The 57,671-nt window shown below is 64.9% G+C and carries 51 protein-coding genes and 1 tRNA gene (2 of these 52 running past the window's edge); 35 read left to right on the top strand and 17 right to left on the bottom strand.

Annotated elements, in window-relative coordinates; all coding sequences use genetic code 11:
- Positions 1-230 carry the 3' portion of an ArsC/Spx/MgsR family protein gene (locus tag GGR17_RS03230; protein ID WP_054538109.1) on the top strand. The gene continues 97 nt to the left of window position 1, outside the view, so 230 of the gene's 327 nt are visible here — the last part of the coding sequence; its start codon lies off the left edge, out of view; the stop codon is at positions 228-230.
- Here GGR17_RS03230 and GGR17_RS03225 read toward each other — a convergent pair.
- From GGR17_RS03225 to GGR17_RS03200, 6 genes are all read right to left on the bottom strand, one after another.
- Positions 209-784: a DoxX family membrane protein gene (locus GGR17_RS03225; RefSeq protein ID WP_054538110.1), complete on the bottom strand. Its 576-nt coding sequence runs from the start codon at positions 782-784 to the stop codon at positions 209-211. The genes GGR17_RS03230 and GGR17_RS03225 overlap by 22 nt on opposite strands.
- Positions 781-1,542 (bottom strand): HvfC/BufC N-terminal domain-containing protein, encoded by a 762-nt coding sequence (locus GGR17_RS03220; protein ID WP_054538111.1) that lies wholly within the window; start codon positions 1,540-1,542, stop codon positions 781-783. Before GGR17_RS03220 ends, GGR17_RS03225 begins: the two co-directional genes overlap by 4 nt.
- On the bottom strand, positions 1,539-2,399 hold the full coding sequence (gene bufB, locus GGR17_RS03215) for an MNIO family bufferin maturase (RefSeq protein ID WP_054538112.1): 861 nt from the start codon (positions 2,397-2,399) through the stop codon (positions 1,539-1,541). Before bufB ends, GGR17_RS03220 begins: the two co-directional genes overlap by 4 nt.
- Before the next feature lie 53 nt (positions 2,400-2,452).
- Entirely contained in the window at positions 2,453-2,743 is a 291-nt protein-coding gene (locus GGR17_RS03210) for a BufA1 family periplasmic bufferin-type metallophore (RefSeq protein ID WP_037204109.1), read from the bottom strand.
- A gap of 205 nt (positions 2,744-2,948) precedes the next feature.
- Positions 2,949-4,895 carry a threonine--tRNA ligase gene (gene thrS, locus GGR17_RS03205; RefSeq protein ID WP_054538113.1) on the bottom strand — a complete coding sequence of 649 codons (1,947 nt, stop codon included), beginning with the start codon at positions 4,893-4,895 and terminating at the stop codon, positions 2,949-2,951.
- Positions 4,896-5,054: 159 nt separating this feature from the next.
- A complete protein-coding gene (locus tag GGR17_RS03200) occupies positions 5,055-8,141 on the bottom strand; it encodes a valine--tRNA ligase (RefSeq protein WP_054538114.1) in 3,087 nt (1,028 codons plus the stop codon).
- Between the two features lie 247 nt (positions 8,142-8,388).
- Between GGR17_RS03200 and GGR17_RS03195 the strand changes: the two genes are divergently transcribed.
- Entirely contained in the window at positions 8,389-8,991 is a 603-nt protein-coding gene (locus GGR17_RS03195; protein ID WP_054538115.1) for a VPLPA-CTERM sorting domain-containing protein, read from the top strand.
- Positions 8,992-9,051: 60 nt separating this feature from the next.
- Here the strand turns inward: GGR17_RS03195 and GGR17_RS03190 are convergent, their stop codons facing one another.
- Positions 9,052-9,495 (bottom strand): Lrp/AsnC family transcriptional regulator, encoded by a 444-nt coding sequence (locus GGR17_RS03190; protein ID WP_054538116.1) that lies wholly within the window; start codon positions 9,493-9,495, stop codon positions 9,052-9,054.
- Positions 9,496-9,611: 116 nt separating this feature from the next.
- Here GGR17_RS03190 and GGR17_RS03185 point away from each other — a divergent pair, with 116 nt between their 5' ends.
- On the top strand, positions 9,612-10,754 hold the full coding sequence (locus GGR17_RS03185) for a type III PLP-dependent enzyme (protein ID WP_054538117.1): 1,143 nt from the start codon (positions 9,612-9,614) through the stop codon (positions 10,752-10,754).
- A gap of 208 nt (positions 10,755-10,962) precedes the next feature.
- Entirely contained in the window at positions 10,963-12,015 is a 1,053-nt protein-coding gene (locus tag GGR17_RS03180) for a DUF2235 domain-containing protein (RefSeq protein WP_369817367.1), read from the top strand.
- Between the two features lie 10 nt (positions 12,016-12,025).
- On the opposite strand, the gene metF is transcribed toward GGR17_RS03180, so the two are convergent.
- The gene (gene metF, locus GGR17_RS03175; protein ID WP_054538119.1) at positions 12,026-12,892 is read right to left on the bottom strand and encodes a methylenetetrahydrofolate reductase [NAD(P)H]; all 867 of its coding nucleotides are present in this window, start codon (positions 12,890-12,892) and stop codon (positions 12,026-12,028) included.
- Positions 12,893-12,993: 101 nt separating this feature from the next.
- Between metF and GGR17_RS03170 the strand changes: the two genes are divergently transcribed.
- Together GGR17_RS03170 and GGR17_RS03165 are read left to right on the top strand one after the other, a co-directional pair.
- Entirely contained in the window at positions 12,994-13,899 is a 906-nt protein-coding gene (locus GGR17_RS03170; protein ID WP_054538120.1) for a LysR family transcriptional regulator, read from the top strand.
- Positions 13,900-14,024: 125 nt separating this feature from the next.
- Positions 14,025-14,813: an inositol monophosphatase family protein gene (locus tag GGR17_RS03165; protein ID WP_054538121.1), complete on the top strand. Its 789-nt coding sequence runs from the start codon at positions 14,025-14,027 to the stop codon at positions 14,811-14,813.
- Positions 14,814-14,815: 2 nt separating this feature from the next.
- Here GGR17_RS03165 and GGR17_RS03160 read toward each other — a convergent pair whose 3' ends face one another.
- The gene (locus GGR17_RS03160) at positions 14,816-15,187 is read right to left on the bottom strand and encodes a GFA family protein (protein WP_054538122.1); all 372 of its coding nucleotides are present in this window, start codon (positions 15,185-15,187) and stop codon (positions 14,816-14,818) included.
- Positions 15,184-15,924 (bottom strand): rhomboid family intramembrane serine protease, encoded by a 741-nt coding sequence (locus GGR17_RS03155; protein WP_037204089.1) that lies wholly within the window; start codon positions 15,922-15,924, stop codon positions 15,184-15,186. Before GGR17_RS03155 ends, GGR17_RS03160 begins: the two co-directional genes overlap by 4 nt.
- Before the next feature lie 282 nt (positions 15,925-16,206).
- Between GGR17_RS03155 and GGR17_RS03150 the strand changes: the two genes are divergently transcribed.
- Positions 16,207-16,292 (top strand) — tRNA-Leu (locus GGR17_RS03150).
- A 170-nt stretch (positions 16,293-16,462) separates the two neighbouring features.
- Here the strand turns inward: GGR17_RS03150 and GGR17_RS03145 are convergent.
- Positions 16,463-17,683, bottom strand: a complete 1,221-nt coding sequence (locus tag GGR17_RS03145) for a glycosyltransferase family protein (protein WP_054538123.1) — start codon at positions 17,681-17,683, stop codon at positions 16,463-16,465.
- A 15-nt stretch (positions 17,684-17,698) separates the two neighbouring features.
- Positions 17,699-18,478, bottom strand: coding sequence for an HAD-IIB family hydrolase (locus GGR17_RS03140; protein WP_054538124.1), 780 nt, complete (start codon positions 18,476-18,478; stop codon positions 17,699-17,701).
- A 169-nt stretch (positions 18,479-18,647) separates the two neighbouring features.
- Here GGR17_RS03140 and GGR17_RS03135 point away from each other — a divergent pair, with 169 nt between their 5' ends.
- The 3 genes from GGR17_RS03135 to GGR17_RS03125 are packed head-to-tail and all read left to right on the top strand — an operon-like array spanning position 18,648 to position 25,275.
- Positions 18,648-21,995: a transglutaminase family protein gene (locus tag GGR17_RS03135; RefSeq protein WP_054540315.1), complete on the top strand. Its 3,348-nt coding sequence runs from the start codon at positions 18,648-18,650 to the stop codon at positions 21,993-21,995.
- 3 nt (positions 21,996-21,998) lie between these two features.
- Complete coding sequence (locus GGR17_RS03130) at positions 21,999-24,389, top strand: circularly permuted type 2 ATP-grasp protein (protein ID WP_235974398.1); 2,391 nt, start codon at positions 21,999-22,001, stop codon at positions 24,387-24,389.
- Between the two features lie 7 nt (positions 24,390-24,396).
- Complete coding sequence (locus GGR17_RS03125) at positions 24,397-25,275, top strand: transglutaminase family protein (RefSeq protein ID WP_054538125.1); 879 nt, start codon at positions 24,397-24,399, stop codon at positions 25,273-25,275.
- A gap of 3 nt (positions 25,276-25,278) precedes the next feature.
- Here GGR17_RS03125 and GGR17_RS03120 read toward each other — a convergent pair whose 3' ends face one another.
- Entirely contained in the window at positions 25,279-25,668 is a 390-nt protein-coding gene (locus tag GGR17_RS03120; RefSeq protein ID WP_054538126.1) for a RidA family protein, read from the bottom strand.
- A 239-nt stretch (positions 25,669-25,907) separates the two neighbouring features.
- On the opposite strand from GGR17_RS03120, the gene GGR17_RS03115 reads away from it, so the two are divergent.
- From GGR17_RS03115 to GGR17_RS03070, 10 genes are all read left to right on the top strand, one after another.
- Positions 25,908-26,915 carry an ABC transporter substrate-binding protein gene (locus GGR17_RS03115; protein WP_037204078.1) on the top strand — a complete coding sequence of 336 codons (1,008 nt, stop codon included), beginning with the start codon at positions 25,908-25,910 and terminating at the stop codon, positions 26,913-26,915.
- A 2-nt stretch (positions 26,916-26,917) separates the two neighbouring features.
- Positions 26,918-27,721 carry an ABC transporter ATP-binding protein gene (locus GGR17_RS03110; protein WP_082386515.1) on the top strand — a complete coding sequence of 268 codons (804 nt, stop codon included), beginning with the start codon at positions 26,918-26,920 and terminating at the stop codon, positions 27,719-27,721.
- Positions 27,718-28,581 (top strand): ABC transporter permease, encoded by an 864-nt coding sequence (locus GGR17_RS03105; protein ID WP_054538127.1) that lies wholly within the window; start codon positions 27,718-27,720, stop codon positions 28,579-28,581. Before GGR17_RS03110 ends, GGR17_RS03105 begins: the two co-directional genes overlap by 4 nt.
- Complete coding sequence (locus GGR17_RS03100; RefSeq protein ID WP_054538128.1) at positions 28,581-29,840, top strand: cytosine deaminase; 1,260 nt, start codon at positions 28,581-28,583, stop codon at positions 29,838-29,840. Before GGR17_RS03105 ends, GGR17_RS03100 begins: the two co-directional genes overlap by 1 nt.
- Before the next feature lie 3 nt (positions 29,841-29,843).
- Positions 29,844-31,247, top strand: a complete 1,404-nt coding sequence (locus GGR17_RS03095; RefSeq protein WP_054538129.1) for an FAD-binding oxidoreductase — start codon at positions 29,844-29,846, stop codon at positions 31,245-31,247.
- Positions 31,244-31,825, top strand: coding sequence for an NAD(P)H-dependent oxidoreductase (locus GGR17_RS03090; protein ID WP_037204072.1), 582 nt, complete (start codon positions 31,244-31,246; stop codon positions 31,823-31,825). The genes GGR17_RS03095 and GGR17_RS03090 overlap by 4 nt, the downstream gene beginning before the upstream one ends.
- A gap of 1 nt (position 31,826) precedes the next feature.
- A complete protein-coding gene (locus GGR17_RS03085; protein WP_054538130.1) occupies positions 31,827-32,465 on the top strand; it encodes an NAD(P)H-dependent oxidoreductase in 639 nt (212 codons plus the stop codon).
- A complete protein-coding gene (locus GGR17_RS03080) occupies positions 32,462-33,379 on the top strand; it encodes an isopenicillin N synthase family dioxygenase (protein WP_054538131.1) in 918 nt (305 codons plus the stop codon). The genes GGR17_RS03085 and GGR17_RS03080 overlap by 4 nt, the downstream gene beginning before the upstream one ends.
- Complete coding sequence (locus tag GGR17_RS03075; protein ID WP_054538132.1) at positions 33,376-34,161, top strand: creatininase family protein; 786 nt, start codon at positions 33,376-33,378, stop codon at positions 34,159-34,161. Before GGR17_RS03080 ends, GGR17_RS03075 begins: the two co-directional genes overlap by 4 nt.
- Positions 34,162-34,398: 237 nt before the next feature.
- Positions 34,399-35,376 (top strand): isopenicillin N synthase family dioxygenase, encoded by a 978-nt coding sequence (locus tag GGR17_RS03070; protein WP_217621199.1) that lies wholly within the window; start codon positions 34,399-34,401, stop codon positions 35,374-35,376.
- 11 nt (positions 35,377-35,387) lie between these two features.
- Here the strand turns inward: GGR17_RS03070 and GGR17_RS03065 are convergent, their stop codons facing one another.
- From GGR17_RS03065 to GGR17_RS03050, 4 genes are all read right to left on the bottom strand, one after another.
- Positions 35,388-36,083: a metallophosphoesterase family protein gene (locus GGR17_RS03065; protein WP_054540319.1), complete on the bottom strand. Its 696-nt coding sequence runs from the start codon at positions 36,081-36,083 to the stop codon at positions 35,388-35,390.
- 108 nt (positions 36,084-36,191) lie between these two features.
- On the bottom strand, positions 36,192-37,565 hold the full coding sequence (locus tag GGR17_RS03060; protein ID WP_173585952.1) for a phosphohexomutase domain-containing protein: 1,374 nt from the start codon (positions 37,563-37,565) through the stop codon (positions 36,192-36,194).
- Positions 37,566-37,631: 66 nt separating this feature from the next.
- The gene (locus tag GGR17_RS03055; protein ID WP_054538134.1) at positions 37,632-39,065 is read right to left on the bottom strand and encodes a mannose-1-phosphate guanylyltransferase/mannose-6-phosphate isomerase; all 1,434 of its coding nucleotides are present in this window, start codon (positions 39,063-39,065) and stop codon (positions 37,632-37,634) included.
- Positions 39,066-39,173: 108 nt separating this feature from the next.
- A complete protein-coding gene (locus GGR17_RS03050; protein WP_054540320.1) occupies positions 39,174-40,199 on the bottom strand; it encodes a GDP-mannose 4,6-dehydratase in 1,026 nt (341 codons plus the stop codon).
- Positions 40,200-40,525: 326 nt separating this feature from the next.
- On the opposite strand from GGR17_RS03050, the gene GGR17_RS03045 reads away from it, so the two are divergent.
- The 15 genes from GGR17_RS03045 to GGR17_RS02975 form a co-directional block, all read left to right on the top strand.
- Positions 40,526-41,110, top strand: a complete 585-nt coding sequence (locus tag GGR17_RS03045; protein ID WP_054538135.1) for an ANTAR domain-containing response regulator — start codon at positions 40,526-40,528, stop codon at positions 41,108-41,110.
- Positions 41,107-42,279, top strand: coding sequence for an ABC transporter substrate-binding protein (locus GGR17_RS03040; RefSeq protein WP_037204050.1), 1,173 nt, complete (start codon positions 41,107-41,109; stop codon positions 42,277-42,279). The genes GGR17_RS03045 and GGR17_RS03040 overlap by 4 nt, the downstream gene beginning before the upstream one ends.
- A 286-nt stretch (positions 42,280-42,565) precedes the next feature.
- Positions 42,566-43,930 carry a CmpA/NrtA family ABC transporter substrate-binding protein gene (locus GGR17_RS03035; RefSeq protein ID WP_054538136.1) on the top strand — a complete coding sequence of 455 codons (1,365 nt, stop codon included), beginning with the start codon at positions 42,566-42,568 and terminating at the stop codon, positions 43,928-43,930.
- Positions 43,931-43,999: 69 nt separating this feature from the next.
- Positions 44,000-45,082 (top strand): ABC transporter permease, encoded by a 1,083-nt coding sequence (locus GGR17_RS03030; RefSeq protein ID WP_054538137.1) that lies wholly within the window; start codon positions 44,000-44,002, stop codon positions 45,080-45,082.
- A gap of 5 nt (positions 45,083-45,087) precedes the next feature.
- Positions 45,088-46,746, top strand: coding sequence for an ABC transporter ATP-binding protein (locus tag GGR17_RS03025; RefSeq protein ID WP_054538138.1), 1,659 nt, complete (start codon positions 45,088-45,090; stop codon positions 46,744-46,746).
- Between the two features lie 12 nt (positions 46,747-46,758).
- Complete coding sequence (locus tag GGR17_RS03020) at positions 46,759-47,178, top strand: globin family protein (RefSeq protein ID WP_054538139.1); 420 nt, start codon at positions 46,759-46,761, stop codon at positions 47,176-47,178.
- Between the two features lie 4 nt (positions 47,179-47,182).
- Positions 47,183-49,627, top strand: coding sequence for a nitrite reductase large subunit NirB (gene nirB, locus GGR17_RS03015; RefSeq protein WP_054538140.1), 2,445 nt, complete (start codon positions 47,183-47,185; stop codon positions 49,625-49,627).
- The gene (gene nirD, locus GGR17_RS03010) at positions 49,624-49,956 is read left to right on the top strand and encodes a nitrite reductase small subunit NirD (RefSeq protein ID WP_054538141.1); all 333 of its coding nucleotides are present in this window, start codon (positions 49,624-49,626) and stop codon (positions 49,954-49,956) included. Before nirB ends, nirD begins: the two co-directional genes overlap by 4 nt.
- Positions 49,956-52,628, top strand: coding sequence for a nitrate reductase (locus GGR17_RS03005; protein ID WP_054538142.1), 2,673 nt, complete (start codon positions 49,956-49,958; stop codon positions 52,626-52,628). The genes nirD and GGR17_RS03005 overlap by 1 nt, the downstream gene beginning before the upstream one ends.
- The gene (locus GGR17_RS03000) at positions 52,625-53,596 is read left to right on the top strand and encodes a glycosyl transferase family protein (RefSeq protein WP_054538143.1); all 972 of its coding nucleotides are present in this window, start codon (positions 52,625-52,627) and stop codon (positions 53,594-53,596) included. The genes GGR17_RS03005 and GGR17_RS03000 overlap by 4 nt, the downstream gene beginning before the upstream one ends.
- 13 nt (positions 53,597-53,609) lie before the next feature.
- Positions 53,610-55,013 carry a siroheme synthase CysG gene (cysG, locus tag GGR17_RS02995; RefSeq protein ID WP_054538144.1) on the top strand — a complete coding sequence of 468 codons (1,404 nt, stop codon included), beginning with the start codon at positions 53,610-53,612 and terminating at the stop codon, positions 55,011-55,013.
- A 484-nt stretch (positions 55,014-55,497) separates the two neighbouring features.
- A complete protein-coding gene (locus GGR17_RS02990; RefSeq protein WP_082386516.1) occupies positions 55,498-56,241 on the top strand; it encodes an SGNH/GDSL hydrolase family protein in 744 nt (247 codons plus the stop codon).
- Positions 56,242-56,335: 94 nt separating this feature from the next.
- The gene (locus GGR17_RS02985) at positions 56,336-56,794 is read left to right on the top strand and encodes an acyltransferase (protein WP_207642692.1); all 459 of its coding nucleotides are present in this window, start codon (positions 56,336-56,338) and stop codon (positions 56,792-56,794) included.
- Between the two features lie 14 nt (positions 56,795-56,808).
- Positions 56,809-57,063 carry an acyl carrier protein gene (locus GGR17_RS02980; protein WP_200878907.1) on the top strand — a complete coding sequence of 85 codons (255 nt, stop codon included), beginning with the start codon at positions 56,809-56,811 and terminating at the stop codon, positions 57,061-57,063.
- Positions 57,063-57,671 carry the start of an AMP-binding protein gene (locus GGR17_RS02975; RefSeq protein WP_054538146.1) on the top strand. It continues 732 nt past the right edge of the window, so 609 of the gene's 1,341 nt are visible here — the first part of the coding sequence; its start codon is at positions 57,063-57,065; its stop codon lies off the right edge, out of view. The genes GGR17_RS02980 and GGR17_RS02975 overlap by 1 nt, the downstream gene beginning before the upstream one ends.

Here is a 57,671-nt window from a genome sequence, read left to right as displayed (position 1 = left end):
CCGATGGTTTGCCGGAGGCGGAGGTGCAGCGGTTTCTGACCGAATTCGGGGATGACCTGCTCAATCGCCGCTCAACGACGTGGCGCGGCCTGAGCGAGGAGGAGCGCGCGGGCGACCCTCTGACGCTCCTGCGGGCGCATCCGGCACTGATGAAACGACCGGTCATAGACCAGGGTGGGCAGCTCTGGCTTGGTTGGGGCAAAGACGTTCAGGCGGCGCTGCTGTCATAGGGCGCGTGGCGCCGCAGCAGCCGGTCGAGCGAGAGCGGGCCGGCCCCGCGGATCACCAGCACCATCAGGACGGTAATCCAGAACAGCCGCTGATCCAGGATCGGGCTGTCGGGCACCCGGTCGAACCACGCGCCCAGCGTTTCGGGCTGGCTGATCGCGCCATGGCCGAACAGATCGGTCAGCGATTGCACCGCGATGAAGCCGATCATGCCAAGCGCCGACAGACGGGTGGCAAGGCCGAGCAGCAAAAGCAGCGGCAGCAGGAACTCGGCATAGGTACCGGCCAGAACCACCAGCCGGTGAAACAGGCCGAGCTGACCGACATCATAGCCGACGGCCTCCATCGCCTTGGGGAAGATCTGCGCATAGGCGCCCAGCGACGGGGCAAACAGCCCGCCGATGCCGCCGCCGAGTTTGGTCAGGCCCGAATTCCAGAAGTAAAGCAGCAGCGTCGCGGCGAAGGTGAAGCGCGCCAGCGTCGGCAGAAGCCAAGGGGCGGCGGCGTTTTCCAGCCGGTCGAACGTGGCGTCATGAATGGAAATCAGGGTGTTCACAGCAATACCTTCTCTTCGATGGCGATGATCGCCTGGCCGCTGATCAGCAGGCCTAGTGTTTCTGTCAGGTCGAAATCGGGGGTCTCTGCCTCGGCCATGGCCAGGGCGGGGGCCAGCGGTTGACCCGAGAGCAGGCCGGCGACGAAGGCGCCGCCGCCCGGGGGCAGCGCGCTGACCACCGGGTCAAAGCCGGGGCGGGTGATCAGCGCGGCTTCCGGGCGCATCGCGGGCTTGGGCGCATCCGCCTGCCTGTGGGCCAGCCAGATCGACGCCACCGGAAAGGGCGCCTGCAGAAGGCGCAGGGCAGGCGCGAGGCGCAGCCGCGCCTGCATCAGCCGGTCGGGCGGCAGCGCCAGCAGCACCTCGGGGGCGACGGGGGTGGCGTCTTTGGCGTGATAGCTTTCGCGCAGGGCAAGCTCCAGCCGCGCGATGTCTGGCAGGTAGGCCAGATGCCGGACGGGGGCGAAACCGGCCAGAAAGCCGGGCATCTGCGCGCCATAATGCATCATCAGCGGTGATTCCGGCGGGTTGTCGCGCAGGAACACGCCGGCCATCGCCTCGAAGAACGCGTCGCCCACCAGCGCGCGCAAAACCGGGAAGGCGGTTTTCAACGCTTCGGTCAGGCTGACCGCCACATTGTTGCGATACACGTTGAAACGCTTGCCCGCCGGGCGCCCCGCGGGCCCGGTGAGGCCGTGCGGGACAGGCGCCGCCGGGTTCAGCAGCGCGGTGGTGAAATCATGCTGGCGCACCGTCATGCCGGCACCCGGTCAAGCACGGCCGCCGCGCGCGCCGCCTCGGCGGCCAGAACCGGCCAGTCGGGCACGTCATTGTCCCATTCGATCAGGGTGGGGCGGGGCCCGGTGCGCGCGATCGTATAGGCATAGAGCGCCCAGACAGGATCCACCACCGTGGCGCCGTGGCTGTCGATCAGCAGGGGCGCGCCGTGGTCGTCGGCATCCTCGTCATGGCCGCCGAGGTGGATCTCACCGACGAGATGCAGCGGGAAGGCGTCGATATAGGCGCGCGGGTCGGTCTGCTGATTGGTGGCGGACACGAAGACGTTGTTGACATCCAGCAGCAGGCCGCAGCCGGTGCGGCGGGCGATCTCGGCCAGAAACGCGGTTTCAGGCATATCGCTTTCGGCGAAGGCGAGATAGGTGGACGGGTTTTCCAAAAGCATCTGCCGCCCCAGCGCCTCCTGCACCTGGTCGATATGGTCGGCCACGCGGGTCAGCGTTTGGGCGGTATAGGGCAGGGGCAGCAGATCGTTCAGGAACTGCGTGTCATGGGTGGACCAGGCCAGGTGTTCGGAAAAGCGGGCCGGTTGCAGCCAGCCGGTCAGGTGCTTCAGCCGGGCCAGATGGTCACGGTCCAGCGGCGCCTCGCCGCCGATGGACAGGCCGACGCCGTGAACGGAGATCGCGAACCGTTCGGCCAGATGCCGCAGCTGCGCAAGGGGGCGGCCGCCGTCGCCCATGTAGTTCTCGGCATGGATCTCGAACCATTCGACGGGCGCGGGCGCCTCCATGATCGCGGCGAAATGCTGGGGTTTGTAGCCGACGCCGGGGCGATCGGGCAGGTGGTGATGGCGGTGTGTCGCGGTATCGAGCATGGTGATCCTCCCACAGGAAAAGCCCCCGGCGCCGGGCCGGGGGCCTTGTCGTTTTATGCCGGCAGGTCGCGGTCGAGCGCTTCGAGCGCGCCCATGCGGCCGTCGGGCAGTTCCATGGTGGTGCAGGTGCCGGCCGGGACGAGCTTCCAGGCGTTGCCCTGATAGTCGACGCTGGCGGTGCCGGCGCAGGTGGTGCCGGGGCCGGCAGCACAGTCATTCTGGCCGGCCAGCGAAACGCCGAAGCATTTTTCCATCTCCTGCGCCTGCGCGGGGCCGGAGATATGTGCAGTCAGGGCGGCGGCCAGTGCGCCGGCAACGGCGAGCGTTTTAACGTGGTTGGACATGGTGAATTCCCTTTTAACAGTTTTCCAGACGTCGCTGTCTGCGACACGGGAAGAGCTATCGAAGGTGGGTCATCAACTGCCACTCACATGGGAGTGTTGCACGTGGGCGTTATGGATTGTAATAATGCAAAATCTTGAATGTATTTGGCGTATGAAACGAGAAAAGCGCTGAAAACCAGCGCTTTTCTCGGTATTGATCCCCGGCTCAGGCCAGGTCCGGCGCCTTGGCTTCCTGCGCGAGCGTGGCCACGATCTCTGCCAATGTTACAACCGTGGTCTGCTTTTCGCCCAGCCGCCGGGCGGTGACGGTGCGCTCTTCCACCTCTTTCTGGCCGATGGCCAGGATCACCGGCACCTTGCCGACCGAATGTTCGCGCACCTTGTAGTTGATCTTTTCGTTGCGCACATCGGCCTCGGCGTGAACGCCTACGGCTTTCAGCGCCGCCACGACCTCTTGCACGAAGTCGTCCGCATCCGACACGATCGAGGCGACGACGACCTGACGCGGCGCCAGCCAGAAGGGCAGCTTGCCGGCATGCTCTTCGATCAGGATGCCCAGGAACCGTTCGAACGAACCCAGCGTGGCCCGGTGCAGCATGACGGGCCGATGCTTGGCGCCGTCTTCGCCGATGTAGTTTGCGTCGAGCCGTTCGGGCAGCACGAAATCCACCTGATGGGTGCCGCATTGCCAGTCGCGCCCGATGGCGTCGGTCAACACGAACTCCAGCTTGGGGCCGTAGAAGGCGCCCTCGCCGGGGTTCAGCGTGGGCTCGATTCCGGCGGCGCGGGTCGCGGCCAGCAGGGCGGCCTCGGCCCTGTCCCAGACCTCGTCGGAGCCGGCGCGCATATCGGGGCGGTCCGAGAACTTGACCTTGAAACTGTCGAACCCGAGATCCCGGTAGATCGCCGACAGAAAGGCGATGAACTCCTTGGTCTCGCTTTCGATCTGATCCTCGCGGCAGAAGATATGGCCATCGTCCTGGGTGAAGCCGCGCACCCGCATGATGCCATGCAGCGCGCCCGAAGGCTCATAGCGGTTGCATGATCCGAATTCGGCCATGCGCAGCGGCAGGTCGCGGTAGGATTTCAGGCCCTGGTTGAAGATCTGCACGTGGCACGGGCAGTTCATCGGTTTCAGCGCGTTCACCGCCTTTTCGCGGGCATGCTCTTCGTCTACCTCGACGATGAACATATGCTCCTGGTATTTTTCCCAGTGGCCCGAGGCTTCCCACAGCTTGCGGTCGACCACCTGCGGGGTGTTGACCTCGACATAGCCGCCGGCGTTCTGGCGGCGGCGCATGTAATCCTGCAGCGTGGTGTAGATGCGCCAGCCGTTGGGGTGCCAGAAGATCTGGCCCGGCGCCTCTTCCTGCATGTGGAACAGATCCATCTCGCGGCCCAGCTTGCGATGGTCGCGCTTGGCGGCCTCTTCGAGCATGTGCAGATGCGCCTTGAGGTCTTCCTTGTTCTTGAAGGCCACGCCGTAGATGCGTTGCAGCATCGCGCGGTCGCTGTCGCCGCGCCAATAGGCGCCGGCCACGCTCATCAGCTTGAACGCGTCGGCGGGCACCTGACCGGTATGCTGCAGATGCGGGCCGCGGCACAGATCCTGCCAATGGCCGTGCCAGTACATGCGCAGCGGTTCGGTGCCGGGAATGGCCTCTATCAGTTCGACCTTGTAGGGCTCGTTGTTGGCCTCGTAGAATTTCACCGCGCGGTCGCGGTCCCAGATCTCGGTGGTGACGGGGTCGCGGCGGTTGATGATTTCCTTCATCTTCTTTTCGATCTCGCCCAGATCCTCGGGGGTGAAGGGCTCTTCGCGGTCGAAATCGTAATACCAGCCGTTTTCGATCACCGGGCCGATGGTGACCTTCACATCCGGCCACAGCTCCTGCACCGCGCGGGCCATGATATGGGCCAGGTCGTGGCGGATCAGCTCCAGCGCGGGGGCGTCGTCTTTCATCGTGTTGATGGCGATCGACGCATCCTGGGCGATCGGCCACTGCAGATCCCAATGCGCGCCGTTGACGGTGGCGGAGATCGCCTTTTTCGCCAGAGAGGTGGAAATGTCGGCGGCGACCTGGGCGGGGGTTACACCGGCCGCGTAGTCACGCGCATTGCCATCAGGGAAGGTGAGAGAAATCTGGGCCATGCGGGCCTCCTCGTCGGTTTGGCGCCCACGGAACGCCCGGTTGCGGGTTATGGTGCGGGTGACATGCGAGTTGGGCGCGAAAATGTCAACTGTCGCGACGGCGCCGGAGGCGGAAAGAGCTTCATGCCTCCGGCGGGGATATTTCCGCGAAAAAGAAGATCAGGCCAGTTCGGCCAGCCGTTTCAGCGCGGCGTTCAGCCTGTCGGTTTCCTCGACCTTGGCGGCCGCGAGCTCTTTGGTTTCCTCGATCACCTCTTGCGGGGCGCTTTCGATGAATTTCGGGTTCTTCAGCCGCCCCTGCAGCCCGCCGAGTTCCCTGGCGAGTTTCTGCAGGGATTTTTCCAGGCGGGCCTGTTCCTCGGCCACGTCGATGACATCGGCCAGCGGCAGCGCGAAGGTGCCGCCCTCGACCGCGATGGTGATGCAGCCCTTGGGCAGGGCATCGGCCGGGGTCAGGCTTTCGATCCGGGCCAGCCGTTTGATCAGCGTTTCGTTGCGGCTCCAGGCGGCCTGGCCGGGGGCGTCCAGCTCCAGTTGCAGCATCGGCAGTTTCAGCCCCACCGGCACATGCATCTGTGCACGGGCCGAGCGGATTTCCTCGATCAGGCCGATGGCCCAGTTCATCTCACGATCCGCGGCATCATCGACCAGTTCGGTGCCATAGGTCGGCCAGTCGGCGTGGACCAGCATCTTTTGCCGCGCGCCCAGCGTGCCCCAGAGCTCTTCGGTGATATAGGGCATGATCGGGTGCAGCAGGATCAGGCACTGGTCGAGCACCCAGGCCATGGTGGCGCGGGTTTCCGCCTTGGTCGCGTCGTCACCATCCAGCAGCAGCGGCTTGGAAAATTCCACGTACCAATCGCAGACCTTGCCCCAGACGAAGGCGTAGAGCCCGTTGGCGGCATCGTTGAAGCGGTAGGCTTCCAGCGCCTCGTCGGTGGCGGCGCGGGCCTTGGCGGTTTCGCCGATGATCCATTTGTTCACCGTTTCGGCCGGTTGGGGGATCGTGCCGTCGGGGGCGTAGCCTTCGAACACATCGTTCATTTCGGCGAAGCGGGCGGCGTTCCACAGCTTGGTGCCGAAATTCCGGTATCCGGCGATACGCTGCGTGGAAAGCTTCAGGTCGCGCCCCATGGCGGCCATGGCCGTGAGGGTGAAGCGCACCGCGTCGGCGCCGTATTCATCGATCAGATCGAGCGGGTCGAGCACGTTGCCCAGCGATTTCGACATCTTCTTGCCCTTCTCGTCGCGGACGAGGGCATGGACATAGACGGTGTGGAACGGCACCTGGCCGACCACGGCAAGCTGCATCATCATCATCCGGGCGACCCAGAAGAAGATGATGTCGAAGCCGGTGACCAGGACATCGGTGGGGAAGTATTTGTGCAGCTCGGGTGTGTCTTCGGGCCAGCCGAGCGTGCCGATGGGCCACAGGCCCGAGGAGAACCAGGTGTCGAGCACATCGGGATCGCGCCAGACCGGATAGACCAGTTTGGTCGGGTCCTGATCGATGTTGTACTCGGCGAGGCTTGTGGCCAGCGCCTCTATCGCGGCCTGCTTGTCGGGCACTTCGACGATGCGGGCGTGGTTGAGCGGCGTCGGAATGTCGGCGATCTCATCGCGGAAGGAATCCTCGACCGCGCCGAAGTCATGGGCGCAGTGATGGATATCGCCCAGATGGACCATCCCGTCCAGAAGCAGGCGGCCCAGTTCCACCTCGTCGAGGGCGCCGTCGCCCTCGTCATCGCGGAAATCGGGGGCCGACAGATCAAGCCCGTACCAGACCGGAATCTGGTGCCCCCACCACAACTGGCGGGAGATGCACCAGGGCTCGATGTTCTCCAGCCAGTGGAAATAGACCTTTTCATGCTGTTCGGGCAGGATCTTCGTCTCGCCGGTGTGGACCGCGTCAATCGCGGGCTGCACGATCTGCGCGGTATCCACGAACCACTGGTCGGTCAGCATCGGCTCGATGACCACCTTCGAGCGGTCGCCGAAGGGCTGCATGATCTTCTTGGCTTCGACGTAGGGAATGACGTCGGGCTCGTCCTCTTTGCCCGCATCGGGGTTGGGGATCATCACGGCCAGACCTTCGGCGGTGATGTCGGCCACGACCCGTTTGCGCGCCTCGAACCGGTCGAGGCCACGATAGTCGTCAGGGACGAGGTTCAGGCTGTCCACCTCGATCTCGCTGAAGCCCGCCCCGGCGGCAATCTTCTGCGCCCGCATCGCGGCTTCGGCGTAGGGGGTGCCGTCGTCGCGCATGGTGCCGCGGGTATCCATCAGCCGGTACATCGGGATGCCGCCGCGCCTGGCCACCTGATAGTCGTTGAAATCATGCGCGCCGGTGATCTTGACCGCGCCCGAGCCGAAATCCTTGTCGGGGTAGTCGTCGGTGATGATCGGGATCAGGCGGCGGTGCTCCTTGGGGCCCACCGGGATTTCGCACAGTTTGCCGACGATCGGCGCGTAACGCTCATCGCTGGGGTGCACGGCCACGGCGCCGTCGCCCAGCATGGTTTCGGGCCTTGTGGTGGCGATGGAGATATAGTCGCGGATTTCGCGCAGGGTGACGTTTCCGTCTGCGTCTTTTTCGACATATTCATAGGTCTCGCCGCCCGCCAGCGGGTATTTGAAATGCCACATGTGGCCGTCGACCTCGATGTTCTCCACCTCGAGATCCGAGATCGCGGTTTCGAAATGCGGGTCCCAGTTCACCAGCCGCTTGCCGCGATAGATAAGCCCCTTGTGATACATGTCGACGAAGACCTTCAGCACCGCGTCGTGGAAGCCTTCGTCCATGGTGAAGCGGTTGCGTGACCAATCGCATGACGCGCCGAGGCGCTTGAGCTGATTGACGATGGTGCCGCCGGATTTTTCCTTCCATTCCCAGACCTTTTCCAGGAATGCCTCGCGCCCCATTTCGCGGCGCGTGGCGTTGGATTTATCCTTGGCCAGGTCGCGTTCGACCACCATCTGGGTGGCGATGCCGGCATGGTCCTGGCCCGGCTGCCACAGCGTGTCGAAGCCGCGCATCCGGTGCCAGCGCACAAGAATATCTTGTAGGGTGTTATTGAAGGCATGCCCCATATGTAGGGAGCCGGTCACATTCGGCGGCGGGATCATGATGCAGAAGGTTTCATCCCGCGAGGCGTTGGCCCCGGCCACGAAAGCCCCGGATTTCTCCCAGGCATCGTAGAGCCGCGCTTCGGCATCGGCGGCGTCGAATGTCTTTTCCATTGGCATCGGATGTCCCACTCATAAGTCCTGGCGTCACCGTCTAACGATTCGAGCCGTCAAGGCCAAGCCATGCGATCCGTCAGGTTCGGAATTTAGCGACATTCCTGGGCGTTTTTCGGGATTGTTCCGGTTCGGGAAAAGCGCGCCGCCTTTCTTTGGACATTTTGCGGCCACATTCCGAATTCCACTTCCCCGAGTCAGGCGGGCTTGGTATCAAGGGCCAGAAGTTGAAATTTGGTTGGGAGTGGTAACGATGAAGAAATTTCTTTCTGCCCTCTTCGCAGCAGGCATGGTCGCATCCGCGGCTGATGCGTCTGTTGTGGGAGGTACTGTAACATTCGGTCCGGGTTCGTTCGTCGAACTGGATTCGACCGTGCCGATGACCATCGGTCAGGATAACTTCGATACGCCGGACTTGTATGCGTTGAACGAGCTGCAGGATTACACTCTGGGCGTCGATCTGGTTATTGATGGCGGCGTGATTGGCGCCGGTACGAAAGTGTCCAGCCACTACGTCGGCTTCGATCCGCTGTTTTGGTCTCGTCAGGGTGGAAGCGTCAGCTTCTCGGGCAAGATCCTGGGTGTGATTTCGACCACTGATACCCTGTTGGCCTCGGACTTTCTTGGTGCGCCGGCTGTGTCCTATACTGCGGCATGGGAGCGGGGCCTTGAACCTAACTGGGACAAGTATTCGATCAGCGACAAAACTGTCAGCGTAAGCTGGTGGGCCATCAGCCCGGGCGATTACATGCGCGTAATCACGGCCGCCGCGGTTCCGGTGCCGGCAGGTGGTCTGCTGCTGGTTGGTGCTCTGGGCAGCCTTGCTGCTGTGCGCCGCCGTCGCAAGTCGGCCTGATATCGGTTCGATATCTTCCGATCGATGTTTACGAAAGGCCGGGTGAAACCCCGGCCTTTTTCATGCGTCCTGCTGCCCGGCCCGCTGTACCTTTTGTGACAGATGGATCAGGCTTTCCGACGAGCGGATGCCGGGGATCGCGCCGATCTGATCCAGAATGTCGTCCAGCGCTGCCGTCGTTTCCGCCGTGACCTGAAGCAGAAGGTCGAACCGGCCGCTGGTGGTATGTGCCGAGTCGAGCTCGGCGATGGCTCGTAGCCGGGTGATGACGCCGGCCTGCGCCCGCGGATCGACCGACAGCAGCACCGTTGCGCGGATCCGGCCTTTGGCGGCAGCCGAGCCAAGGCGCAGCGTATAGCCGGCGATGATGCCCGAGCTTTCCAGCCGCTCCAGCCGTGCCTGAACCGTCGATCGCGCGACATTCAGGGCGCGCGCCAGAACCGCGACCGACATGCGAGCGTCCCTCGCGAGGTGGGAAAGAATTCGCCGATCCAGCTCGTCCATGTCAAAATGCCATTGGTTTCGTCATATCGCCGAATATAGCATTCATTTCGCCCAGATTGTATGGTGATTCTGCCCTTCGCTTGCGAGACCCTGAAACCGGGAAACGGGAGCATCACATGGGTTTGAAACAAAATATCTGGACGACGCCCGCAGAGCATCTTCGCCTGACGCGGCCGGATCACCCGGTTATCTATGCGGCGCCTCGGCGCATTCAAAGCGCCGCGCGCCGCTTTGTAGACGGGTTTCCGGGGCAGGTGAGTTATGCGGTAAAGGCCAACCCCGAGGCTGTCATGGTGTCGAATCTGGCGGCGGCGGGCGTTTCGGCCTTTGATGTCGCCTCGCCGGATGAAATGGCGCTGGTCCGGGCGGCGGTTCCGCAGGCGGCCCTGCATTACAACAACCCTGTGCGCTCGACCGAAGAGATTGCCCGCGCCGTCGAGCTGGGGGTGGTGTCTTATGCCGTCGATTCGTTCAGCGAGCTGGACAAGTTGATGGCCGCCCTGCCGCGAACGGCCGAGATTGCGGTGCGTTTCAAGCTTCCGGTCAAGGGTGCGGTCTATGATTTCGGGGACAAGTTCGGCGCCCCGCCCGAAAAGGCGGCCGCGCTGTTGCGCCGCGTCGGGGCCGCCGGCTTTCGGCCCTCGATCACGTTTCATCCGGGCACCCAATGCAATGATCCCCGGGCCTGGGCCACTTATATCGCCGAGGCGGCGCGCATCTCGGACAAGGCCGGCGTGCCGCTGGCGCGGCTGAATGTCGGCGGCGGTTTCCCTTCGCATCGCGAAGGCGGGCGGGCGCCGGCGTTGGGGCCCATTTTTGCCGCCATCGGGCAGGCGGCGCGCGCGGCGTTCGGGCCGGAGGGGCCGGCGCTGCTTTGCGAACCGGGCCGGGCGCTTGCCGCCGAAGGCGTCGCCCTGGCCACACGGGTCAAGGCGCTGCGCGATGGCGGCGATGTGTTCCTCAACGATGGCATTTATGGCGGGCTGGCCGAGGCGCCGCTGATGGGGCGCATCGACCGTATCGCGGTGCTCGACCCGGCGGGCGCGCCCCGGTGTGGCGCGCCGGTGGAGAGGGTCTTGTTCGGCCCCACCTGCGACAGCCTTGATCGTCTGCCGGGTGTGCTGCGCCTGCCGGGTGATATGGCCGAGGGCGACTATATCCTGTTCTTCGGCATGGGCGCCTATTCGACCGCCACGGCGACCCGGTTCAACGGCTATGGCGCGTTGGAAAAGGCGGTGGTCCTCGGGCTGCTGCCATAGCCCGAAGGGGCAGGGAGATGCCGTTCCTATATGCTGGACAGCGCCGCGCGGCAGGATGATGATGGCCCGGAACGCGCCGGGCAATTGCCGCCGCGGCGCGGCGGGCTATGTTCCCTAAGCGGTCTGCGCATGGCGGGCGCTGCTTTCACGCGCAACCGGGCCGGGACAGTTCTGATCGGGGCGAGCATTGCGTCTGGCGAGAAACATATTGCAGTGGCTGCGCGGCTTTCGGGAAACCGAGGCACGCCGCCGCACATCCGCCCGCCCGCCGGTGACGCATGTGGTGATCCTGGATGGCACGATGTCCGCGCTTTCGGGCGAAAACCAGACCCATGCGGGAACCACCTACAAGCTGCTGCGCGAGCTTCCGGCCTCGGCGCTGGTCTCGCTGTATTACGAGGCGGGCATTCAGTGGCCCAACTGGCGCAGCACCCATCAGGTGGCCACCGGCCGCGGGATCAACCGGCAGATCCGCCGCGCCTATGGCTATCTTGCCTCGCGCTATCATCCGGGAGACCGGATCATCCTGATGGGCTATTCGCGCGGGGCCTATGCCGCGCGATCGCTGGCCGGGGTGATCGACAAGGTCGGTCTGCTGCGAACCCATCACGCGACGGTGCGCAACGTGCGGCAGGCCTATCGCCACTATCAGAACGCCCCCGGTTCCGACACGGCGCGCATCTTTTCGCAGACCTATTGCCATCCCCGCACTGAGATCGAGATGGTCGGGGTGTGGGATACGGTCAAGGCGCTTGGCTTGCGCCTGCCGTTCCTGTGGCAAAGAAGCGAGGCGCAGCACGCCTTTCACAACCATGCGCTAAGCGATGTGGTGCGGCACGGGTTTCACGCGCTGGCGCTCGATGAAACCCGCGAGGCGTTCGCGCCGGTGCTGTGGTCCTGTCCGCCGAACTGGAACGGGCGGGTGGAACAGGTCTGGTTCCGGGGGTGCCATGGCGATGTCGGCGGGCATATCGGAAGCTATGAACCGGCGCGCGCGCTGGCCAATATTTCGCTCGTGTGGATGCTGGACAAGCTGGAGTTTTGCGGCGTGCCCTTGCCCGAGGGCTGGATCGCGCGTTTCCCCTGCGATCCCGAGGGGCCATCGGTCGGCAGTTATCGCGGCTGGGGTAAGGTGTTTGTGATCCGCAAGCCGCGCATCGTGGGGCGTGATGCGTCGGAATCACTGCACCCGACGGCACAGCCGAAAAACCGCACGCGGGACTTGCCGTTCTACGATCCCGAGATGCTGCACGGCGTCTGAAACGGGCCGGTCAGGCGACGTTTTCGAGGATCATGCCGGGCTGAACCCCCAGGGTGTGGCAGATGTCGCGCGTCAGATGCGGCTTGTTGAGGGTGTAGAAATGCAGGTCTTCCACGCCGCCGTCGATCAGCTCAGAGCACAGCTCGGTCGCGATGGCGGTTGAAAGCAGCTCTTCGCGGCCATCGCGCGCGGCGGCCTCGAACGCGTCATCCAGCCAGGCGGGGATATGCGCGCCGCAGCGGGCCGCGAATTTGCGCACGCCCGACCAGTTGTCGATCGGCAGGATGCCGGGAATGATCGGGGCGTCGATCCCCTGTTTTTCGCAGGCGTCGCGGAAGCGGAAGAAGGTTTCGGCCTCGAAAAAGAACTGGGTGATCGCCGAAGAGGCGCCGGCATCGATCTTCTTTTTCAGCCAGCGCACATCATCGCCGCCCGTTTTCGCCTCCGGGTGCGGATCGGGATAGGCGCCGACACGGATGTTGAACTTGCCCGTCTCGGCCAGCGCGGCCACCAGTTCGGCCGAATCCGCAAACCCATCGGGGTGGGGGGTGAAACCGCTCTGCCCCTTGGGCGGATCGCCGCGCAGCGCGACGATCTCGGTCACGCCGGCCGCGGCATAGGCGTTGACGATTTCCATCGTTTCATCGCGGGAGGCATCGACGCAGGTCAGATGCGCGGCCACGTTCAGCCCGTAATTCTTGTGGATCGTCGTCACCGCATCATGGGTCAGCTTGCGGGTGGTGCCGCCCGCGCCATAGGTCACCGACACGAACTCCGGCTTCATCGGCGCCAGCGTCTGTACCGTGTCCCACAGCCGAAAGCTCGCCTCAAGCGATTGCGGCGGGAAGAACTCGAAAGAGATGCGCGGGGCGGGCATGGGAATATCCAGTTTGAATTCAGGGTTGGCAGTCTTGTGACACAGCCTTACTTGTGAAACAAATTCATAATTCTCAAGAACAATATGAAAATGGCGACAATATGCACCTGGAACTGAGGCATCTTCGCACAATCCGGGCGATTCATGAAGCCGGCGGGCTGGCCCGCGCGGCCGATCAGTTGCACATGACCCAATCGGCGCTGTCCCATCAGGTGAAGGGGCTCGAGGATCAGGTGGGGATGGAGCTGTTCGTACGCCGCTCCAAGCCGCTGAAACTGTCGGTGGCGGGGCTCAAGCTGTTGCGGCTGGCCGAACGGGTGCTGCCCGAGGTGGCCGCGACCGAAGAGGAGTTTCGCGCGCTGCATTCTGGCAAGTCGGGCCGGTTGCACATCGCCATGGAGTGCCACGCCTGTTTCGACTGGCTGCTGCCGGTGCTGGAGGAGTTTCGCAAATCCTGGCCCGAGGTGGATGTGGACATCCGCGCCGGCCTTTCCTTCGGCGCCTTGCCCGCCCTGGCGCGCGAGGAGATCGATCTTGTCATCTCCTCCGACCCCGAGCAGATCGACGGTATCACCTTCACGCCGCTGTTCGACTATGCCCCGGTTTTCGTGGCCGCAGCCGGGCATCCGCTGGCCGCGAAGGATTATATCGAGGCCGAAGACCTGCGCGACGAGCTTTTGATCACCTATCCGATGGATCGCGCCCGTCTGGATGTGTTCACCGAGATGCTGACGCCCGCCCGGATCGAGCCCCGTTCGATCCGTCAGGTGGAGCTGACCGCGGTTATCCTGATGCTCGTGGCGTCGAACCGGGGCGTTGCCGTGCTGCCCGACTGGGTGGTGCGGGATGCCCGCTCCAACGCCGAATTCGTGACCCGGCCGCTGACAAAAGAGGGGGTCACGCGGCGGATGTATGCGGCCACGCGGGATGAGGATACGACCAAGCCCTTCATGGCGCATTTCATCCGGCTGGCCCGCACCGAGCCGGTGAAGCTGCAGCGGGCGTAGCCGGGGTTTCCATGAGAATCCGGGGTGATTTTGCGCATCATGATCGGGGCCGGCGGCGGCGGGCATGACCCTTGGCAATCGCAGCGCATCAGCGTATACGCGCGGCCTGACAAAGGAGTCCCGTCATGCAAGGCAGCGCAAACCTCAACATCATGATCAAGGCCGCGCGCAAAGCGGGCCGCAGCCTGGTGAAGGATTTCCGCGAGGTCGAGAACCTTCAGGTCTCGATGAAGGGTGCCGGGGATTTCGTATCGCGCGCCGATATCGCCGCCGAAAAGATCATACGCGACGATCTGATGGAGGCGCGCCCGAACTACGGCTGGGTGGGTGAGGAAAGCGCGCCCGTCGAGGGCGCCGACCCGACCCGCCGCTGGATCGTCGATCCGCTGGACGGAACCACCAACTTCCTGCACGGCCTGCCGCACTGGGCCGTTTCCATCGCGCTGGAGCACAAGGGCGAAATCGTTTCCGCCGTGGTGTTCGACGCCGCGAAAGAAGAAATGTTCGTCGCGGAAAAGGGCGCCGGGGCATGGATGAACGACACCCGCCTGCGGGTATCGGGGCGCCACCGCATGATCGAGTCGATCTTCGCCACCGGTCTGCCTTTCGGGGGCCGCGCCGATCTGCCGGCCACATTGCAGGATCTTGCGCGCCTGCTGCCGCAATGCGCCGGGGTGCGCCGCTGGGGCGCCGCCGCGCTGGATCTCGCCTATGTGGCGGCGGGGCGTTATGACGGGTTCTGGGAACGCCGTTTGAATTCCTGGGACATGGCCGCCGGGCTGTTGCTGGTGCGCGAGGCGGGCGGCCTGATCGCCCCGATCCGTGTGGATGGCGACATCATGGAGGATGGCGAGGTTATTGCCGCCAACGAACCCATCTTCGACAGTTTCGCGAAAGTCGTCCGCGGCGGCTGATCTCAGGGGTTCGGCTGGTCGGACTCGTGGTTCACCCCGTCCGACCAGGGAATCTCGCCCAGTTTGCTCGGGTTGACGCCTTCGAGCGCGCCCACGTTCACCCCGTATTCATTGGGGTTCGAGCGGCGCTGATGGTGGGTGTAAATCCCGCAGGTCGGGCAGAAGTAGTGCTTCGCCACACCCGTGCCCCAGGTATAAAGCGCGATGTGATCGGCACCTTTCACGATGGTCAGCCCGCCCAGCGGCACCGACGCCATGATCGCGCCGCGCCGGCGGCAATAGGAACAATCGCAGCGCCGCGCGGTGTTGAGGCCATCCGACAGTTCCACCTTCAGTTCGATCGCGCCGCAATGGCATGTTAGCTTTCGGGTCATCTGCGCCTCCTGACAACGGGGATGGTGGTGCGGCGGTAAAGTTTCTCGGGGTGGGGCGGAAGGCCGTGGGTGCGGCTCCAGTACCCCGGCCCGCCGCGCCTGAGCCAGGAGGGCAGCATCATGACCAGCCCGGCGGCGAAGCCGCCCGCATGGGCCCAGTATGCCACGCCGCCGCCATCCGCCGGTGTCGAGGCGCCGCTGAAGATCTGCAGCCCGAACCACACCCCCAGCAAGACCCAGGCGGGCAGCGGGAAGATCCGGAAGAAGATGATGAAGATGAACAGCACATCGACGCGCGCGCGCGGGAACATCAGAAGATATCCCCCCATCACCGCCGCGATCGCCCCCGAGGCGCCGACCACGGGAACCGGCGAATGCGGGGCGGCCAGAATCTGAAACAGCGAGGCCGCCAGCCCGCCGACGAGGTAGAACCCCAGAAAGCCGCCATGCCCCAGCTCGTCTTCCAGGTTGTCGCCGAAGATCCACAGGAACACCATGTTGCCGATCAGATGCATCAGCCCGCCGTGCAGAAACATCGACGTGAAAAGCCCATGCCATACGCCGTGCTCGGTCAAGGCCGCCGGGATCAGCGCCCAGGTATAGAAAAACCGCTGCAGCTCCATCTGGTCGGCAAACAGGGGCCAATAACTGACAAAGACAACCACGTTCACCGCGATCAGCGCATAGGTGACGAAGGGTGTGCGGCTTGACGGGTTGTGATCGCGGATCGGGAACATGGCGCCACGCTACCCTGCCTTTCCGACAGGTCAAGCCATTGCGGGCGGATGCGGCTGTTTTGAGCGGGGCGGCGGGCACGGCCCGCATGCCGGCCCGGGCGCTGGAAAACATCCCAGCCCGCTTTACTCCGGCCTCTCAATGCCTATTGTCCCCGAACCAGAGGCCCGCGAGTTGGCATTGGTAACCCTCGGGGCCGTGCGGCGAAACCTGTGGGGGCCAAGCTGTTGCACAGAGGCTGCCGCGTTGGGCTCTAGTGACGGTAAGAGTGACGGCGCCAAGATGCGGGCGTGATGGAATGGTAGACATATCAGACTTAAAATCTGAAGGGGTTCGCCCCGTGTGGGTTCGAGTCCCACCGCCCGCACCACATATCCGAAATCGGACGGTTGAGGGATGTATCCCGTCGGGGCGACGTGCCGGGGCCGTGTGAACAAAGCATGGCGCCTTCGTGCCTTTGGCGTTTCACGGTAAAGCGCTGTTTGCCGAAAATGTGCCGATTGGTCTGAAACGGCCCTGAAATCGTACGCCGCCGTGGCCTTAGCAATATTCGTCGTAATCATCCGCCACGGCGCGCAGCATGTCGGTCATCAGCGCTGAATCCGCGGCGTTCACCCGGCTCCATGTCGGGATGAACGGGCTTTCCGACGGGTTGTCGAGAAAGATGTGCCCGGCCTCGACGATGTTGCGCGCGAACAGCTCGATCAGCTTTTCTTCCTTGTGGCGGTCGATATGCAGGCCGTTCATCCGGGCGTCGCTGTGATAGCAATCCAGCAGGTCCAGCGCCGAACGGTAATAAGTCGCCTTCAGCGAGCGGAAGATCTCTTCGGAAAAGACGGTGCCATCGGTGGCCAGTTTGCGGAAAATCGACTTGCAGATATCGATCGACATGCGCGACAGGCCGGTGCTGGCGTCGTCTTCCGACACCTCTTGGTGCTTGTGGTCGTAGTTGTCGGCAATCTCGACCTGACAGACCGATTTCGGCGCCAGGTTGCGCCAGGCCTCGGACAGAACACCGATTTCCAGCCCCCAGTCGGACGGGATGCGCAGATCGGGAAGCGGGGCCACGCGCATCGCGAATTCACCCGACAGCGGATAGCGGAAGCTGCGCAGGAAATCGAGGTAGTCACGGTCGCCGATCACCTTCTTCATCGCGATCAGCAGCGGGCTGACAAGCAGCCGGCTGACCCGCCCGTTCAGCTTGCCGTCGCCCACGCGGGGGTAATAGCCCTTGGCCAGTTGATAGGGAAAGTTCGGGTTGGCCACCGGATAGACCAGCCGCGCCAGCATCTCGTGTGAATAGGTCACGATATCGCAATCGTGCAGGGCCACCACGGCGCTGTCCTTGCAGGCCAGTGTATAGCCAAGGCAGAACCAGACGTTGCGGCCCTTGCCCGGCTCGCCCGGAAACAGGCCCAGATCGCCCAGCCGCCCGTGGATCGCCTTCATGCGCGGGCTGTCGTTCCAGATTACCACATGTTCCTGCGGCAGCCGCGAAAAGAACTGCCGGGCGTGGCGGTATTGCGCCTCGTTCGCCCGGTCGAGCCCGATCACGATGCGGTGCAGATAGGAGACCTCCGACAGCTCGTCGAGAATGTGGGGCAGGGCGTCGCCCTCCAGCTCCGAGAACAGCGAGGGCAGGATCAGGCTGATCTTGCGGGTCTGGGCGAAAGTCGCAAGCTCATGGGCGAGCGCCTCGGGCGTTGTCGTGCGGAGGTTGTGCAGCGTCGCCACATTTCCGTTCTGGTGAAAATCAGCCACGGTCGCGTCTCCTCCTCAAATGCCACGCTCGACGATAACGTCTAACATGGCACGGTTCCATCCCGAAGGTCCGGGTTCTGTTGTGCGTCGGATATGGCCGGCGTCTTCGCCGGCCATATCCGGAAGTGGTGCGCGGTGCGGATTGGCGACGACGATCCCGAGATCGGCGCGCTCCAGCATCTCGGTGTCATTGGGGGCGTCGCCAAGCGCCACGATGAAAGGGTTGCCGTATCGCGCGGCAATCGCGCCCATCTGCGCGGCCTTGGTGCCGCCGAAGGACAGCGTCAGAAACCGCCCGCCCTCGCGCGCCCGCACGCCATGTGCCGCCAGCGCGTCAAGGAAGGCCTGCCTTGCATCTGCCGCCCCCGACCACAGGCCGGGTTCGGAAAAACTGCGCCGCGCGGCGAGCGCGGCGGACTGGGGCGAAAGCCCGGTTTCCCGCGCGATACCCTCGGGGCCCCAATCACCAAAGCCTTGAAAGCCCGCGCGCAGCTCTGCCGGCAACGTGGCCAGAATGCGCCGCAGCCGGGCATAATCGGCATCACCACCGTCCGCCCCGGCGCCGGGGGCCAGAACGCCGGCCCCGTTTTCGACAATCGCCGGAACGTGGGAAAACCCGAGCTCTGCCCGCAATGGCGCGATCTCTGCCGCGGTCTTGGAACTGGCCAGCACCACCGGCACGCCCTTGTCGCGCAATTGGCGCAGGGCGGGCGCGGCGGCGGCATGTGAATAGCTGTCATGATCCAGCAACGTACCATCAAGATCGGTGAAGACGATCAGGGCAATGCCGGGCATGCGGTGCGATTCTCCGTTTGTGACCGACCCAGCCTGCCACGGTTTCACCCCGAGTGCACCCGCCGAAATCGCCGCGCCGCGCGGCCATTCTGCGGATGCGAAAAAAACCGGATAGTCTAAGCTTTGGATTTGTGGAAGGTTGAACACATTCAACGAGGCCAAAACAAAAATGTCCATCAAAGCCGCCATTCACCATCTGACCCACTATATATACGATCGTCCGGTGACGCTGGGGCCGCAGGTCATCCGGCTGCGGCCCGCATCGCACAGCCGCACGCGGGTGATCTCGCATTCACTGAAGGTCAGCCCGGCGGATCACTTCGTGAATTATCAGCAGGATCCATATGGTAACTGGCTGGCGCGCTATGTGTTCCCCGAGCCGGTACGCGAGCTGAAGATCGAGGTTGATCTGGTGGCCGACATGTCGGTCTACAATCCGTTTGATTTCTTCGTGGAAGACAGCGCCGAACACTGGCCCTTCGACTATTCCAACGACATTCTGCCGGATCTGTCGATCTATCGCACCGCAGAGCCCGCGGGGCAGGCGCTGCAGGAGTTTCTGAACGGCATCGACCGCTCGGAAGAGCGGACGGTGGATTTCCTTGTCGGGCTGAATGCCCATGTCGCCAACCAGGTCGGCTATGTCATCCGGATGGAGCCGGGGGTGCAGACGCCCGAAGAAACGCTGCATGTCGGCAAGGGATCATGCCGCGATTCAAGCTGGCTTCTGGTGCAGGTGCTGCGCCATCTGGGCTTTGCGGCGCGGTTCGTTTCGGGCTATCTGATCCAGCTGAAACCCGATCTGGAGGCGCTGGACGGCCCGTCGGGCACGGATCACGATTTCACCGACCTGCACGCCTGGTGCGAGGTGTACATCCCCGGCGCCGGCTGGATCGGGCTGGATCCGACCTCGGGCCTGCTGACTGGCGAAAGCCATATTCCGCTGGCCGCGACGCCGCATTACCGCAACGCCGCGCCGATCACCGGCATGGCCAGCCCGGCCGAGGTGACGTTCGATTTCGACATGAGCGTGACGCGGGTGGCCGAACATCCGCGTATCACCAAGCCGTTCTCCGACGATGCCTGGAACGCGCTGGATGCGCTGGGCGCGAAGGTGGACAAGATACTGGCCGAGGGCGACGTGCGCCTGACCATGGGCGGCGAGCCCACCTTCGTTTCGATCGACGATTTCGAAAGTGACGAATGGAACACCGCCGCCGTCGGCCCCACCAAGCGCGAGCGTGCCGATCTGCTGATCCGCCGCCTGCGCGATCGCTTCGCGCCGGGCGGGTTTCTGCATTACGGGCAGGGCAAGTGGTATCCGGGCGAAAGCCTGCCGCGCTGGACCTTCTCGCTCTACTGGCGCAAGGACGGCGCGCCGATCTGGCAGAATCCCGATCTGATCGCCCGCGAAGGGGCGCAGACGGGGGCGAATGCCGACAGTGCCGAAACCCTGATGAAAGACATCGCCGGCGCGCTGGGGCTGGAGCCTGATTTCGTCGCTCCCGCCTTCGAGGACCCGGCGGAATGGATCATCAAGGAAGCCAATCTGCCAGAGAATGTGACGCCGGAAAATTCCAAGCTGAAAGACCCCGAGGAACGGCACCGCATCGCGCGGGTGTTCGGGCGCGGGCTGACCGAGCCTTCGGGTTTCGTGTTGCCGGTGCAGCGCTGGCAGGCCAGGGCGGGCGGGCGGCGCTGGCGCTCGGAAAAATGGAAGGTGCGGCGCGGGCATATCTATCTGGTGCCGGGTGACAGCCCCGTGGGCTATCGCCTGCCGCTGGGCACCCTGCCGCATGTGCCGGCCTCTCAATACCCCTATACCAACATCGCCGACCCGACCGAACCGCGCGGGCCGCTGCCCGGTTTCAAGCCGCAGGAGGCGGGCGGGCCGGAAATTTCGGCGGATCACACCCAGCGGGTGACCAAGATCGAAGACGCCGAGGGCACGGGGCAGCAGGATGTGGTCGAGCAGGAACTGGGCACGATCGGCGGCGCCGTGCGCACCGCGATTTCGGTCGAACCGCGCGACGGGCGGCTGTGCGTGTTCATGCCGCCGGTGGAACGGGTCGAGGATTACCTGGAGCTTGTGGCCGCGGCAGAGGCGGCGGCGGCGCGGCAGGGCCTGCCGGTGCATATCGAAGGCTATTCGCCGCCGCATGATCCGCGCCTCAACGTGATCCGCGTGGCCCCCGACCCCGGCGTGATCGAGGTGAACATCCACCCCGCCGCCAACTGGGACGAATGCAAGGCCACCACCGAAACCGTCTATGAAGAGGCGCGCCAGACGCGGCTCGGGGCGGAGAAATTCATGATCGACGGGCGCCATACCGGCACCGGCGGCGGCAACCATGTGGTGGTGGGCGGCGCGACGACGCTGGACAGCCCGTTCCTGCGCCGGCCCGATCTGCTGAAAAGCCTGATCCTGCACTGGCAGCGGCACCCCAGCCTGTCTTACCTGTTCTCGGGCCTGTTCATCGGCCCGACCAGCCAGGCGCCGCGCATCGACGAGGCCCGGCATGACAGCCTCTATGAGCTGGAAATCGCGCTGGCGCAGATCCCGCGTCCGGGGCAGGGCACGCCGCCGATGCCCTGGCTGCTGGACAGGCTGCTGCGCAACATCCTGATCGACGTGACAGGCAACACCCACCGCGCCGAGATCTGCATCGACAAGCTCTATTCCCCTGACGGCCCCACCGGCCGGCTTGGCCTGATCGAGTTCCGGGGCTTCGAGATGCCCCCCGACCCGCGCATGAGCCTGGCCCAGCAGGTGTTGATCCGCGCCCTGATCGCGCGGATGTGGCAAAGCCCGCTGGGCGGGCACCCGATCCGCTGGGGCACGCGGCTGCACGACCGGTTCATGCTGCCGCATTTCGTGTGGGAGGATTTCCTCGACGTGTTGCGCGACCTTCGGGAGCATGGGTTCGATCTGTCGCCCGACTGGTTCAAGGCGCAGGCAGAGTTCCGCTTTCCGTTCTGCGGCGAAGTGGAATATGAAGGCGTGCATCTGGAAATCCGGCAGGCGCTGGAACCGTGGCATGTGCTGGGCGAAACCGGCGCGATCGGCGGCACGGTGCGTTATACCGACAGTTCGGTGGAACGGCTGCAGGTGCAACTGACCACCACCGACCCGGAACGCTATGTCGTCACCTGCAACCAGCGCCGGGTGCCGTTGCAGAAAACCGAAACCGGCGGCGTGTCGGTCGGCGCGGTGCGCTTCAAGGCGTGGCAGCCGGCGCAGGCGCTGCACCCGGTGCTGCCGGTGAACGCACCGCTGACCTTCGATATCTTCGACACCTGGACCGGTCGCGCGCTGGGCGGATGCGTCTATCACGTGGCCCATCCGGGCGGGCGCAGCTATGATACCTTCCCGGTCAACGGCAATGAGGCCGAGGCCCGCCGCCTGGCGCGGTTCGAGCCGCGCGGCCATACCCCCGACGCCTACCTGCCGCCAGACGAGACCCCGCACCGGGAATTTCCGATGACGCTGGATCTGCGCCGGATGCCCGGGATCTAGGCCATGAAAGCGCAGGGGGAGGACATGTCGACCGACGCGCTGGCGGCGTTTCTGAGCGCCTACCGCCGCCCCGACGGGGTGCCCGACGAACTGCTCGGGCCCGACGGGCAGGTGCGCCCGGTCTGGTCGGCCTTCATGCAGCGGCTGGCGCGGATCAACCCCGAGGACATGGCCACCCGGATGAGCCGGGGCGACCAGTATCTGCGCGACGCCGGAGTGTTCTACCGCCGCTATGCCCCGGCCGAGGCAAGCGACCGCGACTGGCCGCTGAGCCATATGCCGGTGCTGATCGCCGAGGCCGAGTGGCATGAGATCGCCGCCGGCCTGACCCAGCGCGCCGATCTGCTGGAGGCGGTTCTGGCCGATCTTTACGGCGACAACCGGCTGGTCGCCGAGGGCCACCTGCCGCCGCCGCTGGTGGCGCAGAACGCCGACTGGCTGCGCCCGCTGGTCGGGGTGCGGCCGCGTTCGGGGCATTTCCTGCATTTCGTGGCCTTCGACATCGGCCGCGGCCCCGAAGGACAGTGGTGGGTGCTGAGTGACCGGACGCAGGCGCCCTCTGGCGCCGGTTTCGCGCTGGAAAACCGCATCGCCACCGCGCGTGTCTATTCGGGCCTTTATGACAATGCCAATGTCACCCGGCTGGCCGGCTTCTTCCGCGCCTTTCGCGATGCGCTCATGGGGCTGCGCGCCAGCGAAAGCAGCCGTGTCGGCATCCTGACGCCGGGGCCGATGAACGATACCTATTTCGAACATGCCTATATCGCGCGCTATCTGGGCTTCATGCTGCTGGAGGGCGAGGATCTGGTCGTGGACAGCGGGCGGCTCATGGTGCGCACGGTCGACGGGCTGAAGCCGATTTCGGTTCTGTGGCGGCGGCTGGATGCCTCATGGGCCGATCCGCTGGAGCTGAACGAAGGGTCGCGGCTGGGCACGCCGGGCCTTGTCGGGGCGCTGCGCAACGGGTCTGTCACCATGGTCAACGCGCTGGGGGCCGGGGTTCTGGAGGCGCGCGCCTTTCTGGCGTTCCTGCCGAAACTGTCGAGGGTGCTGCTGGATGAACCGCTGCGCATGCCGAATATCGCCACCTGGTGGTGCGGCGGCGCCAAGGAGCGGGCCTATGTGCAGGCCAATGCGCGGGGGATGACGATCAGCGGGGCCTATTCCACCGGCCTGGCCTTCGAGCTGGAGGACATGCTGCCGCAGGATCTGGGCGCCGAGGCGCTTGCCGCGCGGATCGCCCATGACGGCCCGCGCCTGGTGGGGCAGGAACAGGTGCAGCTTTCGACGACCCCCGCCTTTGTGGACGGCCGCCTGCAGCCCCGGCCGATGAGCCTTCGGGTGTTTCTGGCGCGCACCGCCAGCGGCTGGCAGGTGATGCCGGGCGGCTTCGCGCGGATCGGCCTGTCGGATGCGTCGACCGGGCTGGCGATGCAGAAGGGCGGGCTGGTGTCCGACGTCTGGGTGATCGGCGCGCGCCGGGCACAGAGCGAGACCATGCTGCCGCGCGCCGCCGAAACCGTGGACCGCAACCAGCCCGGCGCGCTGCCCAGCCGTGCCGCGGACAACCTGTTCTGGCTGGGCCGCTATGTGGAGCGCACGGAGCATATGCTGCGCATCCTGCGCGCCTATCACGCCCGCCTGGCCGAAACCGCCAACCCCGAGGCGCCGCTGCCGGCGGCGATCGCGACCTATCTGGCCGGGCTCGGGGTCGACCCGGACGAGCCCATCCCCGATGCCCTGATGGGCGCGCTTTCGGCCGCCAATTCAAGCGCGGGGCATGTGCGCGACAGGTTTTCCGTCGATGGTTCGGCCGCGCTCAGCGAACTGATGGAAACCACGCGGGGGCTGATCGGCAAGGTGGCGCCCGGCGATGATGCGGCACGGGCAATGGGCCGGCTTTTGCGGCAGGTATCGGGCTTTTCGGGGCTTGTGCAGGATAACATGTACCGCTTCAACGGCTGGCGCTTCCTGTCGATCGGGCGGGCGCTGGAGCGTGCCGCGAACATGACGGGCAGCCTGCTGGCCTTTTCCGATCCCGACGCCGCCGAGGGCGCGCTCGATCTGGTGATCGAGATCGGCGACAGCGCCATGTCGCACCGGCGCCGCTATTCGGTATCCACCGACAGGGGCACGGTTCTGGACCTGCTGGCGCTTGACGGGCTCAACCCCCGGTCGGTTCTGTTTCAGCTTGAGGAGATCCGGCAGCATCTGCAGTTTCTGCCGGGCAACGCGCCGCACCGGCGGCTCTCGGGGCTTCAGCGCTCGGTGCTGCGGGCCCATACCGATCTTTCGCTGCAAAACCCCGAAGATGTCGATGGCGATTTTCTGGCGCGGCTGTCGACGGAGATCCTGAGCGTGTCGGAAAACCTGACCCACGCATATCTGCGATAGGCTGGCCATGATCTACGATATCCGCATGGAAATCGAATACAGCTACGATCGGCCCGCCGCGTCGGGGCGCAACCTGCTGCGCCTGATGCCTGCCGATCTGCCCCTTGAACAGCGGCTGATCGCGGGCAGTCTGACGATCGAACCGCAGCCGCGTGAATGGCTGGGCGGGAGCGATTTCTTTCAGAACGTGACCAACGAGGTGGTGTTCGACACCCCGCACAAGACCACCCTGTTTTCGGTGCAGGCGCGGGTCGAGCGGATGCTGCGGGGCGGGTGGCTCGATATGTCGCCGCGGCTGGATCTGCTTGAACGCGAAGTCGCCGATTACCGCGAGTTGGATCCATGGGCGCCGCATCATTTCCTGGGGACGTCGCCGCGCATCGCCTTTGATCCGGAGATGGAGGCCTATGGCATCGAGGCCACCGCCAACGCGGCCACCGCCTTTGACGCGGTCGAGGCGCTCGGGCAGGCGCTGCACCGTGACATGACATTCGACGCGGAGGCGACCACCGTCGATACGCCCGCCTCCGAGGCTTTCGCCAACCGCCACGGCGTCTGTCAGGATTTCACCCATATCATGATCACCTGCCTGCGCAGCCTGGGCATGCCCGCCGGATATGTCAGCGGCTTTCTGCGGACGGTCCCGCCCGAAGGGCAGCCCCGGCTGGAAGGCGCGGATGCGATGCATGCCTGGGTGCGGGCCTGGTGCGGCCATGAAATGGGCTGGGTCGAATACGATCCCACGAACGCCGTTCACGTTTCGATGGATCACGTGGTGATCGCCCGCGGGCGCGACTATTCCGACGTGGCCCCGGTGAAGGGGGTTTCGCGGTCGTCGGGGGCGCATACCACGCGGCAGTCGGTCGACGTGGACGTGCTGGATTAAGGATCACGGCGCAGCGGCGGTCACTTCGACCTCCACCAGAAATTCGGGCCGGGTGAAGCCCGAGACGATCACAAGGGTCGAGGCTGGCGGCTGCGCGACATCCGCCAGCCAGGCATCACGCGCCTGCATGTAGCCCGACATATGCGCCCGGTCGGTGACGAAGGCGTTGATGCGGATGGTATCGGCGGGCGCCATGCCGGCCTCGGCCAGAATGGCGGTGATATTCGCGAAACACTGCGTGGCCTGTTCGGCCGCCGTCTTTGCCACGGTATCATCCGCGCGCACGCCAAGCTGGCCGGAGGTGACCACCAGCCGCGCCCCGGCCGGAACCTCTATGCCATGGGCGTAACGGGCGAACGGGGCGCGGATGGATGTGGGGGTCAGCGGGCGCATGGCGGCCTCCTTCAGCGAGCGGCGAGTGTTTCGGAAATGAGCGTGGCGCTTCGGAAATTTCCGCGCAAATGACCTTGGGGCGCAAAAGCGGGAATGACGGAAATATATGCGAATCTTCTGGAAACATGCCGCATTAATGTGCAATTTTCCGAAACACACAGGGTTCGTGCTCTGCGGTCTGGAACCTGCGCACCGACTGCTTCTAGCGTCGGCTCGCACATATATTTACGGAGGCTCCCATGATCCTGAAACGCGCGGCCGCAACCGCTGCCATGGCGCTTGCGGCGACATCCGCCGTGGCGCTGGAAAAAGTATCTTTCGGCACCAACTGGGTGCCGGAAGCCGAGCATGGCGGCTATTATCAGGCCGTCGCCGACGGGACCTATGAGGCCTGCGGCCTGGACGTGACCATCGTGCCCGGCGGCCCGCAGGTGAACAACCGCGCGCTGCTGATGGCGGGCAAGCTCGACTTCAACATGGCCGGCAACCTTCTGCTGCCGTTCAACGCGATCGAGCAGGGGATTCCGCTGAAGGTGGTGGCCGCGCATTTCCAGAAAGAGCCGCAGGTGATCCTGACCCATCCGGGCAAGGTCAGCAGCTTCGAGGATCTCAAGACGCTCGACAAGCTGTTCATCGGGGATGCCGGCTATCAGTCTTATTACCAGTGGATGATCAACGAATACGGGTTCGCGCCCGAAACGCGCGTGCCCTACACGTTCAACCCCGCGCCGTTCATCGCCGATGAAAACTCGGGCCAGCAGGGCTACGTGACGTCGGAGCCCTTCGCCGTCGAGCGCGAGGGCGGGTTCAAGCCCGATGTCTTCGTGATCGCCGATGCCGGGTTCGACACCTATGCCACGCTGGTCGAGACCATGCAGAGCACCATCGACGAAAAGCCCGAAGTGGTGAAGTGCTTTGTCGAAGGCTCGTCGATCGGCTGGGCCAACTACCTCTATGGCGATCCGTCGGCGGGCAATGCGCTGATCCAGTCGCAGAACCCCGAAATGAGCGACGAGCAGATCGCGTTTTCGATCGAGGCGATGAAGGAATACGGCATCGTCGACAGCGGCACCTCGCTGGAGATGGGCATCGGGGCGATGACGGCCGAAACCATCGAGGGCTTCTACGACAAGATGGTCGCGGCCGGTGTCGTGGCGCCGGGGCTGGATCTGTCGAAGGTCTATAGCCTCGAGTTTTCCAACACCGGCGTGGCGCTGCCGGTGAAAAAGAAGCTGATGGGCGAATAAGCGTGCATCAAGTGCAACAGGGCGCGGCGGCCGGGGTCGCCGCGCAAACACAGAGCCGCATCCTTTCGGTTGCCAATGTCACCAAGGTTTTCAACGGCGATCTTGTCGCGCTGAGCGGCATGTCGCTTGATGTGAACCGGGGGGATTTCGTATCACTGCTCGGCCCCTCGGGCTGCGGCAAATCCACCGCGCTGCGGCTGATTTCCGGGCTCATGCACCCGACCTCCGGCGCGATCCGCTGGGACGGGGGCAAGGGGCAGGGCGATCTGGGCGTGGTGTTTCAGGAACCCACGCTGATGCCCTGGGCCACGGTGGCGCAAAACGTGTGGCTGCCGTTCCGGCTGCGCGGCAAGACCTATAATGCGGTGAAGGACGAGGTGCTGGAGACCCTGCGGCTGGTCGGGCTGGAGAAGTTTCTCAACGCCTATCCGCGCGAGCTTTCGGGGGGCATGAAGATGCGCGTCGCCATCGCCCGCGCGCTGGTGACCCGGCCCCGGCTGATCCTGATGGATGAACCCTTTGCCGCGCTTGACGAGATCACCCGCCACAAGCTGAACAACGACCTGCTTGACCTGAAGGCCAAGATCGGCTGCACCATCATCTTCGTCACCCATTCGGTGTTTGAATCGGTTTTCCTGTCGAACCGCATCGTGGTGATGGCGGCGCGGCCGGGCCGGGTGATCCATGAGCTGACGGTGGATCAGGGCTATCCGCGCGACGAGGAGTACCGCACCTCGCCCGAATATGCCGCCTATTGCCGCTCGGCCAGCGCGGCGCTGCACGACGCCATCGGAGAGCACGCATGACCCTTGCCGAACCCGCCGAACAGGCCGTGACGCAGATCGTCGATGCGGAAGAGCTGCGCCGTGCCCGCGCCCGCCGGCGCGAGAAAATCGGCAAATGGGTCTTGCCCACGATCGTGGTCATTCTGACCCTGTATTTCTGGGACAGGATCTGTGTCTGGAACGAGATCCCGCATTACATCCTGCCCCGCCCCGGACTTGTGTTCCAGACCCTGATCAACGATTGGCCGATCCTGTTCGACGCCCTGCTGGTGACGCTGCAGATCACGCTGATGGCGTTGACCGTGGCGGTGCTGGGCGGGGTCGGCCTTGCGGTGCTGTTCACGCAGAGCAAGTTCATCGAGATGTCGTTCTTCCCCTATGCGGTGATCCTTCAGGTCACGCCGATCGTGTCGATCGCGCCGCTGATCTTCATCTATGTCGACAGCAAGATCGCGGGGCTGCTGCTCTGCGCGTGGATCGTGGCTTTCTTCCCGATCCTGTCGAACACCACGCTGGGGCTGAACTCGGCCGACCATAACCTGCGCGATCTGTTCAAGATCTACGGCGCCACGCGCTGGCAGCGGCTGCGGTTTCTGCAACTGCCCTCGGCGCTGCCCTATTTTCTGGGCGGGCTGCGCATCGCCGGCGGGCTGGCGCTGATCGGGTCGGTGGTGGCGGAATACGTGGCGGGCACCGGCGGCATCGGATCGGGCCTGGCCTTTACCATTCTGGAGGCGGGTTACCGGCTGAACATCCCGCGCATGTTCGCGGCGCTGTTCCTGATCGCGGCCACGGGGGTTGCGATTTTCGCCGGCCTGTCATTCCTGAGCCATATGCTGCTGCGCAAATGGCATGAAAGTGCACTCAAACGGGAGACTTGATGGATTTTAGCGTTCTGCCCAGCGGCGCGTTGACTCTGAAAAACCTGCGAACACCTGCCTGCCTGCTTGCGCAAGACGGCGATCTTACATCCATCGAGCTGACCATAGAGAACGGCCATATCACCTCGGGCAAGGGCACCGAGGTGGATATGGGCGGCGCGATGGTATTTCCCACCTTCACCGATATGCACACCCATCTGGACAAGGGGCATATCTGGGGCAGGGCCCCGAACCGCGATGGCACCTTCACGGGCGCGCTCGATACCGTGGCGGCGGATCGCGCGGCCAACTGGTCGGCCGAAGATGTGCGCCGGCGCATGGCGTTTTCGCTGCGCTGCGCCTTTGCCCATGGCACCTCGGCGATCCGTACACATCTCGACAGCCTGCCGCCGCAGGACGAGATCAGTTTCCCGGTGTTCCGCGAAATGCGCGCCGAATGGGCCGGGCTGATCGATCTTCAGGCCGCCTGCCTGGTGGCGATCGACAACGTGTCCGAAGATGGCCCCTATGCCCGCACCGCCGATATCGTGGCCGAAAGCGGCGGGGTGCTGGGCATGGTGGCCTTCCCCGTGCCCGACCTCAGAGAGCGGGTGCGCGCCTTTTTCCGCATGGCCGATGCGCGCGGGCTGGAAACCGACATGCATGTCGACGAATCCGTGGACCCGACCGTGGCCACCCTCCGGGTGATCGCCGAGACCAAGCTGGAAATGGGCGTCGAGATGCCGCTGACCGTGGGCCATTGCTGTTCGCTGTCGGTGCAGGACGAGGCCGAGGCGATGCAGACGCTGGATCTGCTCGCGAAGGCCGGGATCAACGTGGTCAGCTTGCCGATGTGCAACATGTACCTGCAGGATCGGCACGCCCACCGCACCCCGCGCCTGCGCGGCGTGACGCTGGTGCATGAGATGCGGGCGCGCGGCATCAACGTCAGCTTCGCGTCGGACAACACGCGCGATCCGTTCTATGCCTATGGCGACTTGGACATGATCGAGGTGATGCGCCAGGCCACGCGCATCGCCCATCTGGACCATACCGGCACCGACTGGCCCCATGCGTTTCTGACCAACCCGGCGCGGGCCTGCGGGTTCGCCGCGCCCTCGCTCGCGCCTGGCGCGCCGGCCGATCTGGTGATCTGCAAGGCCCGCAGCTGGACCGAGCTTTTCGCCCGCCCGCAATCGGACCGCATCGTACTGCGCGCCGGGCAGGCGATCGACCGGGCGCTGCCCGATTATGCCGAACTTGACGATCTGATGAGGTAACCCATGACCCCCGATGTTGCTGCCGCCAAACAGGCGCTGTCTCATATAGAGATGGATGAAAACCCGGCCACGATCCGGTCGAAAAGCCGGGATTTCTTTTGGTATTCGCCGATGCTCAAGGCGCGGCTGGATCATGTTCAGGCGGATTTCGTGGTGAACCCGAAATCCGAAGCCGAGGTGATCGAGGTGTTGAAAACCTGCTATGCCCATGATGTGCCGGTCACGGTGCGCGGGGCGGGTACTGGCAATTACGGGCAGGCGATGCCGCTGGCCGGTGGCTGCGTGATGCATATGAAGAACTTCGCGCAGGTGAAGGAAATTCACCCCGGCCGGGTGATCGTGGAACCCGGCTGTATCATCAAGGATCTGGATGCCGCCACCCGCGCCCATTCGGGGCAGGAGGTGCGGATGATGCCCTCCACCGCCAACACAGCCACCATCGGCGGTTTCGTCGCCGGCGGCTCCGGCGGGGTTGGCTCTGTCAAATGGGGGGCGCTGCGCGATCTGGGCAACATCATCCGTCTGCGCGTGATCACCATGGAGGCGGAGCCGCGCGTGCTGGAGTTTCGCGGCGAAGAGCTGGCCCGCGTTTCCCACGCCTACGGCACCAACGGGATCATAACCGAGATCGAGATGCCGCTGGCGCCGGCCTATGACTGGGTGGATATGTTCGTGGCGTTCGACAGTTTCCCCGAGGCCGCGCAATATGCCTGCGATCTGGCCAATGAGGATGGTATCGTGCTGAAGCTCGCCTCGGTCTACGAGGCGCCGATGGCGCATTCCTATTTCCAGCGGGTGAAGGAGCATGTGACCGAAACCGATACGCTGGTCGGCCTGATGGTGGCGCCGCATTCGATGGATGGGTTCGAAACCTTCACCGCGCGGCGGCCCGGGGCGCGGATCATCTTTCGCTCCGACGCGAACGACTGGCCGCGCGATCCCGGCCCGGTGTTCGAATTCGGCTGGAACCACACCACCCTGCGCGCTCTGAAGTTCGACCCGAAGATCACTTATCTGCAGGTCCGCTACCAGTTTCCGAAGCATCTGGAGCTTGTCGAAAAGGTGCGCGCGACCTTCGGCGCGGAGGTGCTGCAGCATCTTGAAGTTCTGCGCGAGGGCGGCAAGGTTTGTTTCGCGGGGCTGCCGCTGGTCAGCTATACCAGCGACGAACGGCTGGAAGAGATCGTTCGGATGCACGAAGACATGGGCTGCATGATCTTCAACCCGCATCGCTATACGCTGGAAGAGGGCGGGCGGCAGTCTGCCGATGCCCGCCAGCTTGCCTTCAAGCGCGAGGCCGATCCCAAGGGCCTGCTGAACCCCGGCAAGATGATCACGTGGGACGATCCCGATTGGGCCTATGACCGGATCTATGATTATCCCGGCATGTTGCAGGTGGAACCATGACCCGCGCGCTGATCCTTTATGCCCATCCCTGCCCGGAAAGCTTCAACGCCGCCGTGCATCGGGTGGTGGTCGAAACGCTCGAGGCGCGCGGCTGGCAGGTGGATGATTGCGATCTGAACAAGGAGGGCTTTTCCCCCGTTCTGACCGAGGCGGAGCGGCGCGGCTATCACGACGAGCCGGAAAATATCGAACCGGTGCGCGCCTATGTCGAACGGCTGCGCGCGGCCGAGGCGCTGGTGCTGGTGTTCCCGGTCTGGAACTTCGGATATCCGGCCATTCTGAAGGGCTTTCTCGATCGGGTGTTCCTGCCCGGCGTGTCCTTCAAGCTGGTCGATGGCAAGGTGAAACCGAACCTGACCCATATTCGCAAGCTGGCGGCCTGCACCACCTATGGCGGCACCCGCACCCGCGCCTTTCTGGCCGGCGATCCGCCGCGCAAAACGGTTACACGGGCGATCTGGCATGTCTGCCGGCCCGAAAAGATGCGCTACACCGCGCTGTATGATCTGAACCGTGCGGATGACGCCGCGCGGGCAAGGCATCTGGCGCGGGTCAAACGGGAAATGGAGGCTTTGTGAGATGCATGCGCTGGTGATCTATTGCCACCCCCGGCCCGAGAGCTTTACCGCCGCCGTGCGCGACGTGGTGCTGGACCGGCTGCGCGCGGCGGGGGCGGAGGTGCGGCTTGTCGATCTTTACGCGCGCGGCTTTCAGCCCGCGCTGACCGCGGCCGAGCATGAAGGCTATGAGGATTGCCCGGCCAACCGGGCGCCGGTGGAGCAGGATTGCGCCGATCTGGAATGGGCCGATGCGCTGATCTTCGTCTATCCGACATGGTGGTACGGCCTTCCGGCGATGCTGAAGGGCTGGCTCGACCGCGCATTCCTGCCCGATGTCGCCTTCATCATGCCGCGGGCCGAGGGCCAGACGATCCGCCCCGGCCTGACCCATATCACCCGGCTGGGCGTCTTCACCACCTGCGGCGCCAGCCGGTTGCTGACATGGTTCGTCGGCGCGCCGGGGCGGCGGACCCTGATGCGCGGGATCGGGGTGATCCTTGCCCGGCGGCGGCGCACCGCCTTCGCGGCGCATTACCTGATGGACAGTTCCACCGCCGAAAGCCGCGCGAAACACCTGGCGCTGGTGGCCCGCAGGATGGATCGGCTGATTGCCGCCCGCGCTCCGCGCCCGGCCCCGCGAGGGGAGATGCCCGCATGATTCCCGTGCTCGATTGGCAGCGCTTTGCGGGCGGAACCGACCGGGCGGGCTTTGTGGGCGATCTGGGTCGCGCCTGCCGGCATACCGGGTTTTTCCTGCTGTCGGGGCACGGGGTGGCGCAGGCGCTGATCGACGGTGTGTTCGCGCAGGCGGATGCGTTTTTCGCCCTGTCGCCCGAGGCCAAGGCGCCGCTGGATATCCGGCGCAACCCGCACAACCGGGGGTGGGTCGCCACCGGATCGGAGTCGCTGGATGAAACCAGCGGCCAGATGGACCGGAAAGAGGCGTTCAACATCGGGCTGGATCTGCCCGCCGACGATCCGCGCGTGCTGGCCGGCGAGCCCTTCCGGGGCGTCAACGTCTGGCCCGGCCTGCCCGGTTTCCGCGACACGATGCTGGCCTATTACGATGCGGTCCGCGCCCTGGGCGTGGCGCTGCACGGTGCGTTCGAGCAGGAACTCGGGCTCGAACCCGGCTTCTTCGCGCCGCAGTTCAGCGCGCCGATGGCAACGCTGCGTGTGCTGCATTACCCGCCGGCGGCGGGCGGCATCGGGGCGGGGGCGCATAGCGATTACGGCTCGGTCACGCTGTTGCTGACCGATGGCGTGGCCGGGCTTCAGGTCAAGCCGCGCGGCGGCGACTGGGTGGATGTACCGCATGTGCCCGGCGCCTTTGTCGTCAATATCGGCGATTGCCTGATGCGCTGGACCAATGACATCTACATCTCGACCCCGCACCGGGTGCTGCCGCCGCAGAGGCAGCGCCGTTCGATCGCCTTCTTTCTGGATCCCGACCCCGACAGCGTGATCGCCGCCCTGCCGGGCACGGGGGCCGCCAAATACCCGCCCATCACCGGTGCCGACTATCTGCGCGCGCGCCTTGACGCCACCTATCGCCCGGAGCCTTCCGCATGAGACGCCTTGACTGGGCCCAGCACCGCACCACCGAATTCGCCGGCATGGATCCGGCGACCACCATCGCCATTCTGCCCACGGCGGCGATCGAACAGCACGGGCCGCACCTGCCCACGGGCACCGATACGATGATCGCCGAGGGGATGCTGGCGCAGCTGCGTTCCACCTGCCCGGAGGATCTGAACATCCTGATCCTGCCGGTGCAGGCGGTGGGCAAGTCGAATGAACATCTCCACGCCCCCGGCACCCTGACGCTGAGCGCAGAAAACGCGCTGCGGGTGTGGACGGATATCGGTCTTTCGGTGGCGCGCGCGGGGCTGCGCAAGCTGGTGATCGTCAACAGCCACGGCGGCAATCTCGATCTGATCTCGATCCTGTCGCGTGAGCTGCGGGTGCAGGCGGGGATGCTGGCGGTGAAATGCCAATGGGGCGCCTTCGGCCACCCCGAGGGGATGTATTCGACGCATGAGCGCGCCTTCGGCATTCATGGTGGCGATGTGGAAACCTCACTGATGCTGGCGTTCCGCCCCGAAGCCGTGGACATGGCCGAGGCGCGGAATTTCGCCTCCAGCGCCGAGGGCGCGCCGATCTCGCCCATCGGGCCGGTGTCATATGGCTGGGTGTCGAGCGATCTGAACCCGGCGGGCACGGTCGGTGATGCCTCGCTGGCCACGGCGGCCAAGGGCCGCGAGACCTGCGCGCATCAGGTGGCGGGGTTCGTCGAATTGCTGCGCAAGGTACGTGACCTGCCGCTGGACGGGTTCGCGCCGACCGCCCGCTAAAGCGGCAGGGCTGCTTATGGCGTGGTCAAAGCGCCTGTTCGGGCGGGGCGCAAACGCGGGCGCGCTTGGCCCGACAGCAGCGCGATGCTATTCTGGCTTTCGAGTAGAAGCAGGAGGCGCGGCAGCGTCAGACATTGCTCATTGGTTTAACCCAGCCGCAAGGCGAACCGATGCGCATGCTTCCGGGCCACCCCGCACGCATTCCGTTCCGCCCCGGCACCCATGATGGAGATGGCCATGAGCTATGCGATGAAGGAACTGAACCAGGAGGCCCGGATCGGCGGCAAGGGCGTGGAGGTGCATCGCGATACCCCGCGCATCGACATGTCGGATTTTTATGCCCGCAAACCGGAGATCACCGAGGCGCTATGGCGCGCGGCGACCGAAATCGGGTTTTTCCAGCTTGAAAACCACGGCATTCCGCAAGGCCTGATCGACGATGCCTTTGCCATGTCCGAAGGGTTCTTCGGGCTGGAGGGTGCGACCAAGGCGCAATATCCGCTGAAGCCGGGCACCAACGCGGGCTGGGAATACAAGGCCCAGGTGCGCCCCTCCACCGGGACGGCGGATCAGAAGGAAAGCTATCAGATCACCCTGCCGCGCATGTCGGGCCTGTGGCCCACCGGCGCGGAGCTGCCGGGGTTCAAGGCGACGATGCTGGCCTTCGAGCGGGAAAACTGGGCGCTCGGCATGAAGGTGCTTTCGTGTTTTGCCGACAAGCTGGGTTTTGGCCCGGATTTCTTCACCGAAGGGCATGACCCGTTGGTGCCCGAGTATCAATCCACCCTGCGGCTGATCCATTATCTGGAGATGGAGGGCGCCAAGCCCGAGGATTTCGAATTCTGGCGCGCCGGCGCCCATACTGATTTCGATTGTCTGACCCTTCTGCATCAGCGCGAAGGGCAGGGCGGGCTGCAGCTGTGCCCCGGCAAGGAAGCGGACGAACTGGCCTGGACAGACGTGCCGCCGCTGCCCGGTATCGTGACCTGCAATATCGGCGACATGCTGATGCGCTGGAGCGATGACACGCTGCTGTCGACCCTGCACCGGGTGCGGATGCCGAAACCGGGCGAATACATGGGGCCGCGCTATTCCATCGCGTTCTTCTGCCAGGGCAATACCGACACGGTGATCGAAGGGCCGCAAAAGCGCTACGCGCCGATCACGGCGAAGGATTACATCCTTCAGAGGCTGGGCGCGAATTTCAAAGCGTAGCGGCGGCGGCCTCAGGCCTGCAGAAACCGCAGCCCGTCGGCGGCCACATGGGCCGCCGTCAGGCGCCCGGTGGCGTAGGCGCCGGTGTCTATCGAAATGCGGCCCGCCACGGCCACGGGATCGTCAACCATCGTATGGCCGTGAACGATCCAGATTCCGTCGGCGCGGGCACGTTTTGCAAAATCGGGATGCCCCCAGATCAGCGTTTCGGGCGTCTGCACATCCAGCGGCAGGGCGGGGTCGGCCCCGGCGTGCACCACCGCCACATTGCCGCTTTGCCAACGCGTGGGCAGCGCGCGCAGCCAGCGTTCCAGCGGTTCGCCCATCGCCGCGCGCAGCCTGTCACGCGCGTCCGTCAACTCGTCGGCGCTGCTGCTTTCGGTGACATTGCCGATGCCGAAGCTCGCCATCGTCTGCAGCCCGCCGTTGCGCAGCCAGCGCGCGCCGTTTTCGGCGGGCATGTCAAGAAACCGGATCAGCATATCCTCGTGATTGCCCATCAGGCAGGTGATGCCCGGGCCAAGCGCCATCAGCCGGCGCAGCACCCCGGCGCTGTCTTCGCCCCGGTCGATATAGTCGCCCACACAGATGATGGGCCCGGTCGATTGCGCATGGGCGATCTTGTCCAGCAGCCGCGCGAGAAGGTCGTCGCGCCCGTGGATGTCGCCGATGGCGAAGAAGGCCGCATCCGGCGCGGGCGGGGGCATCCCAACGCTCTCCTTCTGGGCGGACAGCGCGGAAAACAAGCGGTTCAGCAGGCTCATGACACAGTCATATGGTAGCGGAACGGCCCGTGTCCATGGGCGGGGCGGGCGTCATCGCGCCTCGGTCACAAGCGCGCGGATTTCATCGACCCGCCGGGCCAGAAGCGCCCTGTCGCCCGCCGTTTCCACGTTCAGGCGCAGCAGCGGCTCGGTGTTCGATTTGCGCAGGTTCACGCGCCAGTCGGTGAACTCCAGGCTCAGCCCGTCCAGCCGGTCGACGGTGCGGGCCTCGGGGGTATAGCGCGCATCCACCGCCGCCATCGCGGCACCCGGATCATCCAGCCGGAAATTGATCTCGCCGGACGAGGGGAAGCGGCTTTTCATTTCGGCGATCAGGGCGGAGAGGGGGCGGCCGGTGCTGGCCATATGCTCGACCACCAGAAGCCATGGGATCATGCCGCTGTCGCAATACATGAAGTTGCGGAAATAGTGATGCGCCGACATCTCGCCGCCATAGGCCGCATCGACGCGGCGCATGGTGGCCTTCACGAACGCATGGCCGGTTTTGGAAACCACCGCCTCGCCGCCCATGTCGGCGACAATGCTGCGCGTGTTCCAGACGACGCGGGGATCATGGACGATCTTCGCGCCCGGCTCCTTTTCCAGAAAGGCGGTGGCAAGAAGGCCGACGATATATTCGCCGTCGATGAAGGTGCCGGTTTCATCGAAGAGAAAGCAACGGTCGAAATCGCCATCCCAGGCGACACCGATATCGGCGCCGCTTTCGCGCACCGCGTCGCCGGTGACCGGCTGGTTCTCGGGCAGCAGCGGGTTGGGGATGCCGTTGGGAAAGCTGCCGTCGGGCGTGTGGTGCAGCCGCACGAACTCCAGCGGTGCGCCGGCGGCGGCCAGCGCATCGGCCAGCGCATCGAACGTGGGGCCGGCGGCGCCGTTGCCGGCATTCACCAGAACCTTCAGCGGGCGCAGCCTGGCCGGATCGATGAACGACAGAACGCGCGCGGCATAGGCACCGCGCGGATTGTCCTGCCGCAGGCTGCCGCGCTTTTCGGCCACGGGGCCGAACTTGTCGGCAGCGGCGAGATCGTGGATGGCTTGCAGCCCGTCGGCGCTGGAAATCGGGCGCGAACCGGACTGGACCATCTTGATGCCGTTGAAGTTGATCGGGTTGTGCGAAGCGGTGACCGTCAGCCCGCCGCCCGCATTGAAATGGGTCGTGGCGAAATAGACCTCTTCGGTGCCGCACAGGCCCAGGTCGATCACATCGACGCCTTCGTCGCGCAGCCCTTCGACCAGCGCATCCTGCAGCTCGGCACTGCTGGCGCGGCAATCACGCCCCACGACAACGCTGCCCGGAACCATCGCGCGGGCAAAGCCCCGGCCGATCCGATAGGCGATGCCAGCATCGAAATCGACACCAAGCTCTCCGCGAACGTCATAGCTTTTGAAACAGGTGAGCCTGGGCAATGTCATACCTCCCGGTGGCAGAAAAGCAGATCGGAGCGAGGCGCCGCCGCGCCCTGACATCCGGGTTCAGTTCCGCGCATAGACGTCTTCGTAGCGGATGATATCGTCTTCGCCCAGATAGGAGCCGGTCTGCACCTCGATCAGCACCATCGGCACCTTGCCGGGGTTCTCCATCCGGTGGATCGCGCCCAGCGGGATATAGACCGACTGGTTCTCGGTCACCAGCGTGACCTCATCGTCGATGGTGACCTTGGCGGTGCCTTCCACCACGATCCAGTGCTCGGACCGGTGAACATGGCTTTGCAGGCTCAGGGCGGCGCCGGGGTGTACGACGATCCGCTTGACCTGAAACCGGTTGCCGACAACCAGGCTTTCGAACCAGCCCCAGGGGCGGTGATCGCGCGGGAACTGTTCGGCCTGTTTCGCCGCCTTGCCCTTGAGCGCCGAGACGGCCAGCTTGACGTCCTGCGCGCGGCTCATGTCGGCGACAAGCACGGCATCGGGCATGGCAACGGCCATGATGTTTTCCAGCCCGATCCCGACAAGCTCCAGCGTATCGGATTCCGAGCGCAGCAGGGTGTTGTGACAATCGATCGCGGTGGATTCGCCGCTGGTGGCGACGCCTTCGCCATCCGGGCCGGTTTCGCGCCAGACCGCATCCCAGCCGCCCAGATCCGACCAGGCGCTTGAAAAGGGAACGACGGAGAGGTTCTTGGCCTTTTCCATCACCGCGTAGTCGATCGAAATATCCTCGGCCTGCGACCATGCGTCGGGGGCGAGACGCAGAAAGCCCAGATCGGCCTTCGCGCTGTCCACAGCGGCCCCGACCGGACCGATCAGGCCAGCGGCATGGGCCTTGAAGGCGGCCACGATATCACGCGCGGAAAACAGGAAGATGCCGGCGTTCCACAGGAAGTTCCCGGCGGCCAGCATCGCGGCGGCCTTGTCGGCATCCGGCTTTTCCACGAAACGGCCCAGGCTGACGGGAGCGCCCGACCCGTCCGGCGCGGCGCTCAGCTCCAGATAGCCATAGCCGGTTTCGGCGCGGTCGGGGGAGATGCCGAAGGTGACCAGATCGCCGCGTTTCACCGCCTCGAGCCCCGCGGTCACGGCGGTATGAAAGGCGGCGACATCGGGCACCACATGATCGGAGGGCGCGACCAGCATCACCGCATCGGGATCGGATTTCATCAGATGCAGCGCCGCCGCCAGAACCGCCGGCGCGGTGTTGCGCCCCTGCGGTTCGATCAGGATGGCGCCGGGGTCGATGCCGATTTCGGAAAGCTGTTCGGTCACGATGAAGCGGAAATCGGAATTCGTAAGAACCATCGGCGGGGTGAAGGATAATTGCGCGTCCTGCCCGGCCAGTCTGCGGGCAGAGGCCTGAAACAGCGTTTCCTGGCCCAACAGCCGGGCGAATTGTTTGGGATAACTCTTGCGCGACAGGGGCCACAAACGCGTGCCGGAGCCGCCACAAAGAAGAACCGGAGTTAGCTGCAATTACCTAGTCCCTATCGAATTTTACGGTCACGTGAAAAATTAGTAGGCAGAGTTTGTGACGGTCTCAAGGCTGTTTGTAGACGGGGGTGGGCCCTTGGCCGCCGCCGCTCATCTTTCCTGCGCCGCGCCGTAATATTCGCGGTACCACTCCACGAACCGCGCCATTCCCTCACGCACGGTGGTTTTCGGGGCATAGCCTGTCAGCTTTTTCAGCAACTCGGCATTCGCCCAGGTCGCGGGCACGTCGCCGGGCTGAATCGGCATCAGGTTGCATTTGGCCTTGCGTCCGGTCGCCTCTTCGATTGCCGCGATGAAATCGGTCAGTTGTACCGCGTCGGAATTGCCGATGTTGATCACCCGCCAGGGCGCGACCGGCGACAGGCTGTCGCCCGGTTCGGGGTGTTCGCCCATCGCGGGCCGGCGCGGCACCGTGTCGATCAGCAGGCGAATGCCTTCGACCAGATCCTCGACATAGGTGAAATCGCGCTTCATGTCACCGTAGTTATATACGTCGATCTTCCGGCCTTCGAGGATGGCGCTGGTGAACTTGTAGGGCGCCATGTCGGGGCGGCCCCAGGGGCCGTAGACGGTGAAGAAGCGGAACATCGTCACCGGCAGATCGAACAGATGCGCATAGGAATGCGCCATAGATTCCGTTGCCTTCTTGGTCGCGGCGTAGAATGACATCTGGTGATCGGCCTTGTCGGTCTCGGTATAGGGCATGTCGGTGTTGGCGCCGTAGACCGAAGAGGTGGAGGCCAGAAGCATATGCGCCGGCGGAAAGGCCCGCGCGGCTTCGAGCAGGTCGAACGTGCCGGTGATGTTCGATTCCAGATAGGCGCGGGGGGCCTCTATCGAATAGCGCACCCCGGCCTGCGCGGCCAGATGGATGACCACCTCGGGGCGGTGGGTTTCGAACAGCCCGAGCAACAGCCCCGGCTCCTCGACCCGGCCGATGACGGCCTGGAAGCCCGGGTAGTGCATCAGCATGTCGTGCCGCCGCTGCTTGAGCGCGACATCGTAGTAATCCGTCATCGCATCAAGGCCGATCACGCGGAACCCGTCGTCCAGCAGCCGCTTGGCGGTGTAATAGCCGATGAAACCGGCCGATCCCGTTACCAGTGCCGTACGCATGTCGTCTTCCTCGCTGGCCGTGCCGCCATCGTGCCGGCGGAACCTCAGGTCGCGCGGGGCAGAGCCGCCCCGGCGCAGGGTTTTTCTACGGTTCGTGCGCCACGGGTGCAATGCCGACATGGGAACCCCGCCGAAACGGCACGCGCGTGATGCGCGGCGGCATCGACCGCGCGATGGTGGTTGAACTGCACGGAATTTGCGCAACCGTGCCGGAAATGCGCAGATCGCCCTTGCGAAGCACAGCGTAACGCCGCAGTAAATGTGATCAGGTTGCGCATTTGTGCAGTTGCAGCGAAACGATGGTTCGAACGGATCAGATAAGCCACATGCCCGATGCCCTCTCCATTGTTGTCGTCGAAAAGGACCGCGAGCGCGCGCTTCTGATCGTCGACAGCCTGCGCGAGGCGGGCGATTTCGACATCTTCGTGATCTCCGAAGAAACCGGGCTGGCCCGCCGCATTTCCGAACGAAACCCCGATGTGGTGCTTGTGGATGTCTCCAACCCGTCGCGCGACATGCTGGAGGAGCTGACGCTGGCCTCCAGCCCGATGGACCGGCCGGTGGCGATGTTCGTCGACCGTTCCGACAACAGCCTGACCAAGGCCGCGATCGAGGCGGGGGTGTCGGCCTATGTGGTCGACGGGATGCGCGCCGACCGGATCAAGCCGATCATGGATGCCGCCATCGCCCGGTTCCACATGTTTCAGCGGATGCGGGTCGAGCTGCAGGCGACCAAACGCGCGCTCGAGGAGCGCAAGGTGATCGACCGGGCAAAAGGGCTGTTGATGAAGGCCAAGGGGATCGACGAGGATGAGGCCTATGCATTGCTGCGCAAGACGGCAATGGATCAGGGGCGCAAGGTGGTGGATGTGGCGCAGGCGCTGGTGACCGCGGCGGGGCTGCTGTCATGAGTACGGTACGCCTGCGCGCGGGGTTCATCCCGCTGGTCGATGCCGCGCCGCTGATCATCGCGCATGAGTTCGGCTTTGCCGAGGAAGAGGGGCTGGCGCTGGATCTGACGGCGGCGCCCTCTTGGTCGACCCTGCGCGACATGCTGGCGCTGGGCCAGATCGAGGCGGCGCATATGCTCTCGCCGGTGCCGGTCGCCATGGCGCTCGGGCTGGGGGGGATGGCCACCCGGTTCGATGCGCTCATGGTGCTGTCGGTCAACGGCAACTCCATCGGCGTGTCACGGGATCTGGCGGCACGGATGCGCGACAATGGTTTCCGCTTCGATTTCGCGGATGCGCATGCGGCGGGCCGCGCCCTGATCGCGGCCTCGGGCGCAAGGCCCCGCATCGGCGTGCCGTTCCCGTTTTCGATGCATGCCGAGCTGCTGTATCACTGGCTGGGGTCGCTGGGCGTGTCGGCACCGCAGGCGCTGCAGGTCAAGACGGTGCCGCCGCCGCTGATGGCCGAGGCGATGGCCGCGGGCGAGATCGACGCGTTTTGCGTGGGCGCCCCGTGGGGGTCGATCGCGGTTGAAACCGGCGTGGGCGAGCTGTTGCTGCCCGGAAAGGCGATCTGGGCCTTCGCGCCGGAAAAGGTGCTGGCCGTCCGCCACGACTGGGCCGAAAGCGAACCGGATCTGACCAGCCGCCTGATGCGCGCGGTCTGGCGCGCCGGGCGCTGGCTGGGGGATGCCAACAACCGCATTACCGTGTCGGAAATCCTGGCGCGTCCCGAATATGTGAATGTCGGCGCCGAGATCATCGAGCGTTCGCTGACCGGCCGTCTGGTCATCTCGCCCCGCGGCGAGGTGCGCGAGACGCCGGGTTTTCTGGAGTTCTTCGCGGGCGCCGCGACCTTTCCCTGGCGCTCGCAGGCGGCGTGGATCGGTGGCCAGCTTGCCGCGCGCACCGGGCTGGATCAGGCCGCTGCCGCCGCTGCGGCGCGCAATGTGTTCCGCAGCGATCTCTATCGCCGCAACCTGCGCGACGTGGGCGCCGAGCTGCCCGGCGCGTCGGAAAAGCTGGAAGGCTCGCTGCACCATCGATCAGCAGTTTCTTCGGAATCCGGTAAGCTGATTCTCGAGCCTGATGCGTTTTTCGATGGCTACATTTTCGATCCATCCGCGTAATAGTGTTCGTTTTTTGCGCATGTGGCGAAAACGCGTGGCGATCGATCGTCTAAATAAAGTCTAAATTGCGAAGCAGGCTCGGGGCCGCCTTGACGTCGGGATGCTGCATCTGCATCTTCTCTGCATCGACGGAGCAAGGGCGTTCCGTCGCAGATTTACCCTCATAGTTGTGGGACGCTGAGCATAGCCGCTCGACCCTTCGGTTTCATCCGGAGTGTGTCAGCGGCTTTTTTGCATTTTTTCGCCCTTTCCCTCCGGGCATTCCGAAAAAAGGACCAGAGAACTGATGAAACGTGCATTCGCCATTCTTGCCGCCACCACCTGCCTGACCAGCCCCGCGCTGGCCGAGATGCTGGACGTGGAAAAGGACGAGTTGAAATTCGGCTTTATCAAACTGACCGACATGGCGCCGCTGGCGGTGGCCTATGAGCTTGGTTATTTCGAGGACGAAGGGCTTTTCGTGACGCTGGAGCCGCAGGCGAACTGGAAGGTGCTGCTGGACCGCGTGATCGACGGCGAGCTGGACGGTGCGCATATGCTGGCCGGTCAGCCGCTCGCGGCGACCATCGGGTTCGGCACCGAGGCGCATATCGTCACCCCGTTCTCGATGGATCTGAACGGCAACGGCATCACGGTTTCCAACGAAGTCTGGGAAATGATGAAGCCGCATATCCCGCAGGAAGACGGCAAGCCGGTGCACCCGATTTCCGCCTCTGCGCTGAAGCCGGTCGTCGAGAAGTTCAAGGATGAAGGCAAGCCGTTCAACATGGGCATGGTCTTCCCGGTCTCGACCCATAACTACGAACTGCGCTACTGGCTGGCGGCCGGCGGGCTGGAGCCGGGTTTCTACAGCCCCGAAAACGTCAGCGGCCAGATCGCGGCCGATGTGCTGCTGTCGGTGACCCCGCCGCCGCAGATGCCCGCCACGCTCGAGGCCGGCACGATCTACGGCTATTGCGTGGGCGAGCCGTGGAACCAGGCTGCCGTGTTCAAGGGCATCGGTGTGCCTGTCATCACCGACTATGAGCTGTGGAAGAACAACCCCGAGAAAGTGTTCGGTCTGAACGCCGAGTTCACCGAGCAAAACCCCAACACCACGCTGGCCGTCACCAAGGCGCTGATCCGCGCCGCCATGTGGCTGGACGAGAATGACAACGCCAACCGCCCCGCAGCGGTGGAGATCCTGGCCCGTTCGGAATATGTCGGCGCCGATTACGAGGTGATCGCCAACTCGATGACCGGGACCTTCGAATACGAAAAGGGCGACAAGCGCGACGTTCCCGATTTCAACGTGTTCTTCCGTTACAACGCGACCTACCCCTTCTATTCCGATGCCGTCTGGTACCTGACCCAGATGCGCCGCTGGGGCCAGATCGCCGAAGCCAAGCCCGACAGCTGGTATGACGAGGTCGCCAAATCCGTCTACAAGCCGGAAATCTATCTGGAAGCCGCGCGCATGCTGGTGGACGAAGGTCTGGCCGACGAAGCGGATTTCCCCTGGGACAGCGATGGCTACAAGGCCGCGACGCCCGCCGAAGATATCATCGACGGCATCGGCTATGACGGCCGCACGCCCAACGCTTATCTCGACAGCCTGCCGATTGGCCTGAAGGGCAATCAGAAGGTTGTCGGCAACGAGGTGCAGGGCTGACGCCCGCGCTGATCGGCGCGCCGGCGATGGCCCGGCGCGCCTTTCCAACCCTTCTACCGGAGATGTCCGATGACCGCAGTTGACCCGCAGATCCTCGCCGATGAGCAGAAAGAGGCGCGCCGCGCCCGGCTGTTCACCCAAATCAACAAGGCCGACGGCTGGTTCCGTGTCCTTGGCCTGAGCTGGATGACCCCCATTCTGAAAGCCGCTGCGGGGGACAACCCGAAAGCGCAGATGAAGGAAATCTGGCGCCTGCTGGGAATTCCGGTCATGGCTATCGTCGGGTTCCTGATCGTGTGGGGCGCGCTTGCCCCGACCGTGCAGACCTCGCTCGGCGCCATTCCCGGCCCGGTGCAGGTGTGGGAGCAGGTGGGCGTTCTGCACGCCGATCATGTGCGCGAACGCGAAAAGGCCAGCGCCTTCTTTGAGCGTCAGGACATCCGCAACGAAAAGCTGATCGCCGCCGGCAACGCCGACAAGGTCAAGTACCGCGAATATACCGGCAAGCCGACCTATTACGACCAGATCTGGACCTCGATCAAAACCGTGTTCTTCGGCTTTCTGCTGGGCACCGTGGTTGCCGTGCCGCTGGGCATAGTGTCGGGCCTGTCGCCCGCCGCCAACGCCGCCATGAACCCGCTGATCCAGATTTTCAAGCCGGTGTCGCCGCTGGCCTGGCTGCCGATCGTGACGATGGTCGTCTCGGCCGTCTACGTCACCAATGACGGCATGTTCTCCAAGTCGTTCCTGACCTCGGCCATCACCGTGACGCTGTGTTCGCTGTGGCCGACGATCATCAACACCGCGCTGGGCGTGTCTTCGATCGACAAGGATCTGGTGAACGTGTCCAAGGTGTTGAAAATGAACACCTATACCAAGATCACCAAGCTGGTGCTGCCGTCTGCGTTGCCGCTGATCTTCACCGGTCTGCGCCTGTCGCTCGGTGTGGGCTGGATGGTGCTGATCGCGGCAGAGATGCTGGCGCAGAACCCCGGGCTCGGCAAGTTCGTCTGGGACGAGTTCCAGAACGGATCGAGCAACTCTCTGGCCAAGATCATGGTGGCCGTGTTCACCATCGGGATCATCGGCTTCATCCTGGACCGGCTGATGTTCGCGATCCAGTCGATGTTCACCTTCTCGGCAACACGGTGATCGGTATGGCATTCGTTGAATTCAAAGATGTCTCCAAAGGGTTCGGCGAAGGTGCCGGACGCCAGGAGGTACTGAAAAACGTCAATCTGAAAGTGGAGGAGGGCGAGTTCCTTGCCATCCTCGGGTTCTCGGGCACGGGCAAATCCACCCTGATCAACCTGATCGCCGGGCTGAACCTGCCCGACAAGGGCAGCGTGACCTTCAAGGGCAAGCCGATCGAAGGGCCGGGCCCCGAGCGGGGGCTGGTGTTCCAGTCTTATTCGCTGATGCCGTGGCTGACGGTGCAGGGCAATATCGGCCTGGCCGTCGATGCGGTGCACAAGGGCAAGTCAAAGGCCGAGCGCGCGGCGCTGGTGCAGAAATACATCGCCATGGTCGGTCTGACGCCCGCCGCCACCCGCCGCCCTGCGGAGCTTTCGGGCGGGATGCGCCAGCGGGTCGCCGTGGCCCGGGCGCTGGCGCTGGACCCGGAGATGCTGCTGCTCGACGAACCGCTTTCGGCGCTCGACGCGCTGACGCGGGCCAACCTGCAGGACGAGATCGAGCAGATCTGGGAAGCCGACCGCAAGACCGTGGTTCTGATCACCAATGACGTGGACGAGGCGATCCTGCTGGCCGACCGCATCATTCCGCTGAACCCCGATGGCACGCTGGGCGAGGCCTTCAAGGTGTCGCTGCCGCGCCCGAGGGACCGGACCGCCATGAACCACGACGCCACGTTCAAGAAGCTGCGCGCCGATGTGACCACCTATCTGATGGATGCGGGTATCGCCGCCAAGGTGGAAGAGACGCGCAAGCTGCCCGATGTCACGCCGATCCACGGGGTGCCGGCGGTGGTGGCCGATGCGGCAAAAAGCGGGATCGAAGAGCGCTATCTGGATTATTCCCAGATCCACAAGATCTATCCCACGCCGAAAGGCCCGCTGACGGTTGTCGAAAACTTCGACCTGAAGCTGAAGAAGGGCGAGTTCGTTTCGCTGATCGGGCATTCGGGCTGTGGCAAATCCACGGTTCTGACCATGACCGCCGGCCTGAACGACATTTCCAAGGGCGTGATCAAGCTCGATGGGCGCGCTGTCGAGGGGGCCGATCCCGAACGCGCGGTGGTGTTCCAGTCGCCGTCGCTGTTCCCCTGGCTGACCGCCAAGGAGAACGTCAGCGTCGGGGTGGATCGGGTGTACCCCCGCGCCAGCCAGGCCGAGCGCCAGGATGTGGTGGAATATTACCTCGAGCGGGTCGGACTGGGCGATTCCATGGACAAGGCCGCCAGCGAGCTGTCGAACGGCATGAAACAGCGCGTCGGCATCGCGCGGGCCTTTGCCCTGTCGCCCAAGCTGCTGCTGCTTGATGAGCCCTTCGGGATGCTCGACAGCCTGACCCGCTGGGAGCTTCAGGAAGTGCTGATGGAAGTCTGGTCGCGCACCAAGGTGACCGCCGTCTGCGTGACGCATGACGTGGACGAGGCGATCCTGCTGGCCGACCGGGTGGTGATGATGACCAACGGTCCCCGCGCCACCATCGGCAAGATCATGGATGTGAACCTGCCGCGCCCGCGCACCCGCAAGGCGCTGCTGGAGCATCCCGATTACTACGCCTACCGCGAAGAGCTGCTCAGCTTCCTCGAGGAATACGAGCATGGCGCCCACAAGAAAAAAGCCGCGTGAAGGAGACATGAAATGACGCCCGAACAGATTGACATGGTTCAAGGCAGTTTTGCCAAAGTCGTCCCGATCAAGGATGCGGCCGCCGCGATTTTCTACGCGCGCCTGTTTGAGATCGCGCCGGAAGTGAAGCCCTATTTCAAGGGTGACATGACCGAACAGGGCGCAAAGCTGATGGCCACGCTGGGGGTTGTCGTGAACGGGTTGAAGAACCTCGACGCGATCGTGCCGGTGGCGCAGAAGCTGGCCGTGGGGCATGTGGCCTACGGGGTGAAACCCGAAGACTATCAGTCGGTCGGTGCGGCGCTGCTCTACACGCTCGGCCAGGGCCTGGGCGACGGTTTCACCCCCGAGGTCGAAGCCGCCTGGACAGAAGCCTACACCATCCTTTCCGGTGTGATGATCGGCGCGGCCTATCCCGCGGCGGCGGAGTGAGAGCATGACACAGAAACTCGTTGTTATCGGGGCCGGCATGGCCTCGGGCCGGGCGATCGAACATCTGGTCGAAACCGCGCCGGACGCCTATGAGATCACGCTGTTCGGCACCGAGCCGCGCGGCAATTACAACCGCATCATGCTGTCGCCGGTCCTGTCGGGCGAAAAGACCTATGAAGAGATCGTGACCCATGATGCGGATTGGTATGCCACCCATGGGGTGACCTGCCGCTTCGGCGAAACCGTCACCGGGATTGACCGTGCGCGCAAGGTGGTGCTCAGCGCCGGGGGCGAGACGCCCTATGACAAGCTGCTGATCGCGTCGGGGTCGAACCCGTTCATCATCCCCATGCCGGGGCATGATCTGGACGGTGTTCTGGCCTACCGCGATCTCGATGACACCTATGCCATGATGAAAGCCGCGGAAAAGCCGGGCGCGAAGGCGGTTGTCATAGGTGGCGGCCTGCTGGGGCTGGAAGCCGCCGCAGGGCTGAAGATGCGCGGCATGGACGTGACCGTGGTGCATCTGATGGGCCATCTGATGGAACGCCAGCTCGACGAGGCCGCCGGCTATCTGCTGCGCAAGGAGCTGGTGGGGCGTGGCATCAACGTGCTGTGCTCGTCGAACTCCAAGGAAATCCTGGGCGAGGATGGCAAGGTCCGGGCGTTGCTGCTGGACAATGGCACCGAACTGCCTTGTGACATTCTGGTGATGGCGGTGGGTATCCGCCCCAACACCGCGCTGGCCAAGGAGGCCGAGCTGGCCGTGGGCCGCGGCATCCATGTGGATGACCAGATGGTGACCTCGGACCCCGACATCCTGTCCGTCGGCGAATGTGTCGAGCATGACGGCGCCATCTTCGGCCTTGTCGCCCCGCTTTACGATCAGGCCAAGATCGTCGCCAAGACCCTGCTGGGCGAAGCGGCGGCTTTCGCGCCGAAGCAGACCTCGACCAAGCTGAAGGTGACCGGGGTGGATCTGTTCAGCGCCGGTGACTTCGCCGAGGGTGACGACCGCGAGGATATCGTGTTCCGCGATCCGGCGCGCGGCGTCTACAAGCGGCTTGTCCTGCAGGACAACAGGATCATCGGCGCGGTGATGTATGGCGACACCGCCGATGGCAACTGGTTCTTCGGGCTGATGAAAGACGGCACCGACGTGTCGGACATGCGCGAGACGCTGATCTTTGGGCCGGCCTATCAGGGGGGTGCCGCGGCGGACCCTATGGCGGCCGTTGCAGCCTTACCGGCTGACGCAGAAATCTGCGGCTGCAACGGCGTCTGCAAGGGTCAGATCGTAGAGGCGATCCAGGGCGGGGCGACCACGCTGGAAGACGTGCGCGCCCAGACCAAGGCGTCGGGGTCGTGCGGCACCTGCACCGGGCTGGTGGAGCAGGTTCTGGCCGTCACGCTGGGCGATGATTTCGTGCTGCCGACGGCCAAGCCCGTTTGCACCTGCACCGACCTGACGCATGAGGACGTGCGCCGCCTGATCAAGTCGCAGGAACTGAAAAGCCAGCCCGCCGTCTGGCAGGAACTGGGCTGGACCACGCCCAACGGCTGCCATGTATGCCGCCCGGCGATCAACTTCTACCTGCTGGCCGACTGGCCGCTGGAGTATCAGGACGATCCGCAGTCGCGCTTCGTGAACGAACGCAATCACGCGAACATCCAGAAAGACGGCACCTATAGCGTCGTGCCGCGCATGTGGGGGGGGATCACCACCGCCGCCGAACTGCGCGCCATCGCCGATGCCGCCGACAAATACAACGTGCCGACAGTCAAGGTGACGGGCGGCCAGCGGATCGACCTTCTGGGCGTCAAGAAAGAGGATCTGCCGCGCATGTGGGCCGATCTGAACGCCGCGGGAATGGTGTCGGGCCACGCCTATACCAAGGGACTGCGCACGGTGAAAACCTGTGTCGGCACGGATCACTGCCGCTTTGGCACGCAAGACAGCACCGGGCTTGGCATCAAGCTGGAAAAGCGGCTCTGGGGGTCGTGGACGCCGCACAAGGTGAAGATGGCCGTCTCGGGCTGCCCGCGCAACTGTGCGGAATCCACCTGCAAGGATGTCGGCATCATCTGTGTCGACTCGGGCTATGAGGTGGGTGTTGCGGGCGCTGCCGGAATGGACCTGAAAGAGACCGAGGCGCTGGCCAAGGCCACGACCGAGCAGGAAGCGATCGACATGACCGTCGCCTTCGTTCAGCTGTATCGCGAAAACGCCAGATACCTCGATCGCCCCTATAAATGGGTCGACAAGGTCGGGCTCGACTGGGTCAAGGCCCGGGTCGTGGATGACGTGGAAAACCGCATGGCGCTGGTGGCCCGGTTCGACCTGTCGCAGACCGTTTACCAGAAAGACCCGTGGGCCGAACGCGCCGACGCCAAAACCCAACGCGCCTGGAGCGCGCTGGCCGATCTGACATTGGAGGCTGCGGAATGAGCTGGATTGATATCGGTTCAATTGACGACGTCCCGGTTCGCGGGGCGCGGGTGGTGAAAACCGCACAGGGCTGTGTGGCCGTGTTCCGCACCGCTGCGGACGAGGTGTTCGCGATGTCCGACACCTGCCCGCACAAGGCCGGCCCGCTGTCCGAAGGGATCGTGCATGGCCACAAGGTGACCTGCCCGCTGCACAACTGGGTGTTCAGCCTGGAAACCGGCGAAGCGCAGGGCGCGGATGACGGGCGGGTGCCGACCTATCCGGTGCGGATCGACGCCGGGCGCATCCTTCTGGATGGCGCCGAGCTTGCCAAGCGGACGGCCGCGTGATGGACGGGGCAGGGCAGCCGCTTCCCCTGACGGAGGAAAAGGCGCAGTCCGGCACGGTCTGCACCACCTGCCCCTATTGCGGTGTCGGCTGCGGGGTGCTGGCGCGCAGCAACGGCCGCGGCGAGATCACCATCAAGGGCGACAAGGCGCATCCGGCGAATGAAGGGCGGCTGTGTTCCAAGGGCTCGGCGCTGGGGGAAACCACGGATCTGGACGACCGGCTGCTTGCCCCGGTGGTGAACGGCGCCGAGGCCGACTGGGACAGCGCGCTGGATCTTGTGGCCGAACGGTTTCAGGCGACCATCGCCGAACACGGTCCCGACAGCGTGGCCTTCTACGTCTCCGGCCAGTTGCTGACCGAGGATTATTACGTGGCCAACAAGCTGATGAAGGGGTTCATCGGCTCTGGCAACATCGACACCAATTCCCGGCTTTGCATGGCCTCTTCCGTGGCGGGGCACAAGCGGGCCTTTGGCACTGATACGGTGCCCGGCCTCTACGCCGATCTGGACGAGGCCGATGTGATCGTGCTTGTGGGCTCAAATCTGGCCTGGTGTCATCCGGTGCTTTATCAGCGCATCGCGGCGGCCAAGAAGGCGCGGCCGGGGATGAAGGTCGTCAATATCGATCCGCGTCGCACCGCGACATCCGACATTGCCGATACGCATCTGTCCATCGCGCCGGGCGGCGATGTAGCCCTGTTCAACGGGCTGCTGGCCGAGATTGCGGCGCAGGGTGCGGTTGATGGCGATTTCGTTGCCAACCACGTCAGCGGGTTCGAGGCTGCGCTGGATGCCGCCAATGGCACCGACCTTTCCGTCACCGGCCTGTCCGGCGAAGAGCTTGCCGCGTTTTTCCACCTCTGGATCGGCAGCGAAAAGGTCGTGACGATCTACAGCCAGGGGGTCAACCAGTCGTCTTTCGGCACCGACAAGGTGAACGCGATCACCAATTGCCATCTGGCGACAGGGCGCATCGGCAAGCCGGGGATGGGGCCGTTTTCGGTAACCGGCCAACCCAATGCCATGGGCGGGCGCGAGGTTGGCGGGCTGGCCAACATGCTGGCCTGCCATCTGGACATCGAAAACCCTGAACATCGTTCAGCTGTGCGCGAATTCTGGGATGCGCCGACGATGCCGGAGGTTGCCGGGCTCAAGGCGGTGGATATGTTCCGCGCCGTGGGCGAAGGCCGGATCAAGGCGATCTGGGTGATCTGCACCAATCCCGCCGTCAGCCTGCCCGATGCCGATGGGGTGCGCGCGGCGATCGAGGGTTGCGATTTCGTGGTGGTGTCCGACATCACCGCCCAGACCGACACCGCGCAGCTTGCCGATGTTCTGCTTCCCGCCACCGGCTGGGGCGAAAAGGACGGCACGGTCACCAATTCCGAACGTTGCATCAGCCGCCAGCGCGGTGTCTTGCCGCCGCCGGGTCAGGCGCGCCACGACTGGCGCATCATCTGTGACGTGGCGGCGCGCATGGGGTGGGGGGCAGCGTTCGATTACAGCGGCCCGGCAGAGATCTTCCGCGAATATGCCGCCCTGTCGGGCATCGCGGGCAAGCTGGGGCGGGATTTCGACATTTCCGCGCTTGCCGCGATATCTGACAGGGATTTCGAAGCAATGGCGCCATTCCACTGGCCACTCACGGAAACCCGGCAGGGCGGGCGCTTTTTCGGCGACGGGCGGTTCTATACCCCCGATGGCAAGGGCCGGATGCTGGCCCTGGAGGTGAAGGCGCCGGCCTCGATGCCCTCCGCCGACTATCCCTTCCGCCTCAACACGGGCCGGGTGCGCGACCACTGGCACACCATGACCCGCACCGCCAAATCGCCGCGTCTGAGCCAGCACATGGCCGAACCCTATCTCGAGGTTCACCCCGATGATGCCTCGCGGCTGGGGCTTTTGCCCGCCACGCTGGCAAAGGTGCAAAGCCCGCAGGGCAGCGCCGTTCTGCGCGTGGTGGTAACCGATCGCGGCCGCAAGGGAGAGGTGTTCGCGCCGATCCACTGGAGCGGCCAGAACTCCGCCACCGGCCGCATCGACGCGGTGGTCACCGCGATCACGGATCCGGTTTCCGGCCAGCCCGACAGCAAGGGCGCGGTGGTGAAGGTGGAACCCTTCGAGGCAACCTGGTTCGGCTTTGCCCTCTCCGTCGATGATATCCATCCGCAAAGCGCCTATTGGGCCAAGGCCCGGGCCAAGGCGGGGTGGCGCACCGAACTGGCCTGCACGCAGACGCCGCAGGATTGGGAAGCCTATGCGCGCGGCCTGTTCGGCCTGGCTGATGCCGAAGCGGTGACGATGGTCGATGCCCGGCGTGGCTTTGCCCGGATCGCGTTTCATGAAGGCGGCCGGCTTCGGGCCGCACTGTTCGCGGCACCCGAGCCTGTGGCGGTGGCCCGGACCCACCTGACATCGCTTATGGGGGAAGAACTGGACCCGGCCACCCTGAGCGGTCGGCCGGCGGCCGACAGGCCTGATCCCGGCGCCACGATCTGCGCCTGTTTCGACGTGGGCGTGAACACGATCCTCGCCGCGATACAGAACCAGAACCTGACCACCGTCGATGCCATCGGCGCGGCGCTGCATGCGGGCACCAACTGTGGCTCCTGCCGGCCCGAACTGGCCGCTTTGCTGCTCTCGGCCACGCAGAAGGAAGCGGCGGAATGAGCCTGACGCGCTATATCCACGCCATGGGCCGCGGCCCGGGGCGCGCGCGTTCGCTGAGCCGCGACGAGGCCGCCGACGCGATGCGCCAGATCCTGGCCGGAGAGGCCGCGCCAGAGGCCGTGGGCGCGCTGCTGATGCTGATGCGCTATCGCGGCGAAACGGCGGAAGAGATCGCCGGTTTCGTTTCCGCGCTGCGCGACACGCTGCCCGCGTGGGAGGGTCCGCGCCCGGCGCTCGACTGGCCCAGCTACGCCGCCGGGCGCACACGCGGGGTTCCGTGGTTCTTGTTGTCGGCGCGGCTGGTGGCGCAGGCCGGGGTGCCGGTGCTGTTGCATGGCTGGAATTCGCATCAGAACCCGATCGCCTCTGTGCGCGGGGCGTTGGACGTGGCGGGCATTCCGGCGGCCGAAGATATGGCCGATGCCGCGCGGCGGCTGGGCGACGGCGGCATCACCTATCTGCCGCTCGAGGCGTTTTCGCCCCGTGCCTTTGAACTGTTGCGCCTGCGCGATGTGCTGGGCCTGCGTTCGGCGATCAACACGGTGCTGCGGGTGCTGAACCCCGCCGGGGCGCCGGCCTCGGTGCAGGGTGTCTTTCACCCGCCCTACCGCGATCTGCAGGCGGATGCGGGCGCCCTGCTGGGGCAGGCGCGGCTGACGGTGATCAAGGGCGGCGGCGGCGAGTTCGAGCGGCATCCGTCGAAGGACGTCACCCTGTTCGGGCTGCGCGATGGCGTGGTCTGGCAGGGCGCCGCCGGGCCGATCTGGGATGGCACCCGCCGTCTGGCCGATGACGCGCATGTGCCGCAGGATCTGGCGCGCCTGTGGGACGGCACGCTTGACGATCCGTTCGCCGAGGCCGTCGTGCTGGGCACCGCGGCGCTGGCGCTGGAAACCGCGGGCCTGCCCGAGCCCGATACGCTGGCGCGCGAGCTTTGGCGGAGCCGCAGCCCGGCCCAAGCCGCCTGAAAGGATTGAGACGATGAAAACCTTTCCGATGTTCCTGAAGATGGCCGGCCGCGACGTGGTGATCGTGGGCGGCGGCGAGCAGGCCGCGCAGAAAGCCCGGCTGATGCTGAAGACAGAGGCGCGGCTGATCCTGCTGGCCCCCGTGCTGGACGAGGAGCTTCAGGCGCTGGTCGATACTGGCCGTGCTGTGCATGACACCGGCGCCATTGGCCCCGCGCGTTTCGCCGATGCGGCGCTGGTATTCATCGCCACCGGCTGCCCCGGGCTGGATGCGGCCGTCCACGCGCTGGCCAAGGCCGCCGGTGCTGTGGTCAATGTGGTGGATCAGCCCGCGCTCTGCGACGCGCTGACCCCGTCGATCGTTGACCGTGATCCGGTGGTGGTGGCCATCGGCACCGAAGGCGCCGCGCCGGTTCTGGCCCGCCAGATCAAGACCCGGATCGAGACGATGCTGGAGCCGCGCCTGGGCGAGTTCGCATCGCTGGCCGGGCGGATGCGGGCTGCGGTGGCGCAGCGGGTTCCGCGCGAGGGCCGCCGCGCCTTCTGGCGCTGGGCCTTTTCCGAAACGCCGCGCCGGATGCACGCCGCAGGGGCCGAGCGTGACGCTGCCCGCGCCTTGAAAGATGCCATCGCCGGCGGCGGCGCGCCGGATGCCGATGCCCCGGGTGTGATCAGCCTTGTGGGGGCCGGGCCGGGCAGCGCGGATCTGCTGACCATGCGGGCCGTGCAGCGCCTGCAGGAGGCCGACATCATCTTTTACGACCGGCTGGTTGATCCGGCGGTGCTGGAGCTTGCGCGTCGCGATGCGGAACGCGTGTATGTCGGCAAGGCGGTAGGGGCCTGTGCCTGGCCGCAGGAGCGTATCGATGCCATCATCGTGGCAGCGGCGAAACAGGGCAAGCGGGTGGTGCGGCTGAAAAGCGGCGATCCCTGTGTCTTTGGCCGGGCCAGCGAAGAGCTTGCCGCCGCCCGCGCCGCCGGTCTGACGGTCGAGATCGTGCCGGGCGTCACGGCGGCCACGGCGGCGGCGGCCAGCATCGGCCAGTCGCTGACAGAGCGGGGCCAGACCGATCGGCTGGTCTTTGCCACCGGCACCTGCCGCGATGGCGACGAGGCGCCCGACTGGGGGCGGATCCTGACGCCCGGCACCGCGCTGGCGCTTTACATGGGCGTGCGCAAGGCTGCGGAGATTCAGCACAGCCTGCTTGAGTCGGGCCTGCCGCCCGAATCCATCGTCGAAATCATCAGCGCCGCGAGCACCGTCAACGAACGCCATGTAAGCGCCAGGATTGATGCGCTGGCCGAAACGATCGAAATCGAAAAGGTTCCGAGCCCGTCGATCCTTCTGGTTCGCCGCCCCAAGCATTTTGCCGACGCGCAATGCGCCGACGACGTGCCGCTGCGTTTGTCGGCCTGACGGAGGCTGCCGGGGGCGGGGTGCGGGCCTTTCGCGCGGGCCGACCCCGGATGCGGGCGGTGTATGTGGCCGCAGGATTTTCAACCGCCTTGCCGCCCCTTCCGACAGGGGCGCCGGGCAGGGTTCGCTGTCTTGCAAATCCAGGTGTGCATAGCCCCCGCGCGCTGCACGGCGGCCCGCGCGGCCACCTGTTCGGATATGTCCCGGCGCTGGCCGGCCGTGCTGGCGTGGGATGGCGCGCAGCGGCGGGGTACGGATACGCCGGGTCGGGCTCTGCCCGTTGCCGCGCCAGATAGGCCCGCGCGTTGGCGCCGGGAAAAGCGAAGCGGCATTGAACCACAGCCTCGCCCGCCCCGCCGTGCGGCTCGGGGCTGGCCCCGGCCCGCGCGGCGTGGCAGGCTGTATCCGAAACCTGCCGTACCGCCAAAGAGCGGGCGGCGGCAGGTGCGAAGCTTGAAGGGTTCCCCAACGGGGGCGGTTGAACATGTTTGTGCGTATCGCGGCGGCGGCTGCATTTATATTAATTTTATCAGCCATTTACTGGCTGTCGCGCTTTGGTGCCTTCAGCCCCGAAGACGCCGCTCCGGGCGACCGGGACTGGGCGCATGCTGTGGCGGCGCCGGCGCTTTCGGGGGGCTGCGCGGCGGTGCCATGCCCGGTTGAGGTGACGCTTTTCGGCGCCAGCATCTTTCGTCGCGGCGATTGGACCGATGCGCTTGCCGCCGAGTTGACGGCCTGCCACGGCGCCCCGGTGACGATCCGCAAACTGGCGCTTTCGGGGGCCTCCAGCGCCTGGGGGAGGGGCCAGATGGAGGGGCTGTTCGATACCGATCTTGTTGTCGTCAGCTTTTCCGGCAATGACGCGTCGCTGTGGCGTGGCCTTGCGCTGAAGCAGAGCCGCGCAAACCACATCGCCTTTATCGAAGCGGCGCGGACGCGGGGCATCCCGATCTATCTGGCGACGATGAGCCCGGCCCGTTCTGCCAAGGCATTGGCCCGCCCCGGCCAGGCCGCGTACAAGGCGCTCTACCGCACGCTCGCGCGCGACCATGGCGCGGGGCTGATTGACGATGCGCCGCGCTGGGCCGCGCTGCCCGAGGCCGCGCTGAAGGCGGCCATCCCCGATGGGCTGCACCCCACGCAAGACGCCCTGCGCGCTATCGCCGTGCCCGGATTCTCGCGTGTTCTGGGCAACATTCTGTGCCGCAATCGCGGATCGCCCGATTGATTGGCCCGATCGCGTTGACAGGGCGATACCCCTGTTCTAATCGACAAAAAAGTTCGCATAACCAAGTGCATATGCTCAAGAGCGGAGATACAGGTTGTCAGTTGTAGCGGTAATCCGGCGCACGATCTTCAGGAAGGTCGTTCTGAACGTCACACATTTTCTGTATCGCAACATCTACGGCATGGATATCGGCGAAAACACCCGCATCTCTTGGGGGGCGCGGCTGGACAAGACCAACCCAAAGGGCATTCACATCGGCGACTACACCGCCGTCACCTCGGGCGCGTCGATCGTGACGCATGACTTCGTTCACCGCGAATGGAAGGATGTGCATATCGGCAAGAACTGCTTTCTCGGCTATAACTGCATCATCCTGCCGGGGGTGACCATCGGCGATGGCTGTATCATTTCGGGAAACACGGTTGTGGGGCGCGATGTGCCGCCCAACTCCGTGGTCATGGGGAATCCGGGGCGCGTTGTCGAACGTGACATCAAAACCGGGTATTGGGGCATTCGTCTGGACAAGGGCAACGACTCGCCCATTGAGCATTAAGTAAGAGGTACGTCTTGGATAATCTTGAAACCGATATCCGCCGGGTTTTCGCCGATGTCTGGCTTTCCGAAAAGGGCAGCGATGCGCCCGAGCTTGCCGATGACACGGTGCTGCTGGACAGCGGGCTGGACAGTCTGGGCTTCGCCATCTTCGTGTCCCAGCTTGAGGAAGAGCTGGGGTACGATCCCTTCACCCTGAGCGACAACGCCTATTATCCGCAGACTTTTCAGGAGTTTGTGGCGTTCTACCGCCAATACAAGCCAGCCTGATGCCCTGCCTGTCGCAACAGATCGCGGCAGCCAGCCGCGCGCGGCCCCTTGTCATCTCGGCCAGCGGCAGCCTGTCGCCGCAGGCGGCGGCGTCGATCGGCGCCGCTGCCGATCTTTCGCCCGATGACAGGCTGGCGATCAGCGTTTCCGATCCGCGTGTTCTGATCGAAACGCTGCTGGCGCTGGACGGGCAGGTGGAAACCCTGCTTCTGGTTTCCTATGCCCAGCCGCCCGAGATCGTGCGCAAGCTTGCCGATGCGGCGGGTTGCAGCGCGATCGTTACCGACCGGGCCGATCTGGCCGGGGCCGGCGATCTGCGCCGCCCCGATCAGGTGCGCGGCGACCGGCACCGGGCAGAGCCGCTGCCGACCCGGTGGTTGATGACCACCTCCGGAACCACCGGTGTGCCCAAGATCATCGCGCATTCGCTGAAATCGCTGTCACGCACCGTTTATCGCTATGGCGCTGATCGCAACCCGGTCTGGGGGCTGCTCTATGACCCGACCCGGTTCGCCGGGATGCAGGTCACGCTGCAGGCGCTGATCGGCGGCGGCACGCTGGTCGCGCCCGATACATCGCTGCCGCTGGCCGAACAGGTGGCCGAGCTT

Source organism: Actibacterium naphthalenivorans (genome assembly GCF_014196965.1).
Classification (GTDB): domain Bacteria; phylum Pseudomonadota; class Alphaproteobacteria; order Rhodobacterales; family Rhodobacteraceae; genus Actibacterium_A; species Actibacterium_A naphthalenivorans.
This window is presented reverse-complemented; position numbering and strand designations above follow the sequence as displayed.

Coding starts and splice junctions, on each gene's coding strand:
- GGR17_RS03220 (WP_054538111.1), bottom strand. CDS start 1,542: ATGACGGTGCGCCAGCATGATTTCACCACCGCGCTGCTGAACCCGGCG.
- bufB (WP_054538112.1), bottom strand. CDS start 2,399: ATGCTCGATACCGCGACACACCGCCATCACCACCTGCCCGATCGCCCC.
- GGR17_RS03210 (WP_037204109.1), bottom strand. CDS start 2,743: ATGTCCAACCACGTTAAAACGCTCGCCGTTGCCGGCGCACTGGCCGCC.
- thrS (WP_054538113.1), bottom strand. CDS start 4,895: ATGGCCCAGATTTCTCTCACCTTCCCTGATGGCAATGCGCGTGACTAC.
- GGR17_RS03200 (WP_054538114.1), bottom strand. CDS start 8,141: ATGCCAATGGAAAAGACATTCGACGCCGCCGATGCCGAAGCGCGGCTC.
- GGR17_RS03195 (WP_054538115.1), top strand. CDS start 8,389: ATGAAGAAATTTCTTTCTGCCCTCTTCGCAGCAGGCATGGTCGCATCC.
- GGR17_RS03190 (WP_054538116.1), bottom strand. CDS start 9,495: ATGGACGAGCTGGATCGGCGAATTCTTTCCCACCTCGCGAGGGACGCT.
- GGR17_RS03185 (WP_054538117.1), top strand. CDS start 9,612: ATGGGTTTGAAACAAAATATCTGGACGACGCCCGCAGAGCATCTTCGC.
- metF (WP_054538119.1), bottom strand. CDS start 12,892: ATGCCCGCCCCGCGCATCTCTTTCGAGTTCTTCCCGCCGCAATCGCTT.
- GGR17_RS03170 (WP_054538120.1), top strand. CDS start 12,994: ATGCACCTGGAACTGAGGCATCTTCGCACAATCCGGGCGATTCATGAA.
- GGR17_RS03165 (WP_054538121.1), top strand. CDS start 14,025: ATGCAAGGCAGCGCAAACCTCAACATCATGATCAAGGCCGCGCGCAAA.
- GGR17_RS03160 (WP_054538122.1), bottom strand. CDS start 15,187: ATGACCCGAAAGCTAACATGCCATTGCGGCGCGATCGAACTGAAGGTG.
- GGR17_RS03155 (WP_037204089.1), bottom strand. CDS start 15,924: ATGTTCCCGATCCGCGATCACAACCCGTCAAGCCGCACACCCTTCGTC.
- GGR17_RS03140 (WP_054538124.1), bottom strand. CDS start 18,478: ATGCCCGGCATTGCCCTGATCGTCTTCACCGATCTTGATGGTACGTTG.
- GGR17_RS03135 (WP_054540315.1), top strand. CDS start 18,648: ATGTCCATCAAAGCCGCCATTCACCATCTGACCCACTATATATACGAT.
- GGR17_RS03130 (WP_235974398.1), top strand. CDS start 21,999: ATGAAAGCGCAGGGGGAGGACATGTCGACCGACGCGCTGGCGGCGTTT.
- GGR17_RS03125 (WP_054538125.1), top strand. CDS start 24,397: ATGATCTACGATATCCGCATGGAAATCGAATACAGCTACGATCGGCCC.
- GGR17_RS03120 (WP_054538126.1), bottom strand. CDS start 25,668: ATGCGCCCGCTGACCCCCACATCCATCCGCGCCCCGTTCGCCCGTTAC.
- GGR17_RS03115 (WP_037204078.1), top strand. CDS start 25,908: ATGATCCTGAAACGCGCGGCCGCAACCGCTGCCATGGCGCTTGCGGCG.
- GGR17_RS03105 (WP_054538127.1), top strand. CDS start 27,718: ATGACCCTTGCCGAACCCGCCGAACAGGCCGTGACGCAGATCGTCGAT.
- GGR17_RS03100 (WP_054538128.1), top strand. CDS start 28,581: ATGGATTTTAGCGTTCTGCCCAGCGGCGCGTTGACTCTGAAAAACCTG.
- GGR17_RS03095 (WP_054538129.1), top strand. CDS start 29,844: ATGACCCCCGATGTTGCTGCCGCCAAACAGGCGCTGTCTCATATAGAG.
- GGR17_RS03090 (WP_037204072.1), top strand. CDS start 31,244: ATGACCCGCGCGCTGATCCTTTATGCCCATCCCTGCCCGGAAAGCTTC.
- GGR17_RS03085 (WP_054538130.1), top strand. CDS start 31,827: ATGCATGCGCTGGTGATCTATTGCCACCCCCGGCCCGAGAGCTTTACC.
- GGR17_RS03080 (WP_054538131.1), top strand. CDS start 32,462: ATGATTCCCGTGCTCGATTGGCAGCGCTTTGCGGGCGGAACCGACCGG.
- GGR17_RS03075 (WP_054538132.1), top strand. CDS start 33,376: ATGAGACGCCTTGACTGGGCCCAGCACCGCACCACCGAATTCGCCGGC.
- GGR17_RS03070 (WP_217621199.1), top strand. CDS start 34,399: ATGAGCTATGCGATGAAGGAACTGAACCAGGAGGCCCGGATCGGCGGC.
- GGR17_RS03065 (WP_054540319.1), bottom strand. CDS start 36,083: ATGCCCCCGCCCGCGCCGGATGCGGCCTTCTTCGCCATCGGCGACATC.
- GGR17_RS03050 (WP_054540320.1), bottom strand. CDS start 40,199: ATGCGTACGGCACTGGTAACGGGATCGGCCGGTTTCATCGGCTATTAC.
- GGR17_RS03045 (WP_054538135.1), top strand. CDS start 40,526: ATGCCCGATGCCCTCTCCATTGTTGTCGTCGAAAAGGACCGCGAGCGC.
- GGR17_RS03040 (WP_037204050.1), top strand. CDS start 41,107: ATGAGTACGGTACGCCTGCGCGCGGGGTTCATCCCGCTGGTCGATGCC.
- GGR17_RS03035 (WP_054538136.1), top strand. CDS start 42,566: ATGAAACGTGCATTCGCCATTCTTGCCGCCACCACCTGCCTGACCAGC.
- GGR17_RS03030 (WP_054538137.1), top strand. CDS start 44,000: ATGACCGCAGTTGACCCGCAGATCCTCGCCGATGAGCAGAAAGAGGCG.
- GGR17_RS03025 (WP_054538138.1), top strand. CDS start 45,088: ATGGCATTCGTTGAATTCAAAGATGTCTCCAAAGGGTTCGGCGAAGGT.
- GGR17_RS03020 (WP_054538139.1), top strand. CDS start 46,759: ATGACGCCCGAACAGATTGACATGGTTCAAGGCAGTTTTGCCAAAGTC.
- nirB (WP_054538140.1), top strand. CDS start 47,183: ATGACACAGAAACTCGTTGTTATCGGGGCCGGCATGGCCTCGGGCCGG.
- nirD (WP_054538141.1), top strand. CDS start 49,624: ATGAGCTGGATTGATATCGGTTCAATTGACGACGTCCCGGTTCGCGGG.
- GGR17_RS03005 (WP_054538142.1), top strand. CDS start 49,956: ATGGACGGGGCAGGGCAGCCGCTTCCCCTGACGGAGGAAAAGGCGCAG.
- GGR17_RS03000 (WP_054538143.1), top strand. CDS start 52,625: ATGAGCCTGACGCGCTATATCCACGCCATGGGCCGCGGCCCGGGGCGC.
- cysG (WP_054538144.1), top strand. CDS start 53,610: ATGAAAACCTTTCCGATGTTCCTGAAGATGGCCGGCCGCGACGTGGTG.
- GGR17_RS02990 (WP_082386516.1), top strand. CDS start 55,498: ATGTTTGTGCGTATCGCGGCGGCGGCTGCATTTATATTAATTTTATCA.